Source organism: Streptomyces sp. NPDC002853 (assembly GCF_053591915.1).
Genome location: NZ_JBSFUS010000001.1, coordinates 824,271 through 879,016, shown reverse-complemented (window position 1 = coordinate 879,016; position 54,746 = coordinate 824,271). Strand labels below are relative to the sequence as shown.

Sequence of the window (54,746 nt, the reverse complement as noted above, 5' to 3'; positions counted from 1 at the left end):
GCCCACTTATGAGGCGTCGAGGGAATTTTGTCCGGTTCTTCTCGTGGCGTCGGCCACACGCGCCACGGCCGATCACTGTTGCGGCCGTGATAAATCTTCACGACCACTCGGTGACGCCACCCATGTCACCGATGGCGCTCGGGCCGGCAGACCGCCGGTAGCACTCCATCCATATCCGGGGGGATCAGGACCTGATCCGTGGCCATACGCAGACTGCGGGCACGGATTCAGCGTGGAGAAAGGCGTCACCATGACCTCAGTGCAGGTCGAAGAGCATCACGACGGCAATGAGGCCGACGGAGCGGGCGGTTCGTCCGGTACGTCAGGCGAGGGATATCAGCGCGGGCTCGGTGCCCGGCAGATCCAGATGATCGCGATCGGCGGTGCCATCGGCACCGGCCTGTTCCTCGGTGCGGGCAAGGCCATTCACAAGGCCGGTCCGAGCCTCATCCTGGCGTACGCCATCGCCGGCCTCGTCATCTTCTTCATCATGCGGGCCCTGGGCGAGCTGCTCATGTACCGCGCCGTGTCGGGCTCCTTCTCGGAGTACGCACGTGAGTTCATCAGCCCGTTCTTCGGGTACGTGACCGGCTGGACGTACTGGCTCTTCTGGGTCGTCACCGGCATCACGGAAGTCACGGCGGCGGCCCAGTACATGCAGTACTGGACACACGACGCCATTCCACAATGGGCCTACGCGCTGATCTTCACGGTCATCCTGTACGGCGCCAACCTGATCTCCGTGAAGCTCTTCGGTGAGCTCGAGTTCTGGTTCTCGATGGTCAAGGTCACCGCGATCATCGGCATGATCCTCATCTGCGCCGGCGTCCTCACCATCGGCTTCTCCGACGCCGGTGACACCGCGTCGGTCTCCCACCTGTGGGACCAGGGCGGCTTCTTCCCGAACGGCATCGGCTCCACGCTGATGACGCTGCAGATCGTGATGTTCGCCTTCCTCGCCGTCGAGCTCGTCGGCGTCACCGCGGGCGAGTCCAAGGACCCGAAGACCGTCCTGCCCAAGGCCATCAACACCGTGCCGTGGCGCATCGCCGTCTTCTACGTCGGCGCGCTCATCATGATCCTGTCGGTCGTCCCGTGGACCACGTTCCAGCCGGGCGTCTCGCCGTTCGTGGCGGCCTTCGAGGAGATGGGCCTGGGCATCGGCGCGGCGATCGTCAACTTCGTCGTCCTGACGGCCGCGCTCTCCTCCTGCAACTCGGGCATGTACTCCACCGGCCGCATGCTGCGCGACCTCGCGCTCAACGGCCAGGGCCCGAAGTTCTTCACCAAGCTGACGAAGAACGGCCTGCCGCTGGTCGGCACCACCTTCTCCGCCACGCTGATGCTGGTCGGTGTGTGGATCAACTACCAGTGGCCGGGCGAGGCGTTCAACTACGTCGTCTCCTTCGCGACCATCTCCGGCATGTGGGCCTGGATCATGATCCTGGTCTGCCAGATCAAGTACCGCCGCAAGGCCGACCGCGGCGAGCTGCCGCAGTCCACCTTCCGGGCGCCGGGCGCCCCGTACACCAGCTGGTTCGCGCTCGCCTTCATCGCGATGGTCATCGTCATGATGGGCATCGACGAGGACGCGCGGATCTCGCTCTACGCGGCTCCGGTCTGGGCCCTGATCCTGGGCATCGGCTACCTGGTCATGCAGAAGCGCGACACGCAGTCCACGGACGGCGGCGAGGCCGCCCCCAAGGACGTGCTCAAGTCCTGACCCCGGCTGATCAGCCGGCCTGATCAACCTGCCTGATCAGCCGCGCTGATCCCAGCATGTGGGCCGGTCCGTACCACTCTTCGGTACGGGCCGGCCCTTCTGCTTATCCTGGCTGCCATGCTGACCCTGACCCAGGCCCTCCACGACCAGATCGTCGCGCACGCGCGCCAGGACCACCCCGACGAGGCCTGCGGTGTGGTCGCGGGCCCGGAGGGAACCGGCCGCCCCGAGCGCTTCATCCCGATGCTGAACGCGGCACGCTCACCCACGTTCTACGAGTTCGACTCGGGCGACCTCCTCAAGCTCTACCGCGAGATGGACGACCGCGACGAGGAGCCGGTGATCGTCTACCACTCGCACACGGCGACCGAGGCCTACCCCTCGCGCACCGACATCACGTACGCCAACGAGCCGGGCGCCCACTACGTCCTGGTCTCCACGGCCGACACCGACGACGCGGGCGAGTTCCAGTTCCGCTCCTACCGGATCGTGGACGGCGAGGTCACCGAAGAAGAGGTGAAGGTCGTCCAGGCATACTGAGCTTCACCTTTGAGGCGGCAGGACCCAGGAAGCCGGTGCGAATCCGGCACGGTCCCGCCACTGTGACCCCACCCTTCGCGGGCGGGGCAGTCAGGAACTGACCTGCCGCCTTCTTCTCCCACGACGCAGGGGACGCGGAAATCCCCTGGAGGAGGCAGCTCAGCCATGTCCCGCCCCATACGTGCATCTCTTCGCGCGCTCATCGCCGCGGCCCTGCTGGCCGCCCCGCTCGCCGCGTGCTCGTCCTCCGACGGCACCGACACGAAGCCGGAGTCCAAGGCCCCAGGCTTCCCGTACACGGTCACGAACTGCGGCGTGAAGACGACGTACGAAGCACCCCCGAAGCGCGCCGTGACGATGAACCAGCACGTCACGGAAGTGATGCTGGAGCTGGGCCTGAAGGACCGCATCGCGGGCACGGCCTACCTGGACGACAAGGTCCTGCCGAAGTACGCGAAGGCGTACGCGGACACCCCGGTCCTCGCCAAGGAGTACCCCTCGTACGAGAAGCTCCTGGCCGCCGACCCCGACTTCGTCTACGGCGGCTACGCCAGCGCCTTCCTGGCGGGCGAGGGCCGCAGCCGCGGGGCCCTGGCGAAGTCCGGCGTCGACAGCCGCCTGAACGTCGAGGGCTGCGCGAAGCGGCCCGTGTCGATGGACGACGTCTACAAGGAGGTCCGCGAGGTCGGCAGCACGTTCGGGGTGCGGGCGCGGGCGGACAAGTGGGTGGCCGCGGCGAAGCGCGAACTGGCCGCCACGGCAAAGGAGTCGAAGTCCGGGAAGCCCGTCCCCGTCTTCGTCTACGACAGCGGCGACAAGACCGCCTTCACGGCCGGCGGCCGTGGCATCGGCAACGACATCATCGAGCGGGCGGGCGGCCGCAACGTCTTCGCCGACCTGGACAAGTCCTTCGGCGACGCGTCCTGGGAGTCGGTGGTCGACCGCAGGCCCGAGGTGATCGTGATCCTCGACTACGGCGGCACGACGGTCGCCCAGAAGAAGAAGCGCCTCCTGGACGACCCGGTCCTGGCAGACGTCCCCGCCGTCAAGAACAAGCGCTTCGCGGTCCTGCCGCTGTCGGACGCGGTGGTGGGGGTGCGGGCCCCGGCTGCGGTGGGGAAGCTGGCGGACCAGCTGTGAAGGGCAGAATCCAGCCCGTCCGGCGGGTATTTCAGCCCGTCCGGCGTTTGAGGACGAACTCGGCGGAGCCGGTGATGACGGTCACCAAGGCCCCCGCGCCGAGCGGCCCGCGGCGGAGCCGCAAGCCGATAAGGCCGGGAAGGGGCGGGATTGGGGAAGGCCCCGCCAGGGACCACCGCACCCGCAGACGGCTGCGTTACGCGACAGTCGTCGCGGCGCTCTGCGCAGCCCTCGCGGCAGCGGTCGTAGCCGGCCTCGCTCTGGGCTCGGTACGCATACCCACCGCCGACGTACTGAAGATCCTGACGGGCGGCGCGGAACCCTCCCCGTTCCGCACCATCGTCCTGGACGTCCGCCTGCCCCGGGTCCTGCTAGGCGCAGCCGTAGGCGCGGGACTCGCAGTCATCGGCACCGTCCTCCAGGCCCTGGTGCGCAACCCCCTGGCCGACCCGTTCCTGCTGGGCGTCTCCTCGGGCGCCTCGGCGGGAGCCGTGGCCGTCATAGTCCTCGGCAGCGTCTTCGGCCTGGGAGCGGGGCTGGCCACCACCGTCACCATCCCCGCCGCCGCTTTCGCCGGCGCCCTGCTCTCGCTGCTCGTCGTCTACACCCTGGCAAGGTCCGGCGGAGGCGGCTTCGCCACCGGGCGCCTGATCCTGGCCGGAGTGGCCGTCTCGTACATCCTGTCCGCCCTGACCAGCCTGATCCTGATCACCGCCGACAGCGCCGACCACCTCAAGGAAGTCCTGTACTGGACGCTCGGCGGCCTCGGCGGCGCCCGCTGGGACATGCTCGCGCTGCCCGGCATCGCACTCGTCATCGGCACGGCGCTGCTCGTCGCCCTGGCCAGGCCCCTGGACCTCCTCCTGGTCGGCGAGGAGGGCGCCACCGTCCTCGGCCTCGACACGGCCCGCTTCCGCGCCGCCGTCTTCGTCCTCGCCTCACTCCTGACCGGCGTACTCGTCGCGTACAGCGGGGCCATCGGTTTCGTCGGCCTGATGGTGCCGCACGCGGCCCGGATGCTGGTCGGCGCCGCCCACCGGACGCTGCTGCCGGTGGTGGCCCTGATGGGCGCGGTGTTCCTGGTGGCGGCCGACCTCGCCGCGCGCACGGTCGCGGCGCCGCAGGACATCCCGGTCGGCGTCCTCACCGCGCTGACGGGCGGCCCGTTCTTCCTGTGGATGCTGCGCAAGAACCGTACGGAGGCAAGCGCATGAGCGACCCGGCGGCGACACTGACCACCGAGTCCCTCTCGTACCGCACAGGCCCGGGTGGGAAAACCCTCGTCGACGACGTCACCCTGCACGCCGCCCAGGGCGAGACAGTCGGCCTCGTCGGCCCCAACGGCAGCGGCAAGACCACCCTCCTGCGCTGCGTCTACGGCACCCTCGCGCCCACCGGCGGCCGCGTGCTCCTGGACGGCGACGACCTGGCGGGCCGCTCGGCCAAGGACCGCGCCCGCCGCATCGCCACCGTCCCGCAGGACGGGCACACCGGCTTCGAGCTCACCGTCCGGCAGATCGTCGCCATGGGCCGCTCCCCGCACAAACGCTTCTGGGAGGCGGACACGGCCGAGGACGCGAAGCTGGTCCTGGCGGCCCTGGAGCGGGTCGGCGCGGGCGAACTCGCCCACCGCGTCTTCGCCGGGCTCTCCGGCGGCGAGCGCCAGCGCGCCCTGGTGGCGAGGGCGCTGGTGCAGGAGCCCGCGGTCCTCGTCCTGGACGAGCCGACCAACCACCTGGACATCCGCTACCAGCTGGAGATCCTCTCCCTGGTCCGCGACCTCGGCACGACGAATCTGCTGGCCCTGCACGACCTCAATCTGGCGGCCTACTACTGCGACCGCCTGTACGTCCTCGACGCCGGCCGTCTCGTCGCGTCGGGACCGCCGAAGGAGGTCCTGACCAGCGAGCTCCTCGCCGAGGTGTACGGGGTGACGGCCGAGGTCTCGGTGCACCCCGTAACCGGCGCGCCGACGGTCACGTATCTCCCCGCATCCACGTGATGGACGCAAACCGTCCACCATGTGAGATCACATTCCAGAACCCGGACCGGGAATCGATACGATGACCGCATGGTTCCCCACGACGTGAGCGACAAGATGCCGGGCATGCTGCTCGTTGCGCGTCTGCACGTCGATTTGTGCAGGCTCTCCAGCGCGATCTGTTCGCGCTGACAGCCGCCGCCGTACGGCCGTGAGCCGCGGCGCCACCCCGCGTAACGCCTACGCACCCGCATTCACGCACCCGCACTTACGCACCCGCACGACCGGGCCGCCGCGCGCCCACCCACGTGACTTCTCCCGACAGGAGCCCAAGCCATGGCCATCGAGGTCCGCATCCCGACCATCCTCCGCACCTACACCGACGGCGCCAAGGCCGTCGAGGGCAGCGGCGACAACCTCTCCGAGCTCTTCGCCGACCTCGACTCGCGGCACGCGGGCATCGCCGAGCGCATCGTGGACGGCGACAAGCTGCGCCGCTTCGTGAACGTCTACCTGAACGACGAGGACGTCCGCTTCCTGGACGGCATCTCCACCAAGCTCTCGGACGGCGACAACGTCACGATCCTCCCGGCCGTGGCCGGCGGCATGGTCTGATCGCGGATGCCTCGCTACGACTCCCCGCTGGCGGCCGTGGGCAACACGCCCCTCGTCCGCCTGCCGCGCCTCTCCCCGTCCGACGACGTCCGCATCTGGGCGAAGCTCGAGGACCGCAACCCCACCGGTTCCATCAAGGACCGCCCGGCGCTGCACATGGTCGAACAGGCGGAGAAGGACGGGCGGTTGACGCCCGGCTGCACGATCCTGGAGCCGACCTCCGGCAACACGGGCATCTCGCTCGCGATGGCGGCCAAGCTCAAGGGCTACCGCATCGTCTGCGTCATGCCGGAGAACACCTCGCAGGAGCGGCGCGACCTCCTCGCCATGTGGGGCGCGGAGATCATCTCGTCCCCGGCGGCCGGAGGCTCCAACACGGCGGTACGCGTCGCCAAGGAGCTCTCGGCCGAGCACCCGGACTGGGTCATGCTCTACCAGTACGGCAACCCGGACAACGCGGGCGCCCATTACGAGACGACCGGCCCCGAGATCCTCGCGGACCTGCCCTCCATCACCCACTTCGTGGCGGGCCTCGGCACGACGGGCACGCTCATGGGTGTGGGCCGCTTCCTGCGCGAGCAGAAGCCGGACATCAAAATCGTCGCCGCCGAGCCGCGCTACGACGACCTCGTGTACGGCCTGCGCAACCTCGACGAGGGCTTCGTGCCCGAGCTGTACGACGCGTCGGTCCTGACCAGCCGCTTCTCGGTCGGCTCGGCGGACGCGGTGACACGCACCCGTGAGCTCCTCCAGCAGGAGGGCATCTTCGCGGGCGTCTCCACCGGCGCCGCACTGCACGCGGCGATCGGCGTCGGCAAGAAGGCGGTCGCGGCGGGGGAGTCCGCCGACATCGCGTTCGTGGTGGCCGACGGTGGCTGGAAATACCTCTCGACCGGCGTCTACACCGCGGCGACGACCGAGGAGGCCATCGAAACGGTGCAGGGACAACTGTGGGCTTGAGAGCAGCCGCGAAGACAACGCCGGCCGGACTGGACACCTCCAGCCCGACCGGCGTTTTCGCTGTTCACCCCGCCAGGTACCGCACCTGATCCCACAACGCCGGATCCACGACCCCCGCCCGCCTGCGGAACTCCCACACCGGCACGTCCCGCAGCTCGTCCGTCTCCAGGAAGCTCGGGCGGCCCCGCGCGTCCCCCACCGCCCCGGGCGGCAGCGGAATCACCCCGGCCCGCTCGTCGTGGTACTTGCTGGTGATCTTCGCGACGACCGCGCTCTCGCCGCGCACCGACAGCACCAGACAGGGCCGGTCCTTCGTGCCGGGGCCGTCCTCGTACGGAACCCGCGCCCACCAGATCTCCGCCGGTCTCGGCGCGGGCAGCCGGCGCCGCGGGCCGCGCGGACGGCCCGGCGGCCGGGTGGTCCGTCCGCGGGGGCCGCGGTCGCTGCGACCCCGGCCGTCCACCACCGCGGCGACCGCCGCGAGCACCACCACGGCGGCCAGGGCGAGCCACCATGACGTATCCATACCGCAGACGGTACCGGGGCGCTCCCCGCCCCGCGCGCCCCCCGAACCGGTGACAGCGCAGGTGAGTTCTCCCACAACGGCCCACGACGGAGGAGCGACCGGACCTTTTGCGCCTTACGCTCGACGGACCGCAGAACTCCTCGAAGAGCCTGTCGCAGGCCCTTCGCGAGCCCCCGCAAGGCCCCCGCACAACCCCCGTTTCGCCCCCGGAGGTTTCCGCTCCATGAAGCTCACCGTCGTCGGCTGCTCGGGGTCGTTTCCGTCCGCGGACTCGGCCTGTTCGAGCTACCTCGTAGAGGCCGACGGCTTCCGGCTGCTGCTCGACATGGGCAATGGCGCCCTCGGCGAGCTGCAGCGCCACGTCGGTCTGTACGACCTGGACGCGATCTTCCTCAGCCACCTGCACGCCGACCACTGCATCGACATGTGCGCCTACTTCGTGGCCCGCTACTACCGGCACGAAGGCGGCCGCTGCGCCCCCATCCCGGTCTACGGACCCGAGGGCACGGAACAGCGCCTGACCACCGCGTACGCCGACACCCCCTCGGCCTCCTCGATGAGCGAGGTCTTCGACTTCCACACCGTCAAGCCGGCCTCGTTCGACATCGGCCCGTTCTCGGTCCGCACGGAGAAGGTGCACCACCCCGTCGAGGCGTACGGCATCCGCGTCGAGCACGGGGGCAGGTCCCTCACGTACTCGGGAGACACCGGGGTGTGCGGCGCGCTCGACGAACTGGCCGCCGACACCGACCTGTTCCTCTGCGAGGCGGCCTTCACGCACGGCAAGGAGAACATCCCCGACCTGCACCTCAACGGCCGCGAGGCGGGCGAGTCGGCCCGGCGCGCCAACGCCGGGCGCCTGGTCCTCACGCACATCCCGCCGTGGACGGACCCGCAGGTGAACCTGGCGGACGCGCGCTCGGTGTACGACGGCCCCGCGGAGCTCGCGAAGGCCGGACGGGTCTACGAGATCTAGCGCCTGGTGACACGAGAGAGCACGAGAGAACACGAGAGAGCCCCGCACCGTCGATCGCGACGGTGCGGGGCTCTCATGCTTCGTACGAGCCGTGCGGCTGAGGCTTACTTCGCCTCGGCCTTGAGGATCTCGGCGAGCTCCTCGTCGGACTCGCGGCCCGGTGTCGGGAGGTTCCACTTGGTGATCGCGAAGCGGAAGACCACGTAGTAGACGGCCGCGAAGCAGAGGCCCACCAGGGCCAGACCCCATGGGTTGCTGGCGATGCCGAGGTTGAGGAAGAAGTCGACCGCGCCCGCCGAGAAGCCGAAGCCGTCCTTCATGCCGAGCGCCCAGGTCAGCGCCATGGAGACACCGGTCAGCACCGCGTGGATCGCGTACAGGACCGGGGCGATGAACATGAACGTGAACTCGATCGGCTCGGTCACACCGGTCACGAAGGCGGTGAGCGCGAGCGAGAACATCATGCCGCCGACGACCTTGCGGCGCTCGGGGCGGGCGCAGTGGACGATCGCGAGGCAGGCCGCGGGGAGCGCGAACATCATGATCGGGAAGAAGCCGGTCATGAACTGTCCGGCGGTCGGGTCACCGGCGAGGAAGCGGTTGATGTCGCCGCTCTTGCCCTCGTACGAACCGGCCTGGAACCACGGGAAGGAGTTCAGGAGGTGGTGCATGCCGACCGGGATCAGCGCGCGGTTGGCGACACCGAAGATGCCCGCGCCCACGGCGCCGGAACCGACGAGCCACTCACCGAAGTTGTGCAGGCCCGTGCCGAGGATCGGCCAGATGTAGCCGAAGACGATGCCGAGGACCAGGCCCGCGAAGGCCGAGAGGATCGGGACCAGACGGCGGCCGCCGAAGAAGCCGGCCCAGTCGGGCAGCTTGGTCCGGTAGAACTTCTGGTAGAGCAGGGCGACGACGATGCCCATCACGACACCGCCGAGGACCTTGGCGTCCACCGGGGCCTCGGTCATGACTATCTTGCCGTCGACGACCTTGGCGATCTTGTCGAGGTTCGGGTCGGTGAACGTGGCGAGCACGTTCTTGAAGACCAGGTAGCCGGTGACGGCGGCCAGGGCCGTCGAGCCGTCCGACTTCTTCGCGAAGCCGATCGCGATGCCGACGGCGAACAGCAGCGCCATGTTGTCGAGGATGGCGTTGCCACCCGCGGCCATGAAGCCGGCGATCTTCGTGATGAAGTCCGGGAACGACGGGCGGCCGAGCATGTCGGGGTTGCCGAGTCGGACGAGCAGGGCGCCTGCGGGCAGCACGGCGACCGGCAGCATGAGGCTGCGGCCGATGCGCTGCATGACAGCCATCGCGCCGGAGCCCTTCTTCTTGTCGGCCGCGGGGGCGGCACTGGCCGTGGACACAACTTCCTCCAGTGGGCAAGGCGCCGCCTGGGGACAGGGAAGTGGGTGACGGCGGCGTCTCCGGGGGTCGCGGCGGACGGCCGCGTGGTCTACACCATTAGTGGTGTAGACCTGTTGTAGCACGGTGAAGGTGACGTAAGGAACCCACGAGTTTTGTGGGGTCCGCCATAACGCGAAATTAACGCCGAAAGGCCCCAGGGTCAAAGGGTCCTGGGGCCTTCCGGTGAGGCGATGGAGCGGGCCGCGGCGACGGCCCTGCCAGCGGCTAAGCCTTCGTCTGCTCCGCGTCCTGTGCTTCCGCTTCCTCCTCCGGCTCTCGTCCCGGCGTATGCAGGTCGAACTTGCGGATCACGAAGCTGAACAGGACGTAGTACACGACGGCGAAGACGAGCCCGATGGGAATGATCAGCCAGGGTTTGGTCGCCAGACTCCAGTTGATGACGTAGTCGATGAGACCCGCCGAGAAGCTGAAGCCGTCCTTGACCCCCAGCGCCCACGTCACCGCCATCGAGACACCGGTGAGCACCGCGTGGATCGCGTACAGCGCGGGCGCGATGAAGAGGAACGAGTACTCGATCGGTTCGGTGATGCCGGTGACGAACGACGTCAGGCCGACCGACAGCATCAGGCCGCCGACCACCTTGCGGCGTTCGGGCCGGGCCGCGTGCGTGATCGCCAGGGCCGCGGCCGGCAGCGCGAACATCATGATCGGGAAGAAGCCCGAGGTGAACTGACCGGCCGTCGGGTCGCCCGCGAGGAACCGGTTGATGTCACCGTGGACCATCGTGCCGTCGGGCTTCTCGTAGTCACCGAACTGGAACCAGACGAACGTGTTCAGGAACTGGTGCAGGCCGATCGTGAGCAGCGCGCGGTTGGCCACGCCGAAGATGCCCGAGCCCAGCCAGCCCAGGTCCACGAGCCACTTGGAGAAGCTGGTCAGCGCGTCACCGATGGGCGGCCAGATCCACACGCACAGCCCGGCGAAGACAAGCCCGACGAAGGCCATGATGATCGGCACCAGACGGCGGCCGTTGAAGAAGCCCAGCCAGTCGACCAGCTTCACGCGGTGATAGCGCTGCCAGAACCACGCGGCCAGCAGACCCATCACGATGCCGCCGAAGACCCCTGGATTCTGGTACGCGGCCTGCGCGGGTGTCCCGTCCTCCGCGATGCAGACCCCGCTCCACATGCCCGCGGCGCCGAACGTGGTGTCCGCGGGGCAGTCGTCGGGGAAGGCGCGGAGCACCGCGTAGTACACGAGGAAGCCCACCACCGCGGCGAGCGCCGTGGAGCCGTCCGACTTCTTGGCCATGCCGATCGCGACACCGATGCAGAACAGCAGGGGCAGGCCGAGCGTGGAGTCCAGGAGGGAACCACCCGCCGCCGCGAAGACCTTGGCGACGTTGTCCCAGCCGAGGCCGTCCGCGCCGAAGACGTCCGGCTGTCCGAGACGGTTGAGGATGCCGGCGGCGGGGAGTACGGCGATGGGCAGCTGGAGGCTGCGGCCCATCTTCTGGAGGCCCTGGAACAGGCCGTTCCACCACTTCTTCTGTGGCACCGCTGCTGCGTCCGTGCTCATCGGCGTCCCCTCCGGAACAAGCCAGGTTTGGCGGGAGTTGAAAACTGGTGTAGACCAGTTGCGGAACGAGTGCGGTGCCGTCCCGGCGGGAATGCGCGGGGGTGGCACCTTGATCGCCATCATTGGGTACGAGTGCCGTAGCCGCCCGCGAAGATGCTCCAACCGTGCGTTACCGTGACAAAGCGGACCTACGGTGTGGTGAGGCCGCGTCCTTTGAGAACAGGGAGAACACCATGGCCAGCAAGGCTGAGAAGATCGTCGCCGGGCTCGGCGGCATCGAGAACATCGAAGAGGTCGAGGGCTGCATCACCCGCCTCCGCACCGAGGTCCACGACCCGAGCCTCGTCGACGACGCCGCGCTGAAGGCCGCAGGCGCCCACGGAGTCGTCAAGATGGGCACCGCGATCCAGGTCGTCATCGGCACCGACGCCGACCCCATCGCCGCCGACATCGAAGACATGATGTGAGCTGAACTCACCGCAACAGGGCCCCGTCCGGAACATCCGGGCGGGGCCCTACGCGCGTACTTCCCGCGTCACTCCGAGCTCCGCCCAAAGGCTAGGCTCGACGCCATGTCTCGAATCGACGGCCGCACCCCCGAACAGCTCCGCCCGATCACCATCGAGCGCGGCTGGAGCAAGCACGCCGAGGGCTCCGTCCTCATCTCCTTCGGCGACACCAAGGTCTTCTGCACCGCCTCCGTCACCGAAGGCGTCCCCCGCTGGCGCAAGGGCAGCGGCGAAGGCTGGGTCACCGCCGAGTACTCGATGCTCCCGCGCTCCACCAACACCCGCGGCGACCGCGAATCCGTACGCGGCAAGATCGGCGGCCGCACCCACGAGATCTCCCGCCTCATCGGACGTTCACTGCGCGCCGTCATCGACTACAAGGCGCTCGGCGAGAACACCATCGTCCTCGACTGCGACGTCCTCCAGGCCGACGGCGGCACCCGCACCGCCGCCATCACCGGCGCCTACGTCGCCCTCGCCGACGCCGTCGCCTGGGCCCAGGGCAAGAAGCTCATCAAGGCCGGCCGCAAGCCCCTCACCGACACCGTCTCCGCCGTCTCCGTCGGCATCGTCGGCGGCGTACCCCTCCTCGACCTGCGCTACGAGGAAGACGTCAAGGCCGACACCGACATGAACGTCGTCTGCACCGGCGACGGCCGCTTCGTCGAGGTCCAGGGCACCGCCGAGGCCGAGCCCTTCGACCGCAAGGAACTCAACGCACTGCTCGACCTCGCGGTCGGCGGCTGCGAGGACCTGGCCGCGTTCCAGCGCGAGGCACTCGAAGCGACCAAGTAGGACGGACGGCCGCCGGGCCGCCGAGGCCGCCAACCGGACGGCCCGGCAAGCAACCATCAAGCCCTCCCCAAGCGTTCTTACGGATACGGGCGCACGGGCAAAGCCGTGCGCCCGTACAGCACCCGGGGAGGGACCCAAGCATGGCCGCGCGTCACCGCCGTACAGCCACCGCCATCACCGCACTTCTGATCGCCGTACCGGCGGGCATCGGCCTTGTCGGTTGCGACGCCGTCAACAAGGCCCTCGACTGCGTCCAGACCGCCGACGCCATCGCCGACAGCGTCACCGACCTGCAGCAGGCCCTCGAAAAGGCCGGCGACGACCCCACGCAGGCCGACGAGGCACTCGACAAGATCGACAAGAACATCGACGAGATCGGCGACAAGACCGACAACACCGACGTGAACAAGGCCGTCGACGACCTCGACAAGGCCGTCGGCAACGTCCGCGACTCCATCAACAACGGCGACACCACCCCTGACCTCAAGCCGATCGTGGACGCGACGAGCGAACTGACGAAGGTCTGCACCCCGTAGCACCCCGTAGCACCCCGTAGCGTCCGAGGGCCGGGTCACTGGTCGATACTGGTCGCCATGACCCGCCTCATCCTCGCCACCCGCAACGCCGGCAAGATCACGGAACTCAGGGCGATCCTCGCCGACGCAGGCCTCACCCACGACCTCGTCGGCGCGGACGCCTACCCCGAGATCCCCGACGTCAGGGAAACCGGCGTCACCTTCGCCGAGAACGCCCTCCTCAAGGCCCACGCCCTCGCCAAGGCCACCGGCCTCCCCGCCGTCGCCGACGACTCCGGCCTCTGCGTCGACGTCCTCGGCGGAGCCCCCGGCATCTTCTCCGCCCGCTGGGCGGGCAAGCACGGCGACGACGCCGCGAACCTGCAGCTTTTGCTTGCCCAGTTGGGCGACATCGACGCTGACACCCACCGGGGCGCCCACTTCGCCTGCGCAGCTGCGCTCGCCCTGCCGGACGGCACGGAGCGGGTGGTGGAGGGCCAACTCCGCGGCATCCTCCGCCACACCCCGTCGGGCTCGGGCGGCTTCGGCTACGACCCGATCCTCCAGCCGGAGGGGGAGTCCCGGACCTGCGCGGAACTCTCCCCCGAGGAGAAGAACGCGATCAGCCACCGCGGCAAGGCGTTCCGGGGGCTGGTGCCGGTGGTGCGGGAGCTGTTGGGCTGAGTGGCGCATGGAAATGGCCTGCGATCAAACCTCTGATTCGCAGGCCATTTACGTGCGGCGGAAGGGATTCGAACCCTCAAGCCCGATCAAGGGCCACAGATCCTAAGTCTGCTGCGTCGCCACTGCGCCACCGCCGCTAGCCGCCCGTCGTCAGCTGTGACGGGCGGCTGTAAGTGTACGAGGGGCGACGGCTATCCGGCGAGCGGCGTCCTCCCCTTCTGCCGACACCACGTCTCCGTCAGCGCATGGCAGTTAGGGCACAGGTACCGAAGGTTCTCCCGCCGGTTGTCGCGCCAGTTCCCGTTGACATGGTCGATCTGCAGGGTGATCGGGCGCCCGAGCCATTCACCGGTGCTGCCACACCCGACACACACGTACGGCAACCCGATCTCGGTCAGGGCTCGGTGGAGCTGAGTCCTGTTGGTCCGTCCGGCGTGATCCGGCAGCACGACCAGTACCCGCTGAGCGATGGGTGGGGGTGCGGGACGCTCCGGCTGTCCCCAGGCCCGGCGCTTGAAGTGGCTGGTGTCGAGGCCGAAGCGTGCTGCCGCGCGCCGAACGCGGCGGTGGTTCGTGTCGTCGACCTCCATGCCGAGGCCCCGCATCACATCGGCGTAGCTGTCGCAGCTTCGTACCAGGTCGCGGAGTTGTTCCTCCGGGATCGACGGACGCTGGTGGGAGAAGTGCCCGATGTCGATGCCCTCAACGCGCAGCATGCGGGCCAACGCTGCGCGCGAGCGGCTGTCGTCAGGTATCCCCAATGCGCGGGCCACGCCGCGCACGCTGCTCGCTGCCGCGGCCGCTGCCCGCAGTTCCTCGGCGGTGAAGGGAAGGTCCAGTTCGGGTCGGTCGATGCCGGGGAAGTGGCTGATGTCGATGCCGGCGGCGCCGATGCGGCGGCGGATGTGCGAGAGCGTCCCGGTGGCTGGTGCGGCGCCCAACTTGAGTGCCACCTCGCGAAGCGAGGACGACGACACGGCGGCGTCGGCAATCGCGGCGTCCGGATACTTGCGCCATGGGCTGCGCTGGGCGAAGTGGCTCGTATCGAGTCCGTGCCGGGCCACCCTTTCCTGCAGCACGCGCCGTTGTCCTCCGCTCGGCCTGAGGCCGAGGCGCCGCATCAGGTCAGTCCAATTGCGGGCCTCGGCGACGACCGGTGTCAACCGATCCCTGCTGTACGGGTCCGGCATCATTCCCCTCCCGTTCCGACCGCACGTCGCAGTCTCGTACGGCCTAACGAACCGACAATCGGACAGTTACGTCCGGAATGCGGAACGGCCCGCCCCACTTGCGAGAGGGGGCGGGCCGTTGCGGCGGCGGGAGGGGCGGGGGTCAGAAGCGGGGAGTCGGGGCCGCCGCCTCGACCATTTCCGCTGCCTCCTCCTTCGTGCCCACCGACGGCGGGGAGCCCGACAGCGGCTTCTGGGCTGTTTCCTTCATGCAGGACACCGCGATGATGCCCACCAGCGCCGCCGCCATCGAGTAGTACGCCGGGACCATGTCCGTGCCCGTGACGCTGATCAGGGACGTGATGACCAGGGGGGCCGTGCCGCCGAAGAGGGAGGCGGAGATGTTGTAGCCCACCGACAGGGAGCCGTAGCGGACCGAGGTGGGGAACAGGGCCGGGAGCGTCGCCGACATCGTGCCCAGGAGGCAGAGCAGGGAGAGGCCCAGGAGGAGCATGCCGCCGGAGACCGCGATCAGGCTGCCCTGCTTGATCAGGAGGAACGCCGGGATGGAGATGACGAAGAAGCTGACCATGCCCGTCATCAGGAGCGGCTTGCGGCCGAAGCGGTCGGACAGCTTGCCGACCTGGGTGATGAGCAGCATCAGGACGATCATGGTGCCGATGAGGATCAGCAGGCCGTGCGAGTCGTCGTAGCCGAGTTCGTCGGAGAGGTACGTCGGCATGTACGACAGGAGCATGTAGTCGGTGACGTTGTACGCGCCGACGAGTGCGATGCAGAGGATCAGCGTCGCCCAGTGCTCACGGAAGATCTTGGCGAGGTCGCCCTTGGCCGTCGTCTCGACGGTGGACGCGCCTTCGGAGGCCGCGTGGAAGGTGGCGTCCTCCATCTTCTGGAACGCGGGTGTCTCGTCGAGCTTCAGCCGCAGGTAGAGGCCGACGAGGCCGAGCGGTCCCGCGACGAGGAAGGGGACGCGCCAGCCCCACTGCTCCATGGTGTCCGCGCCGAGCGCGCTGTTGAGGATGAGGACGAGGCCGGCGGCGCCGGTGTAGCCGGCCAGGGTGCCCATCTCCAGGAAGCTGCCGAAGAAGCCGCGGCGCTTGTCGGGGGCGTACTCGGCGATGAAGGTGGACGCGCCGCCGTACTCACCGCCGGTCGAGAAGCCCTGGACGAGGCGGAAGAAGATCAGCAGGACCGGGGCCCAGAAGCCGATGGTGGCGTAGGACGGGATCAGGCCGATGGCGAGGGTGCCGATGGCCATGAGGATCATCGTCAGTGCGAGGACCTTCTTGCGGCCGATCTTGTCGCCCATCGGGCCGAAGACCATGCCGCCGATGGGGCGTACGAGGAAGGACACCGCGAAGGTCGCGAACGACGAGATCAGCTGGACCGTGTCGTTCCCGGAAGGGAAGAAGACGTGGCCGATGGTGACGGCGAGGTAGCTGTAGATGCCGAAGTCGAACCATTCCATGGCGTTGCCGAGCGAGGCGGCCTTGACCGCTCGTTTGACCGCGGCCTCGTCCGTGACCGTGATGTCGGTGCGGCGCAGCGGGGGGTCTTTGCGCCGTTTGGCGGCCCGGAACAGGTTGCGGTGCCGCTTGACCGCATCGGCGTCGGCCGGTGCCTCGTCGTGGGCCGCCATGGGTAGTCCTTCCGTTCTGCGAACAATCCTCCTTGGATCACTTGCTCGAAGTTGGCCGACGCAAACGAACGCCCCCTTGAAGGGGGCGTTCGTCACAGTTGTCCGGGTGGAGGGGGCGCAGGTCAGATGCCCAGGTCAGATGCCCAGGTCCTTGATGATCTTGGCCACGTGGCCCGTCGCCTTGACGTTGTAGAAGGCGTGCTCGACCTTGCCGGTCTCGTCGACGACGACCGTGGAGCGGATGACGCCGGTCACGGTCTTGCCGTACAGCTTCTTCTCGCCGAAGGCGCCGTAGGCCTCCAGGGTCTCCTTGGAGGGGTCGCCGACGAGCGTGACCTTGAGGTTCTCCTGCTCGCGGAACTTCGCCAGCTTCTCCGGCTTGTCCGGCGACACGCCGATGACGTCGTAGCCCGCGGTGGCGAGGGCGTCGAGGTTGTCCGTGAAGTCGCAGGCCTGCTTGGTGCAGCCGGGGGTGAGGGCGGCCGGGTAGAAGTAGACGATGACCTTGCGGCCCTTGTGGTCGGCAAGGGAGACCTCGTTGCCGTCCGCGTCCGGCAGGGTGAAGGCCGGGGCCGTGTCGCCGGGGGTGAGTCGCTCGCTCATCTTCGGTCTCCTCGCGCAGGGTGCTCGTAACAGGATGTTCGTGAAACGGGTGGTGACGGAGTCGAGCGTAATAGGGGTGCCGTGGGGTGCGGTGCGCGTGGAACTGACAGACTGTCGGCGAGACGTACTGAAGGATCAGACAGCCGGACACGACCACGGAGGCAGCGCGGTGTCGGACACGTCGGATATCAGGACCCCGGCGCAGATCGAGGCGGACATCAAGCGCCGTCGCGTGACGCTCGCCGAGACGCTCGACGAGATCGGGGTGCGGGTTCACCCGAAGACGATCGTGGGTGACGCGAAGGCCAAGGTCGTCGCCAGTGTGGACAACTCCCTCGGGCGGGCGTACGTGGGTGCGAACCGCGTGGTGTCCGATGTGCGGGCCCAGCTGGTGCACGAGGACGGTGCGCCGCGTCTGGAGCGCATCGTGCCGGTGGCGCTGGTGGTCGTGGGTCTCGTGGGGATGCTCGCGGTGAGCACGCGGCGCCGCAGGGGCTGACCCGGCATCGTCCGTGCGGTCCTTCGGCAGGTAGGTTCGGGGCGTGAGCGCCAAGAGCCGGGGACACAGCCCCCACGACGACAAGCTGCCCATCCGGATGCTGCACGACCGTGTGCTCGTGCGGCAGGACACCGCCGAGGGTGAGCGCAGGTCCGGCGGCGGCATCCTGATTCCCGCGACCGCCGCAGTCGGCAGGCGTCTCGCGTGGGCGGAGGTCGTCGCCGTGGGGCAGAACGTCCGGGCGGTGGAGCCGGGTGACCGGGTGCTGTACGACCCGGAGGACCGGGCCGAGGTGGAGGTGCGGGGCGTGGCGTACGTGCTGATGCGCGAGCGCGATCTGCATGCCGTGGCCGCCGACCGGTTCGAGGGCTCCGAGGATTCGACGGGGCTTTATCTGTAGCGGTCCGCAACTGTGTGTAAGGGGCTGGTGACCATGGTCACCAGCCCCTTACGCGTGTCCTTTGCTACCTTGGAGGGACCCCGACGAGACGCGCCGTACCGGGTTTCCGCAAAGACGACGCACCCCCATTCAAGTGACGCGATCTCGCGTCTCACGTGTCGGAGGTGCCGTCGTGGCCTGGGTTCTGTTGATCGTCGCCGGTCTGCTCGAAGTGGGCTGGTCGATCGGGATGAAGTTCACCGAGGGGTTCACGCGGCTGTGGCCGAGCGTGTTCACCGGCCTCGGGATCGTCGCGAGCATGATGCTGCTGTCGCACGCCGCCAAGACGCTGCCGATCGGTACGGCGTACGGCGTGTGGGTCGGCATCGGTGCTGCCGGTGCGGCGGTGGTCGGGATGATGGTGCTCGGTGAGCCGGCCACCGCCGCCCGGATCTTCTTCGTGGTGCTGCTGCTGGTCGCCGTCGTGGGCCTGAAGGCGACCTCGGGGCACTAGCCCGCGGGGCGTGGGCTCTCCGGGCTCTCCGGGCTCTAGTAGTAGTAATACGCCGGGCTGCCCTCGCCCTTCCTTCTGGCCGCCGTGCCTTCCGTGAGGCCGCCGCCCAGGGCCCCTTCGTCGGCGCCTGTTCCGCCGTCCGCGGTGGAGCCGTCGGTCTGGCCGCCCTGGACGGCGCCTCCGTCGGCGGTGGCACCGCCGTCGGCCGTCGAGCCGTCGGTGGTGCCGCCGTCCGTCGGACCGCCCTGCGTCTGCCCTTGGTCCTGGCCTTGTGTCTGGCCCTGGTCCTGGCCCTCGGTCTGCCCTTGGTCCTGGCCCGGTGTCTGGCCTCCGTCCTGGCCTTGTGTCTGGCCCTGGTCCTGCCCCTGGGTCCCGTCGTCACCGCCTGTGGCGGCTCCGCCGGTGGCCGGGTCCTCCTCGGCGTCCGTGGGGTCCGGGACCGGCGGCACGTCGGCGCCCTCCTCGAGCTCCAGGTCGAAGTCCCGCACCGGCTCGCCCTCCAGGGCGTCCCTGGTGAACTGCGCCCAGATCTGCGCGGGGTAGCCGCCGCCGTTGATGCGGGCCTGGCCGAGCGCCCCGTACAGCGGGGTGTGCGCGCCGGTGTCGGGGTTCTGGCCCATCACGGAGACCACGGTGGCGAGTTCGGGGGTGTAGCCCGCGAACCAGGCCGCCTTGTCCTCCTCCGCGGTGCCGGTCTTGCCGACCGCGGGGCGGCCCGCGGCCTGGGCCGCCGTGCCGGTGCCGCCCTCGACGACGCTCCGCAGGATCGAGGTGGTGGTGTCGGCGGCCTCGCGGCTGACGGCCTGCGCGGTCGTCTGCTCGGGCAGTTCGAGCTGCTGGCCGCCCTTGGTGACCTTCTCGACCATCGTGTACGTGGGGTGCTTGCCGTGGTTGGCGAGCGTCGCGTACGCCTCCGTCATGTCCAGTACGGACGCCGTGGACGGGCCGAGCGCGATGGAGGGGGACGCGGTCAGGTCAGGGGTGCTCTCCGGGATGCCGAGGGCGACGGCGGTGTCCTTGACCTTGTCCGAGCCGACGTCGACGGCCATCTGCGCGTACACGGAGTTGACGGACTTGTCGGTGGCGGTCCTGACGGTGATGTCGCCGTAGTCGACGTCGTCCTCGTTCTCGGGGGCGTACGCCCCGCCGTCCCAGCCCTGCACGGGACGCTTGTTGGTGCCGTCGTAGATGGTGTTGGGGGTGATGGGGAGGCCGTCCTGGGTGACCGAGCCGTTCTCCACGGCCGAGGTGAAGACGAACGGCTTGAAGGTGGAGCCCACTTGGTAGTCGCGGCGCGTGGCGTTGTTGACGTACTGCTTGGTGTAGTCGATGCCGCCGTACATCGCGACGACCTTGCCGGTCTTGGGGTCGATCGAGGCGCCGCCCGCGCGTACGTTGCGGTCGACCTTGCGGGCCTTCTTGTCGACCTTGGACATCACCTGGTCGTCGACGGCCTCCTTGAAGGCGTCCTGGCGGTCCTTCTGGAGGGTGGTGGTGATGCGGTAGCCGCCCTTGGCCAGGGTGTCCTCGTCGACGATGTCGTGGGACGTCAGGTAGTCCTCGACGGCCTGCACGAGGTAGCCGCGCTGGCCGGAGAGACCGGACGCCCCCTTGGCCTCCTTCGGGACGGGGAACTTGGTCTTCGCCCGTTCGGCGGCGCTGAGCCAGCCCTCCTTGACCATGCCGTCCAGGACGTAGTTCCAGCGGCCCTCGGCGCGCTTCTTGTTCTCCGGGTGGGTCGCCACGTCGTAGGCGTTGGGGGAGTTGAGGAGCGTCGCGAGGTAGGCGCCCTGCGCGGTGTCCAGGTCCTTGACGTCCTCGCCGAAGTAAGCCTGGGCCGCGGCCTGGACGCCGTACGCGTTGCGCCCGAAGTAGCTGGTGTTCAGATACCCGGCGAGGATCTCGTCCTTGCTCACCTCGCGGTCCAGCTTGATGGAGATGAAGAACTCCTTGGCCTTGCGGGTGACCGTCTGTTCCTGGCCGAGGTAGTAGTTCTTGACGTACTGCTGGGTGATCGTCGAACCGGACTGCTTGCCCTTGCCGGTGACGGTGTTGTAGGCGGCGCGGATCATCGCCTTGGGGTCGACCGCCGACTCGCTGTAGAAGTCCCGGTCCTCGGCGGCGAGCGCGGCGTGCTGGACTTCCTTGGGGATCTGGCTCAGCGGGACGTTCTCGCGGTTGACCTCGCCGTCGCGGGCCAGTTGGCTGCCGTCGGCGTAGAGGTAGACGTTGCTCTGCGCGGTGGCCGCCGCGTTGGCGGGCGGGATCTCGACGATCATGTAGCCCGCGACGAAGCCGCCGACGCAGAGCAGGATCAGCAGGATGAAACCGCCGAGCACCATGCGCCAGGTGGGGAAGATGCGCCGCCAGCCCTTGCGCTTGGGGCGCTTCTTCTTGCCCTTGTTGCCGGTGCCTTCGGCGTCCGGCGCCTCCGATGTGTCGGACGGCGTGGCGGCCGGGGCGTCGTCCGGTGTGGCGGCCGGGGTGTCCACGGGTTCGCGGGGCGCCCATCCCTCGGGTTTCTTGGCGCCCTGCTGCTGCGGCTCGTCGCTGCTCATGTCTCGTGGAACTCCCGGTTCGCGTCGTACGTCACGTACGCCTCGTACGACCCATTGCACACTGTCGCTTCATGCGTTCCCCGCCAGGCACGCGCCGCGTGCGGAAAATGCCTGGCACGAGCGATGACGCCCGCACTAGGCTCCGTCCCTTTGGCCCAGGCCGGGGCAGGGCTTCGGTCAAGGCTCTCGCAAATTCGTCAAGGCTCTCGTTAAAGGGGATGCGTGTGCGTACAGGACGGTTCCGCTTGTACGCGGCCGTCGCCCGGGGAGGCTTCAGACGGTACGCGACCTACCGCACGGCGACCCTGGCGGGAGTGTTCACCAACACGGTCTTCGGGCTGATCCTCGCGTACACCTACATCGCCCTGTGGGACGAGCGGCCGGGACTCGGCGGCTACGACCAGGCGCAGGCGTTGACGTTCGTCTGGCTGGGGCAGGCGCTGCTCACGGTGATGGCGCTGATGGGCGGCGGCTTCGAGGGCGAGCTGATCGAGCGGATCCGCACCGGGGACATCGCCGTCGACCTGTACCGCCCCGCCGACCTGCAGCTCTGGTGGCTGGCGACCGACCTGGGCCGTGCCCTGTTCCAGCTGCTCGGGCGCGGGATCGTGCCGATGGTGGTCGGCGCGCTCATCTTCGACCTGGCCCTGCCCACCGAGCCCCTGCGCTGGCTTGCCTTCCTGCTCGCCGTGATCCTCGGCGCCCTGGTCAGCTTCGCGATCCGCTTCCTGGTGGCGCTCTCCGCGTTCTGGCTGATGGACGGCGCGGGCACCACCCAGGTGGCGATGCTCGCGGGCACCTTCTTCTCCGGGATGCTGCTCCCGCTGAACGTCTTCCCCGGCGCGCTCGGCGAGTTCGCCCGCGCCCTGCCCTGGTCGGCGCTGCTCCAGGTGCCCGCCGACGTGTTCCTCGGCAAGCACACGGGCGTGGACCTGCTGCGGACGTACGCCTTCCAGATCGGCTGGGCCGCGGTGCTCCTCACGGCCGGGCGGCTGCTTCAGGCCGTGGCCACGCGTCGGGTGGTGGTCCAGGGTGGCTGACCTGACGCGTGTGAGGGGTGGCCTGACGCAGGTGCGGGACGGGTTGCGCGCCTACCGGCTGATCTCCGCCATGTGGATCCGCTCCCTGATGGCCTACCGGCTGTCCTTCGTGATGACCGCGTTCGGCAACTTCGCGGTGACCGCCTTCGACTTCGCGGCGATCCTGCTGATGTTCTCCCAGGTGGACCGGCTCGGCGGCTACTCGCTGTCGGAGATCGCCTTCCTGTACGGCGCCACGTGCACCGCGTTCGGGCTCGCCGACCTCTCCCTGGGGTCCATGGACCGGCTCGGGAAGCGGGTGCGTGACGGCACCCTCGACACGCTCCTGGTGCGGCCCGCGCCGGTGATCGCGCAGGTCGCCGCCGACCGCTTCGGGCTGCACAGGGTCGGGCGCCTGCTGCAGGGCGCGCTCGTCCTCGCCTACGCACTGGTGGTCCTGGACATCGCATGGACCCCGTTGAAGGCGCTGATGGTCCCGCTGATGCTGCTCTGCGGCGCGGGCATCTTCGCGGCCGTGTTCGTCGGGGGCGCGGCCTTCCAGTTCGTGGCGCAGGACGCGGCGGAGGTGCAGAACGCCTTCACGTACGGGGGCACCACGCTGCTCCAGTTCCCGCCGACCGTCTTCGCCAAGGACCTGGTGCGCGGCGTCACCTTCATCCTGCCGCTGGCCTTCGTGAACTGGATTCCCGCCCTGTACGTCCTGGGGCGGCCCTATCCGCTGGACCTGCCGACGTGGGTGGCGTTCACGCCGCCGCTCGTGGCCGTCCTCCTTCTCGCGCTCGCGGGCCTCGCCTGGCGCACGGGCCTTCGTTCGTACCGCAGCACAGGGAGCTGAACCGCCGTGGAGAAAGACCTCATCGAGCTGGACCGCGTCGAGAAGGTCTTCGACGTACGCAAGAAGACCGGCTTCATGCGGCGCGAGAAGCACGAGGTGCGTGCCGTCGACGGCATCAGCTTCACCGTGCCGCGCGGCGAGATGGTCGGTTACATCGGGCCGAACGGCGCCGGCAAGTCGACGACGATCAAGATGCTGACAGGCATCCTGACCCCCAGCGGCGGGCGGCTGCGCGTCGCGGGCATCGATCCCTCCCGTGAGCGCACCCGCCTCGCGCGGCGCATCGGTGTGGTCTTCGGGCAGCGCACCACGCTGTGGTGGGACCTGCCGCTGATCGACTCGTACCGCCTGATGCACCGCATGTACCGGATTCCGGACGCCCGCTTCAAGGAGAACCTGGAGCGTTGCGTGGAACTCCTCGAGCTGGGCGCCCTGTTGGACGTCCCCGTGCGTCAGCTCTCGCTCGGCCAGCGGATGCGGGGCGACATCGCGGCGGCGCTCCTGCACGATCCGGAGGTGCTCTACCTGGACGAGCCGACGATCGGCCTCGACGTGATCAGCAAGGCCAAGGTCCGTGGTTTCCTGCGGGACCTGAACGCGGAGGCGGGTACGACGGTCCTGCTCACCACGCACGACCTGACCGACATCGAGCAGCTCTGCAAGCGGGTGATGGTCATCGACCACGGGCGGCTGATGTATGACGGGCCGCTGGCGGGACTGCACGAGGTGGGCGAGAGCGAGCGGACCCTGGTCGTCGACCTGGAGCGTGAACTGCCGCCCATCGAAGTGGAGTCGGCGCGGGTGGTGAAGGTGGAGGGTCCGCGGCAGTGGCTCGCCTTCCCCGCCGCGGAGTCGGCAGCTCCACTTGTCGCCCGGGTCGCGGCCCGGTATCCGATGGTCGACCTCTCGGTCAGGGAACCCGACATCGAGGCGGTCATCGCCAAGATGTACGCGGAGAAGGCGACCTCGTAGGCTGCTGCACATGACCGACGAGCAGCCTCATCTCCCGGATCTCCGGGCCGCCGACGCCGACCGTGAACGCGTCGCCGAACGACTCCGTGACGCCGTGGCCGAGGGCCGCCTGGACATGGAGGAGTTCGAGGAGCGCCTGGACGCGACGTACAAGGCGCGTACGTACGGCGAGTTGGAGCCGATCACGCGGGACCTGCCCGCGGAGGGCGTCAAGGTGTCCATGGTGAAGAGCCCGGTGAGCGACGACCCCGCCGCCATCGACTGGTCACGGCGGATGGTGAGCGGTGAGCCGTCGTCGAAGCTCGGCTTCGCCTTCTGGGGCGGGTTCAGCCGCAAGGGCGGCTGGGTGGTCGGCCGGCAGTTCGACGGGTTCGCGATGTGGGGCGGCGGCGAGATCGACCTGCGCGAGGCGCTCTTCACGGAACGCGACGTGGAGATCCGCTGCTGGACCGTCATGGGCGGCATGCAGGTCATCGTGCCGCCCGAGATGACCGTCCTGGTCAAGGGCTTCGGCTTCATGGGCGGCTTCGACGACAAGGCGACCGGCGAGGGCACCCCCGGCTCGCCCCGCGTGGTCGTCAAGGGCTTCGCCCTGATGGGCGGCGTCGGCGTGGACCGCAAGCTCCGCAGGATCGAGAAGCAGCGCCTGAAGGAGGAGCGCCGTCGCGAGCGTCTCGAGCGCCGCGAGGAACGGCGTGCGGCGCAGCTCGAGCGCGGGGAGCGGCACCGGGGGCGGCACGAGGGCCGTGGGGGCCACGGAGGGCACCACCGCGGGTCGGACTCCTCGCACCCGGCGCCGGGGGACTACGGACCCGGGAGCGGCGACTAGCACCGCCCACGGGCACGGGGCGCGGGGTTACAGCTCGGCGGCCGCGGAGCCCCGCAGATGCGTCAGGTTGAACGTCTCGGCCATCTTGCGGTAGCCCAGGTCGCTCGGGTGCAGGTGGTCGCCCGAGTCGTACGCGCCGCGCAGCTTGCGGGGGTCGTACGGGTCGCGCAGGGCCTTGTCGAAGTCGACGAACTCGTCGAAGACCTTGCCGTCGCGGATCTGCTCGTTCACCGCCTGGCGCACGTTCTCGAGCGCCGGCTCGTATCCCCGGTGGCCGCCGAACGGCATCAGGGTCGCCCCGACGACCCGCAGGCCGCGCGTGTGCGCCTGGCGCGTCAGTTCGCGCAGGCCCTCCACGATGCGGTCGGGGTTGTTCTGGTGCGGGTTGCGCAGGATGTCGTTCACGCCGAGCGCGACGACGACGGCCTTGACGCCCGTCCGGTCGAGCACGTCGCGGTCGAAGCGCGAGAGGCCGCTCGGGTTGTCCGCGGGTGTGCCGTTGCCGTCCGAGAGGACGCGGTTGCCGCTGATCCCCTCGTTCACGACGCCGTAGCGCGGTGCGCCGGACTCGGCGCGCAGGCGGTCGGCCAGGTTGTCGGTCCAGCGCGCGTTGGCGCCCATCGTGGAGGAGATGCCGTCGGTGAGCGAGTCACCGAAGACGACGACGGTGCCGTCCGACTCGTTGCTCAGGACGTCCACCGCCGAGAGGTAGCGCCAGGAGGTGCTCTGCTGGGTGTACGCGGCGCCGTTCGGGTCCTCCGTGCGGTCGCCCTCGGCGACGTAGCTGACCTGGCGGGCGTGCGGGTGGAAGGTGACCGGGCCCGAAGGGGTCGGCGAGTACGTCGAGACCAGGAGGTCGCCGTCGTGCGGCACGCGCAGCCGGACCGCGTCGCTCATGACCTGCTGCCCCGCGGGGATCACCACGGAGGTGTTGCCGTTGAAGGCCAGGCGGCGCAGGGTGCCCGGTGCGGCCGCCGGGTTGTTCGACCCCGCGGCGACGGCGATGGAGGCGTGGGTGATGCTCAGCGGCTGCTGCCCGTACAGGTTCGACAGGGTGATGCGGGCGCTGTCGCCGCCGACGCTGGTGTGCACGACGTTGCGGATGGAGCGGCCCGCGAAGCCGTTGCGGTGCGTGTTTGGTTCGGCCGCCGCGGGGGATGCGGCCCATGAGCCGACCCAGGTGCCGGCCGAGGCGGGCGCCGCGGAGTTGCGCGGGCCGCGGGGCCCCGCGCTGATGGTGTCCTGAGATCCGTCGTCGGTGGATACACCGAGGTATATGGCGGCGGAAATCACCACTATTACCGCGAGGACCGCGGCAAGCAGGGCATAACCGTGACGCTTGGTCATGCGGGCTGTGTCTCCTCGAGCAGGGGGAGCCTGATCGAGGCTCCGATGTGATCACCCCATGATGCGTCATGGGCCGTGAGGCGGCCGACACTGCCCCCCTCCGACCATTCAGACGCCGGGAACTTGTGGTCCGTTCCAGGAGTCGGTCAGGAAGGGACGCAGAGCGGCAGGGACAATACGTATGAGGACGCCGCGAACCACGCGAACGGGTCAGGTGGAGTGAGTGGAACGTACGAATCGTTCAATTCCGGAGGATGCGTCCGAAGGGGTGGCTTCCGGGCAGCATTCCCGTGAGCGCGGCCCTTCAAGCGGCGTCCTGGCGGGCTCCGGCGGTTCCGCTCCGGTCGGCGGTGGGGGCGGTTTCACGTACAGCCCCGCCGACGAGGAGAAGCGCCGCGGCGTCCGCCGGATGAAGATCACCGCGACGGGCCTCCTCGTCTTCGTCGCCCTCGTCTACGTACTCGCCAAGTGGGCCCAGAACTCCGGCGCCGGTGCCTGGGCGGGCTACGTCGCCGCGGCGGCCGAGGCCGGCATGGTCGGCGCGCTCGCCGACTGGTTCGCCGTGACGGCGCTCTTCCGCCACCCGCTGGGCCTGCCCATCCCGCACACGGCGATCATTCCGAACAAGAAGGACCAACTGGGCGCGTCCCTAGGCGACTTCGTCGGCGAGAACTTCCTCTCGTCCGATGTCGTGCGCGGCCGGCTGCGCACGGTGGGCATCGGCAGCCGCCTCGGCACCTGGCTCGCGGACCCCGACCACGCCGACCGGGTGACCGCCGAACTGGCCACGGCTCTGCGCGGCGCCCTGACGGTCCTGCGCGACTCCGACGTCCAGGCGGTCGTGGGCGAAGCCATCACGCGCCGTGCGGACGCCCAGGAGATCGCCCCCGGCATGGGCAAGATGCTGGAGAAGGTCGTCGCGGACGGCGGCCACAAGCGGGTCGTCGACCTGATCTGCGTACGCGCCCACGACTGGCTCGTCGAGCACGACGAGTCGGTCATGGACGCCGTACAGGGCGGCGCCCCCGGCTGGACCCCGCGGTTCGTCGACAAGAAGGTCGGTGAGCGGGTCTACAAGGAACTGCTGCGCTTCCTCACCGAGATGCGGGACATGCCCGAGCACCCCGCGCGCGGAGCCGTCGACCGTTTCCTCGCCGACTTCGCCGCCGACCTGCAGTCCGACTCGGACACCCGCGAGCGTGTGGAGCGCCTCAAGCGCGAGGTGCTCGGCCGCGGCGAGGTGCAGGACCTGATCGCCTCCGCCTGGTCGGCGGTGCGCCAGATGATCGTGGCCGCCGCCGAGGACGAGCGCAGCGAGCTCCGGCTGCGGGTGCGGGCCGCGTTGCTCTCGCTCGGCTCGCGGATGGCGACGGACGGACGGCTGCAGCAGAAGGTCGACGGCTGGGTCGAGGGCGCCGCGGTGTACGTGGTGACGACGTACAGGGACGAGATCACCTCCCTGATCACCGACACGGTCGCCGGCTGGGACGCCGAGCACACGTCGAAGAAGATCGAGGCGCACATCGGCCGCGACCTCCAGTTCATCCGGATCAACGGCACGGTGGTGGGGGCGCTGGCGGGGCTCGCGATCTATTCGGTGTCGCGGCTGCTGGGGGCGTAAGGGGGTTACGGGGGTCTGCGGCCGAGGGGGGCCTCCTGGCGGTTCCAGCGCGCGTGAAGGCGCCTTTGCCGGGCACTCTGGAGGAGCTCTCCCGACGCAGGGAGAGCCGTCGCCCGAGCCGCGAGCGCGATCCGCCGGCGCGGGAGCAGCAGCCCGGCGACGTGGGAGCAGCGGAAGGAGCCGCCCGCCATGACCGCGTCGTCCACGCCCGCCTCGCCGCCGCCCCCGGACCGAAAGCACACCGACCCGAAGCACTCCGACAGCGAGACCGGCACCGTCACCACGGCCGTGCCCGCCCGCCTGGACCGGCTGCCCTGGTCCCGCTGGCACTGGATGATCGTGATCGGCCTCGGCACGGTCTGGATCCTCGACGGCCTGGAAGTCACCACCGTCGGCAACATCGCGAGCCGCCTCTCCGAGGAGGGCAGCGGCCTGGCCATCAGCTCCGCCCAGGTGACCGGCACCGCGGCGGCCCTGTACGTGGCGGGGGCCTGCGCCGGGGCCCTCTTCTTCGCCCGCCTCACCGACAAGTACGGCCGGAAAAAGCTCTTCATGGTCACCCTCGCGGTGTACCTCGGCGCCACCGCCCTCACCGCGCTCTCCTTCGACGCCTGGTGGTTCTTCCTCTTCCGCTTCCTCACCGGCTTCGGCATCGGCGGCGAGTACGCGGCCATCAACTCGGCCATCGACGAACTCATCCCGTCCAAATACCGCGGGCGCGTGGACCTGATCATCAACGGCAGCTACTGGCTGGGCGCGATCGGCGGTTCGCTGCTCTCGGTCGTCATGCTGAACACCAGCATCTTCCCCAAGGACCTCGGCTGGCGGCTCACCTTCGCCCTCGGCGTCGTACTGGGCCTGGTGATCCTGCTCGTACGCCGCCACGTCCCGGAGAGCCCGCGCTGGCAGTTCATCCACGGCCGCGGCGAGGAGGCGGACACCCTCGTCACGTCGGTCGAGCGGGAGATCGAGGAGGAGAAGGGCGAACGCCTGCCACCGCCCGAGCGCGAGATCACCATCCACCAGCGCAAGAGCATCGGCTTCGGCCTCATCGCGAGGACCGTCTTCCGCGACTACCCCAAGCGCGCGGTGCTCGGCCTGTCCCTCTTCATCGGCCAGGCGTTCCTCTACAACGCGATCACCTTCGGCTTCGGCGCGATCCTCACCAAGTTCTTCGACGTCCCCTCGGGCAGCACGGGTTACTACTTCGCCGTCATCGCGGCGGGCAACTTCCTGGGCCCGCTCTTCCTCGGCAAGCTCTTCGACACGGTGGGCCGCCGGATCATGATCTCGTCGACGTACATCGTGTCGGGCGTGCTGCTCTTCGGCACGGCGTGGCTCTTCGACCGCGGTTCGCTCAGCGCGGCGACGCTCACGGCCTGCTGGTGCGTGGTCCTGTTCTTCGCGTCGGCGGGCGCGAGCAGCGCCTATCTGACGGTCTCCGAGATCTTCCCCATGGAGACCCGGGCCATGGCCATCGCCTTCTTCTACGCCATCGGCACGGCGGCCGGCGGCATCAGCGGCCCGCTGATCTTCGCCAAGCTGACGGAGTCTGGCGTCGTCGGCGACACGGTCCTCGCCTTCCAGATCGGCGCGGGCCTGATGTGCGCGGCGGGTCTGGTCGCGGCGGTGTTCGCGGTCAAGGCGGAACGGCGGTCCCTGGAGGACATCGCGAGCCCGCTGTCGGAGGCGAAGGCTTCCGGCTGAGGCGGGTGGGAAGATCCGGGGATGAGCGGAGAGGGAGCCGTGGGCGGCCACCGGGTGGCCGTGCTCGTGCGCGACGGCGTACTGCCGATGGAACTGGGCCTGGTCCACCAGCTGTTCGGCAACGCCCGATCGGCGCGGGGCGCGCGCCTCTACGACCTGACGACCTGTGCCCTGGCCCCCGGCAGAATCCGCACGGACGCCGACTTCCCCGTCTACGCCGAGCACGGCCCCCAGGCGCTGGCAGCGGCGGACACGGTCATCGTCCCCGCCTCGCACGAGGAGGACGAGTCGCTGGTGCCGGGCGAGCTGCCACCGGCCCTGGCGAACGCGCTGCGGTCCGCCTCCGGCGCCCGTATCGCCTCCATCTGCACCGGCGCCTTCGTCCTCGCGGCAGCGGGCCTCCTGGACGGCCGCAGGGCGACGACACACTGGCTGTCGGCGGACCTCTTCGCCCGCACGTTCCCCGCCGTGACGGTCGATCCGGACGTCCTGTACGTCGACGAGGGCCGGGTCCTCACCTCCGCCGGCGAGGCCGCGGGCATCGACCTCTGCCTGCACATGATCCGCGGCGACCACGGCGCGGCGGTGGCTGCGGAGGTGGCCCGCCGCACCGTCGTACCCCCGCACCGCGAGGGCGGCCAGGCCCAGTACATCCGCCGCCCGGTGGCGGAGCCGCGGCTGACGTCGACGGGCCGGGCCAGGCAGTGGGCGGCGGAGCGGCTGGGCGAGCCCCTGACGCTGGCCGATCTCGCCGGGCAGGAATCCATGAGCGTCCGCACCTTCAGCCGCCGCTTCCGCGAGGAGACGGGCCTGACGCCGATGCAGTGGCTGACGCAGCGCCGCGTGGACCGGGCACGCGAGCTCCTGGAGGAGACGGACCGCACGGTCGACCGCATCGCGACGGAGGCGGGCTTCGGCACGGGCGCGTCGCTGAGGCAGCACTTCCAGGCGGGGCTCGGGGTGTCGCCGGGGGCCTACCGGATGACGTTCAGGGGGACGAGGGGGCCGGGCTGAGTCCGCGTACGCGATCTGAGTGCGGGTGCAGTACGGGTGCAGTACGGGTGTAGTACGGGTGTTCGGTCTGAGTACGCGTACTCTGTCGCGCCCCTCGGGAGGTCGGCAGGCTCGTACGCATGACGGCAAAGTCGATGAACATTAGCCCGCGGATGAGCCGGCGCCACGTGGGTGCGCGCGTGAGCCCGCGCCACGAACTGAGCCCCATGAACCCGCGGAACCTGCTGACGTCGCTGCCCGGCACCCCGCCGCTGCGGCGCTGGGCGACGCGCTTGCTGGGCGCGGGCCTCGCGGTGGCGGCATACCTCCTCTGCCTGCCCTGGGACCTGCGCAACCGCCCCGAGACCCCTGGCGCGATCAACGAGACGTCACCGGTGACGGCGCTCGGGATAGCCGCCCTGACCGTCTCGATGCTGGCCCTGGCGGCCTACTTCGGCTTCCGGGACCGCCTCGCGTGGGCGCTGCTCCTCGTGGCGGGCCCGCCGGCGACGCTGATGTACGTCTCCTTCGACAGCCACCCGGAGCCGGACGCGGCGGTGTGGCCGCTGGCGTGGGGGTTCTTCGTGCTCGTGATGGGGGCGGGGGTGCTCGCGGTGGCGGGCTTCGCACGGCTGTTCAGGGACAGCGAGACGGACTAGGGGTGGATTAACGGACCAGGGGTGGATTAACGGACCGGGGCTGGACCAATGGACCGGGGCTGGACTAGGGGATGTCGGTCCGGCGGTCGGCGAGCACATAGGAGGCGAGCCCCATGCCGCCCGCGACCCCGAGGACGGCGGGCCAGGCCCCGACCTTCTTGGCGAGCGGATGCGACCCGGCGAAGGCGGCGACGTACGTGGCACTGAGCGCGGCAGCGGTCCTGCCCCCGGCCGTGGCACGCCACTGCTGAGCGGCGGCGGCCCCCGCGGCGGCGAGGACGAGGCCACCGAGGGGCCGCTTCTTGGTCCACCGGGCGACGGCGTATCCGCCGACGAGCCCGCTCGCGGCCACGACGGCTGCCGGTACCTTCCCCATGTCTGCCTCGCTCCCCGGCCAGCAGTGAACGCCGCCGACCGATACGTCCTCTATACGTCCTGTATCGGTGCTCTATAGGTCCTCTGTGGCTCTCGCCCCGAGGGTGGTGCCGAGGCTAACGCGCCAGGAAAGCCTTGCGGCGAGGGGGTCTGGGCCGCGTAGGTTGGTGAGGGTGTGCGCTGCGCCTCCGCGGCGTGCTCGAAGGCGCTGCCGACGAGGGACCGATAGTAAAGATGACCGCGCGAACCACGCTCACCACCACTGACCGCCGCACCCGAACAGCCCTGGTCATCGGGGGTGGTGTCGCAGGCCCGGTGGCGGCGATGGCGCTGCGCAAGGCGGGCATCGAGGCGACGCTGTACGAGGCTACGGCGGGCGAGGCTACGGCGGGCGAGGCGGCGGCGGGCGAGGTGACGGCGAGCGAGGTGGCGGCGGGCGAGGCGCACACCACGTATGACGCCAGGTCGCGTGGCCGTAGCGGTGACCACGACCGTGGCGGTGACCGCGACCGTGGCCGTGGCCGTAGTGGTGACCGCGACCGTGGCCGTGGCGGCGGCATGACGATCGCCCCGAACGGCATGCAGGCGCTGGAGGCGATCGACGCGGCGGAGACGGTGCGCGCGATCGGCACCCCGGTGACATCGCTGGCCCTGCGGAGCTGGACGGGCAGACACCTGGCCCAACTGACCCCGCCCGCCGACCTCCCGACGACGCGCTTCGTCTGGCGCTCGGAGCTGGGCGAGGCGCTGGCGGAGGAGGCGTCGCGCCGAGGGGTCCCTCTCCACCGGGGCAAGCGCCTGCTGGACGCGACCGACACGGGCGCGGGGGTGACGGCGCGCTTCTCGGACGGCTCGCTGGCGAAGGCGGACATCCTGATCGGCGCGGACGGCCTGCGCTCGACGGTGCGTTCACTGATCGACCCGACGACGCCGAAGCCGCACTACGCAGGGGTGCTGACCTTCACGGCCCGCGTACGCTCCACGCAACTCCCTTCCACGGAAGGGGTGTTGTACATGTGTTACGGCAAGAAGGCGTACATCGGCTACCAGATCTTCGACGACGGCTCGGCGGCCTGGTTCGTGAACCTGCCGCACCGCGAGCCGATGACGTCGGCGGAGGCGCAGGCGGTGGGCGCGGGGGAGTGGCTGAAGCGCCTGGGCGAGGCGTTCGCGGAAGACCGCACTCCGGCACCGGACCTGGTCGGGGAGACCGCTCCGGAGGACCTGCTGATCACGGGCCCCACAGAAACGATGCCTCCGGTGACGTCCTGGAGCAGGGGCCGCATGATCCTGATCGGCGACGCGGCGCACGCGACACCGGCGACATCCGGCCAGGGAGTGTCACTGGCCACGGAAAGTGCGGTCGAACTGGCCCGCTGCCTAAGGGACTTGCCCCCCAGAGCAGCCTTCAAGGCCTACGAGTCCCTGCGCCGCCCAAGGGTGGACCGCATCCTCAAACACACGACGGCCACGTCAACGGCCACCTCGGCCGCGGCCCGCACGGCCACCCCGAAGCCGGCGGGCCCCCTCAGCCGCGTCCTGCGGGACGCGGTCCTGCCGGTGGCGACGAAGGTGGGCGGAGGTGGGGGAGCGGTGTGGGGGGCGTGGCAGTTCGAGCACCGGATCGACTGGGACGAGCGGGTCAGGTAGGCGGGTCGGGCAGGCGGGGAGGTTGGCGGCCTCTCGACCTGAGGGTGCCGCCGAGGGCCCGCCGCTGTGCGGGTGAATTGAGGCGGACCACGTCTGCGCGATCAGTAAATAGGGCAAACCTGAACACACCCCATGATCACGTACCGAAAGGGACCCCATGCGTATCCGTACCGCCCTGGCTGTCACCGCCCTCACCGCCGCTGCCGTATTGGGCGCCAGCGGCACCGCCCTCGCTGACGACGACCACGAGGGCATGCGGGCCGGCTTCGCCTACGAGAACCTCGGCGGCCCCGCCGGCATCACCGAGGCCGCCGGCCACTTCGACGGCAACCACGACGGGCACGGCATGCGGGGCGCCTTCGCCTACGAGAACCTGGGCGGCCCGGCCGGCATCACCGAAGCCGCGGGCCACTTCGAGGGCAACCACGACGACGACTGATCCCCCCGTCAAGTCATGCTGCACCGAAGGGGGCCCGCTGAGTGCGGGCCCCCTTTTCGTGCGGGCGCATGCATCCGGCACCGACGAGTGGGCGACCGCAGCACTCCGGAGGCGGTCCCTGAGGTATCGGGGGAGCGTGGCGAGCCGACCGTGTCAGGGCCGGCGCGGCGCGTTCTGTATGGATGCTACGAAGTCGGCCCAGACTCCTGGAGGAACTGCAAAACGCATGCCGCTCTGGTGCTTTGAGTCACGTATGTAGACGTGGGTGCTCGCGACGGCTACCTCCACGCACTCAGTCTCATTAGAGCCGCTGTGGGTCGACTTGAACCACGCCAGGCCATCGGCGGCGGGACGGTCAGTACTGCTGCTGATCACTGGATCTCCTTGCGAACTTGGCGGATCAGGGCCGATGAGGCGCCCATGTCCAACGCTTGTGCGCGGAGATAGTCGAACGCGAGTCGGTATCTGGCCAGCTCCTCGTCCTTCTCAATGAAGATCGACCCGACGTGCAGATCGACGTAGACGACGTCGAGGGTCGTCTCCTGGCCACCCAGAATCACGAAACTGCCGAGGGCGGCGCCGTGTGCACCCTGCGAGAAGGGCAGCACCTGCAGGGTGATGTGAGGTGACTCGTTGGCCCGCAGCAACTGGTCCAGCTGGTTGCGCATGATGTCGGGCGAGCCGACGACCCTGCGAATGACGGACTCGTCGAGAATCGCCCAAAGGCGGGGCGGCTTCGGGCGGTTGAGGATCTCCTGTCGCTTCATGCGGATATCGACGAGGCGCTCGATGTCTTCAGGCGTGCGCTCTATCTCGTTCGCCAGTTGGAGGGCGGTGGAGTAGGCGCGGGTCTGGAGCAGTCCAGGAACGTACACGCAGGAAAAGTGATCCTCGCGTACGGCCTCGTCTTCGAGAGTGAGCAGCAGATTCATGCTCTCTGGGATCGAGTCCGCAAAGGACCTCCACCAGCCTTGCTGCTTGGCATCCTTGGCCAGCCCGATGAGGGCATCACGCTCGGAGCTGGTGGCGTCGTACTCGCGGCAAAGAGCTTCCACGACAAGCCACTTCACCGGCCCTTCCCGTGTCTCGTACCGGCTGACAGTCGCTTTCGATACGCCGACGCGCAGGCCAGCCTCTTCCAGCGTCAGCCCTTTGCGGGCGCGGAGCTTGCGCAGGGTTGCGCCGAGCTGGCGGCGGCGGGTGGTGGCCCTCGCTGGCACGTCGGTTACCTCCTCGGCGGAGCGGGCGCCGTGCTCGCTGGCCGCAATCAGGCTATGCAGCCGGGAAGTTGAAGCTGACTAGATTCACTCGATGGGTTCTCGTGAGAAGTTACACAGCGAGACTTCTCACTGCCATACTCGGCTCACGAAGGCTACGCAGCGTCGCCGCTCGGTTGCGGTGGGCGCAGCGCTGACGTGGCCAGGGAGGGAGTCTTGCTATGTCCTTCTACGAAGAGAGCGACCACCGCCGAACGCGGTGCGTCCTGCCGTTTGAAGCTGCGCCGGCTGAGGTGGGACTGTTGCGTGAGTCAGTGCGTCACACGTTGGAGCAATGGGGAGCACATGCCATTGCCGATGAGGTGGGGCTAGCCGTCACCGAACTGGCGACGAACGTCATTAAGCACGTAGGGGAGGGGGTGGCCGCGACGCTGGTTCTCGAGCCCAGGGATGAACGCCTGAGGGTCGAGGTGCACGACAGGAGCCGGAGCGTGCCGTCCCTCAGTGAAGGGTGTCCCGAATCGGAATGTGGGCGCGGGCTGCATCTGCTCGCCACGATGAGCGAGGTGTGGGGAACGCTGCTCACGGCGACAGGAAAGGCCGTGTGGTGCGAGCTCTCGCTGGAGCCCGTCAGGCACTGCGTTCGCGTGCAGCGTGCCGCAGCGGTCCTTGATGAGTACCGGCGTGCGGTAGGCGTGAGCTCCGTAGTAGCGCCGGCCTTCGCGGTCCTGGAGGAGTCGGTCACCGACGTCATCACCGACCTGCTCCACTGGCTCGCTGCGCAGGGAGGAGATCCGGATGATGCCCTTGACCGGGCGCACATGCACTTCGAAGCGGAGGCGGACGTGGCTTAGCGTGTAGGCATCCGCCGGCGTGACAAGGTCTATACGTCAGTGCGGATTGCTGTCAATAACCGTTGCGCGTCCATGAGTTGACCTACGTCAAGCAGCGCCGCGGCGATGTTTACAGAGGTCTGCATGTCGCGGTTGGCGGCAGTGCTGAGCATGGTGTCCGCTCCTTCTGCCAGATTTGCCTTCCGATATGAGGCGACTGCCCTCGGAAATTCGAGCGACGGCAAGTTGCTACCCATCGCCCAGGCGATGAAGTGTGCGTCACGGACCCTGTTAGCCGCCATGTGGCGGCCGTACTCGGCGACATCGGCGGCATAGGAGTTTCCGGCAGAGGGCCGGTCCCCCTCCCGAGGGGGGACCGGCCCTTCAGGTGGTGCCAACCCGGGGGCGGCATTGCGCTGGGCGAGCATCGCCCGCTTCATGCGTCGACGGTTGCGGAGGGCAGCGGAGGCCGGCCTGCAGGGTATGGCCCCCGTGAGAGCAGAGTCAGTGCCGGACGTCCAGGCGGCAGCTGTGACAGGCGCGATGCTCTCGATTTTTGCCGCTTCCCGAAGGCCGTGCAGTTGGGCCAGTGAGTGCGGCAGGGTGCTGCCGCAGCGTCGTGCCTCTGCCTCCAGAACCTTGTAGATCCGTTCTAGCGAAGCTTGTTCGGGTACGCGCTTGCCTGTGTTGTAGCAGGAGATGCTCGACTGGCCCACACCGGCCTTCCTGGCGATCACGTTTTGAGCCCGGCCGACGGACCCCAGCGTTTCGCGGAAGGCAGTGACGAAGTCTTCCTTCCGCGAGTGATGTTCGTCGGTCTTGACGTCGCCGCATACGGCTCTGCCCATCGTGGCCAACCTTCCCCGTGCCTACTGGATGTCATCGAAGGCCATCCATTTTGCCTGTTGCGCACGGTAGTTGAGAGGCGAATCCGGTCGATCGCGGCGGTGCGATTCTTTGCACTGCCGCAATTCCCTGCCGGGGCTGGATTTCACAGGCGTCCCTGGTCCACAGTTCGAGGGCGGCCCGGAGCGGTGCTGTCCTCCGCGTGGATGCAGAGGATCTGGCGTAGGGAGTGCGGGATGGTCATGCCGTCGTGGACGGATCCGAAACTTGGCACCATGAAGCGGGCTGGGTTGTGGCTCGCCACAGTGGTGGGGGAGGGAAGCGTCTTCACTAAGGAAGACGTCAAGCAGGCGTTCCCTGGGGTCAGTCAGGCCGATCGGCGGGTGCGGGACCTGCGAGATCACGGCTGGCAGATCGACACCAATCGTGAGGACGCCTCCCTTGGCCCTCACGAGCAGCGTTTCGTGAAGCAGGGCGAACCAGTCTGGGAGCCCGGCAAGGGAACCCGTCCGAACACTTCAATCACGCAGACCCGACGCCGTGAAGTGCTCGCCCAGGACGGCCACTTCTGCCGGTCGTGTGGCATTACGCCTGGCGAGGTCTACGCCGGCACTTATGAGTCAGCTCAGATCGACATCGCGCGGCGAGTTGTACGTCAGGCGGATGGCAGGGAGACGACGGAACTCGTGGCTGAGTGCAACCGCTGCCGCGTGGGTGGCCGGGGCGCGGTGACAGATCTTGGCGCCATGCTGAGCCGCGTCGAGGCGCTGAGCGGGCTGGAGCGCAGAATGCTCTCGGGCTGGATGGAGCGGGACCGGCGTGAGTTCAGCCGGGCGGAGACCTTCTGGGCCGACTATCGATCGCTGCCGGCGGAGTCCAGGGCGAGGATCCGCGCAGCCCTGAAGCCACCTGCCGAGTAGGCCGGCACCCTCGTATCGCTTGAGTCCATGGAGGCCACGAGCCCTTCGGGGCCGGCCCCCGTGCAGTTCGAATGTGATGTTCCTAAGGAGAACCTGGTGGGCAAGGAGTTCGACCGGCCGCCGCTGGCGGAGGAGAACCGGGCGCTGATTGAGCAGCGATTGAGGGAGATTGAGGGCGGAAATGGAGTCCGGGAGACGCTGACCGTCGAATGGCGTACTCAGCCACTACATGTCGAGGTCATCGACATGCCAGTGGAGATGCTCTACTACAACCCTGGAACACACCGGATCCGGGCACAGCGCAGCCATGATCCAGACCTTGATCATTCGCTGGATAAGGCCCCATGGGTTCCCGAAAGCCAGGATTACCTGCACTACCTGTTGCAGGCTCTGCCGGCGGACCCGGCAAAGAAGGATCCTGACTTCGACAACCTGCTGGAGAGTCTGCGGGTCTACCGTCAGAATGAGCCGGGCCTCATCACACGGGACGGGATCGTCGTCAACGGCAACACTCGCCGCGCAGCCCTCAAGGAGCTTGGGGTCGCGAACATCCGGGTGGGAGTGCTCCCGGAGTCGTGCACATGGGATGACATCAACGCGGTCGAGCTCTCCCTGCAGCTTCGCCCGGATCAGCGACGCGACTACTCGTACATTAACCGGTTGCTGGCTATGGAGGAGCAGCACCTCCTGGGGCGCTCGCTTGCTGATGTCGCGCGGGAGTTCCGAATCCGCGCGGCCAGTTGTGAACAGGATTTGTGGATCCTCTCTTGCCTGCGGGATCTGATCGAGCGATCCCAGGATGGGAAGGCGCACCTGCGACTTCTGGATTTCGAGCAGCATCAGGAGAAACTCCGTGAGCTGTACCGCCGATACGTCAAGGAATCTGCCGCCAACAGAGACAACGCGGAGGTGCTGAAAGAAACTCGATTGGCCGCGATCGTTCTAGGGTTCTCGAAGACGGACGTGCGCCTGATTGAGCCCGACTTTAAGGATCGGTACCTGGATAGAAGGCTTCCGGAGGAGATGAAGCCACAGACCGTTGCGCCCGCGTCCGTAGCCATCCCGGGGCTCAACCGCTCAATGAAGCCGGCGGCGTCTAAGGTCGCCGAGGCCAAGGCGCTGACGGACACAGTTCTGAAAGCCAAGGCTGTCGAAACCGCTGAGGACGGGCTGCTCACTGAGCGCGCTAAGACCGCCACTGAGACCTTCTCAGCAGCCCGCAGGGCTGTCGAGGACGCACTTGAGCCGGCAGGTAAGGATGCCCGGGTCCGTAAACGAAAGCAGGCAGCACCGGACCGGATCACAGACGCCTGCCAGGACATTGAGCAGTGCATCACCGACCTCACGCTGGCTAGGGCCTCTGGCAGCCTGGACGAGGAAGCCTTCGATGAGGCAGTCCTATCCCTTCGCGAAACCTTGACGAAGCTCGCAGTCGCGACGCAGCGCAGTATCAAGGCGCCAGGCGACGGAGTTTCGTGGCTCCGGGACGCGGTCCGGCAGGAGGAAGCGTGACCGCGGTAGCGGAACCGTCCCTGCGGCTAGCCTTTGACGTCACGCGAACCAGGGCTGTGCTTCGGGCGGCACATGGCCATGAAGGTGATTTCGCCAGGCTGGCCGCCCGCTACCCGGCGGGCGGCCAGCGCACTCTGCTGTCGGTGGAAGTCGACCTCGACGACTTCCTCGTAGGCCTTGAGGCGCTGTCTGCTTGGCCAACCCCGGACACTGTCGAGTGGGAAGAGGGACTGGCAGCGCTCGTCAGCGACGTCCTGGATGACGCTGACCGTGTTGAACGGAGGCTGCAGGAGCCTGATGCAGGTACCCACGTCACACCCGCCGACGTCCAGGACCAGCTCGGCCCCGATTGGCGCGCAGATCTCACCGAGTTCCAACGCAGGGACATCGCTCAGTTGCTTTCCCTGCAGCATGGGGCGAACTTCTCCGTACCAGGAGCTGGCAAGACTCGAGTTGGTCTCGCCGTGTTCGCCGCTATGCGGGAGCAGGGAGCTGTACGCAGGCTGCTCGTGGTCTGCCCTAAGTCCGCGTACGAGTCGTGGCGTTACGAGAGTGCCTTCTGCTTCAAGGAGCCACTCGCGGCCCGAGTGATGGAACGCAGCCCGGGCCCGGGTACGGATGTCTTGATTGTGAATTACGAGCGCCTCGACCGCTCTCTCGCAACTCTCGCCGCATGGCTCAGGGCAGCTCCGGCGATGGTCATCCTGGACGAGGCGCACCGGATGAAGCTAGGCACGCGGGGCATCTACGGCAGTGCGTGTATGGCACTTGGCCCTCTGTCGCAAAGGCGTCTCATCCTCACCGGAACGCCTGCGCCCAACGGAGCACGCGACTTGGAGAACCTGCTCTCGTTTGTCTGGCCCGGCCATGGTCGCCGGGTGGTGACCCAGGCCGTAGCCGGTGGGAACCTCGCCCACGCGAGCCAAGTACTGCGCCCCCTGTTCACGCGGACCACGAAGAACGAGCTCGGGTTGCCCCCCTTCGAGATCCGCATCCGCTACGTAGACATGCCGCCCCTCCACCGAGAGGTGTACGACGCGCTTAAGGGGCAGTACACCGCTCGCGCCGAGGCGGGCAGAGACGACTTCGATGCACTCGGCAAAGCGACACTGCGTCTCCTGATGGCGGCGACTAGTCCCGCTCTGCTTCTGGAAGGGGAGAGTCGGTACGCGCCGCTCGAGTATCGAGTCCCTCCCCTGGACGTTCCGCAGTCGGACTCTCTCTACGAGTTGCTGAAGAGGCTTCCGGACTACGAAGTTTCACCGAAGTACAAGGAAGCGCTGAGTATCGTCGCGGAGAACGCCGAGATGGGCCGCAAGACCTTGGTGTGGACTACGTTCGTGCGCAGCCTCACCACGATGGAGCGGCTCTTCGCGGCGTACCAGCCGGCCGTTGTGCATGGCGGAACGCTTGACCGTGAAGAGCAGCTCAGACGATTCAGGGAGGATCCCGACTGCCATGTGTTGCTCTCCAACCCTGCAACGCTAGGTGAAGGCATCAGCCTGCATCACGCCTGCCATGACGCGGTGTACGTCGACCGTGACTTCATGGCAGGCCGGTTCCTGCAGAGCCTCGACCGCATTCATAGGCTGGGACTCGCCCCGGGCACGGAGACACGGGTAACGGTCCTTGCCGCTGAGAGGACGATCGACGAGCTGGTGGCTATGCGGTTGGAGCAGAAGCTCGAATTCATGGGCCAGATTCTCGATGATCCTTCTGTTCAGCAGCTTGCCGATCTGCAGGAGGAACCGTCTCTGGCGGCGGGAATGGACATGGCCGATATCCGCGCATTGCTCCGCTACCTCGATTTCCATGCCGCTGCGTGAGGGAGCGCGTCACGCGGCTCTTCGCTGGCTTGAGGTGCTGCGTGTGGCCGACGTGCCGCGCGCCCGTGCCTTGTTCACCCACCATCCGGACTATGCGGACCTCACGCCGGTCCAGTACGCCGATGGTCTCGAGTGGCTTATTCGCACGGGTTTGGTCGACCGTCGTGGCCTGCCGGTGGTGAGCATTTGCGGCCACCACTATCCCGAGAGGGCGGCAGCACCCCCGTTCGCGCGGAGGAAGTGGGACGAGTCGGCTGAGGCTGCTCGCAAGCTAACCGGGTCGGCAGGGGAAGCGGCGATGCTGGAGCTCCTCACGCTCGGTGGTGCCGTGCGGGTCGTGCACGTCGCTGCTGTTTCTGACACGTACGGATACGACATCGAAGCGTCATCACTGGCGGGAGCAGTTGCTCATTTAGAGGTGAAGGCCACAACCGACCCGACCCGACTGGTCGTTCACCTCACGCGTCATGAGTACGAGGTGATGCGCAGGGACGTTGACTGGTTCATGGCTGCTGTCCTGATCGACAGGCAGGGGCGCGCCCTGAACGTGGTGACGGTCGACAGGGACTGGCTGCGTCTCGCGGCCCCTCTGGACCAGGATCCGCGTGGAGCGTGGGAGACCGCCCGCTACTCAGTGCCTGTGTGTGCGATGGAGCCGGGCTTGGTGAAGGGCGATGGCAGCCGTGTCATCCCCGCTGATGCGTTGCCCTTCATGCCGGTGTGGGGACTGTCACTGCTTACGCCGACCCGGTCTGTCTGATCCAGAGCATCTGCGATCGCGCGGCCGACTGCCTGGGCGACGGGGGGCGGAAAGGCATTGCCCACTTGCCGGTATGCCGATGTCTTGCGCCCCGCGAACTGCCAGTCCGGCGGGAATCCCTGGAGCAGGGCAAGCTGTGCGACTGTGAGCCTCACGGGCAGTGGATCGCCAGGCGACGGCGGTTGGTCCGCGACGCTGGAGCCGTTCACTCCAATCTCCGCCCAAGCTTGTCTTGCCCGTGAAGGTCCGAGGTCCGGACCGCCGTGTTTCTTCGATCCGCCACACAGAGTGGGGGCGGCACACTGGGCTTGAGAAGCCCAAGCGTCGGCTAGCTCCCAGCCGCGAGAGGCCATCGAGTCGCGAAGTACGTCGCCGACAAAAGCAGGTCTCGCAGCGGAGGCGTAACCCGCAGGCCACTCAAAGTTGACGAACGCCTGTGGCTCCAGCGCCACCAGGACTGCACGCGGCCGGAGCTGCGGCACACCGAAGTCGCGTGCGTAGAGGAGGCGCCACTCGGAGGTGTATCCGAGGTCCGAGAGCTTGCGGACGATGTCTGCTCGATAAGCCGAGAACTTCTTCTGCAGCAGTCCCTTCACGTTCTCGATTAGGGCCGCTCTGGGCCTGATAGCCGCGATCAGAGAGAGCGCAGCCGGGAAGAGGTCACGTTCGTCGTCTGCGCCGAGCTGCTGACCGGCGAGTGAGAAGGGCGGGCAGGGCACACCAGCCGCAATGAGCCATGGCCGCGGGGCTGCCAGGGCCAGGGCGTACCCCCCGGCTCGGACATCGGCCTGTACGACGTTCCAGTCTGGGCGGTTGATACGGACGGTCTGGCATGCATCGGAGTCGACTTCGATCAGCATCTGATGGCTGAAGCCAGCCTGCTCCAGTCCAAGGGCCTGGCCTCCCGCCCCAGAGCAGAGTTCGAGGCAAGTGCGGGTTCTGATGGCTGATCGATGAGGCACGGCAAAACCTTCCGTGGCAGGGGCTGTTCGGCACCAGATCAGCTTGCCGCCACTTGCCGCGGCAAGTGGCGGCAAGCTACAGTCCTCATCCGATGGGAGTGCATGGGGAAAGTTTGAGCGATTGGCGTGAACGTGACTGACTCAGGCCTGAACTGGCGGAATGAGGACTTGGGCGCGAGGGTGCGGGTGGCGCTGTGGCTGCGTGATGAGGTGGGAGCGGGCGGCATCTTCTCCAAGGCGAGGCTCAGGGCGGCGATCCAAGGCGCTGAGCAGGTGGACCGCCGAATGAGGGACCTGCGGCCGGCGGGGTGGGTCATCAAGACCTACCGGGATAAGCCGAGCCTTCAGCCGGATCAGCTGTACTTGGAGACGATTGGGCGTCCGGTCTGGGAGCAGGAGCATCGAGCGGCCGGTTTGCGGCAGATCAGTGCCAAGACCAGACGGTTCGTGTATGAGCGTGACGGTCACATGTGCCGACGGTGCGGGCACGCGGCCGGTGAGACATACGCAGACGATCCCGATACGCGGGTCCGGCTGACCCTCGGCCATGTCCATCCGCATAGGTCTGGCAGTGCGTCCAACGCGGAAGACCTGATCACGGAGTGTGCTCGGTGTAACGAGACCGTGAGGCACCTTACGGGGGCGCAAATGACCAAGGGGCAGGTCTGGGACCGGATGACGAAGCTTCCAAAGCGCGGCAAGCAGGACCTGCTGGCGTGGATGAAGGTCGACTGCCGTCCGCTGATGCCAGCGGAGAAGGTGTGGGGCTTGTACCGGCAGCTTCCAGCTGCCGTGCGGGATGAGCTCCGGCGGGACCTGGAAGCACTCATGAGGAGCTGACGACCCGCTGCGGCAATCAGTCGACACTGTGGCTCCTGATCGCTGCGGGATGCGACACTTGCGTGTCTGCAATTCACCGCACCAGGAGGAGTCGATGGGTACCGCCCACCGCAAGCTGACCTCGATCGAGATCTGCGCGGGCGCCGGTGGCCAAGCTGTCGGTCTTCACCAAGCCGGCTTCCGGCACCTCGCGCTGGTGGAGATCGACAAGCATGCCGCCGAGACGCTGAGAGCCAACGTCAGAACGCGTCCTTCATGGAGCTGGGAGAAGGACCACTGCCTCATTCGTGAAGTGGATGTCAAAGACTTCCACCCGCTTGAGGAGGTGCCGGACCCTGACAGTGGCGGCAAGGGGCGCGGTGGTCGGGAGCGGCGTCTTAAGCGTGGACAGCTGGACCTTCTCGCGGGAGGCGTACCCTGCCCGCCCTTTTCGGCTGCAGGAAATCAGCTTGGGCGAGACGATGAGCGTGACCTCTTCCCGCGGATGCTTGAACTCGTAGACGAGCTTCGACCGCGCGCGGTCATGATTGAGAACGTGCGCGGCCTCGTGCAACCGGAGGAAAAATTCCGGTACTACCGGAATTACATTAAGAACAGGTTGCGCAAGGCCGATTACGTTATTTGCGGCTGGCGCCTGCTGGAAGCTCAGGATTTCGGCGTACCCCAGCTTCGGCCGCGCGCCATTCTCGTAGCAATTCGGAAAGACGAATACCGCGGGTTCGAATGGCCTGAGCCTCAGCCGAAGGTGCGGACGGTTTTTGCCGCACTTGAGGAGAGCATGAAGCGAAGGCTGGGGGGTGAGGATTCGCAGCAATACCAGAACTGGTTGGAAGCAGCACGCCCCCGGACAGTCGCGCCGACCCTCGTCGGAGGCTCCAAGAAGCACGGCGGAGCTGACCTTGGACCCACGCGGGCAAAGAGGGCATGGGGTGCCCTCGGCGTCGATGCCATGGGCGTGGCTAATGACGAGGACGAGATGGTCGATCCGGTACGTGACCTTGGCACCCTGGAGCGGGGGCCAAAGCTGACAGTCCAGCAGGCTGCGATCATTCAAGGTTTTCCGGATGATGAACATCCAGAGGGCCCCTGGCAGTTCACTGGTGGCAAGACTGCGCGATACCGCCAAGTCGGCAACGCCTTCCCGCCTCCGGTAGCGGCGGCAGTCGGCGAGCGCATTAGAGAGGCCCTATCTCGCACGGGGCCAGTGCTCGATGATCCGAGCCCTGAGTTCGAGCCCGAGGACGACCCGTCACTCGTGGCGCCGGAGCTTCCTGTCCAGCAGAGCTTCCCTGCGTTCGAGGACGACGCGGAAGACAGTTCTCGCGCACTCGTCGGGTGACTCGTGTTCCCAGAATCGCAGAACTGTCCACCCCGCTTCGGTCAGATGGCGGTTGGTGTCTCGGTCGCGTGCCATGTTGCCCGCAACCTTTCCTGACCAATAGCCTTGATTTGTCTTGGGTGGAACGTAATGTTCGGGGCAGCCATGCCAGTAGCAACCGTCAATGAATACCGCTACTTTCACTGGCCGGAAGACGATGTCAGCTGTTCGGCGCAGACCGGGTAGCGGTTTGGCTGCTACCCGGTACCGAAGCCCTTGGGCATGCAATAACCGACGGATCAGTTGCTCTGGCTTTGTATCTCTGCTGCGAATGGCCTGCATATTCCGGCGTCGGGCTGCGGAGGACGCCCATGAGCCCGTGGGTGGGGTCCAGTCGTCAGGTTCATGCACCTGGAGTCTTCTCCTTGGCTCGCGCTCAGGTCGTCACGCTGGGTGTAGGGACCGTGCCGTCTTCGCCCGCATTCTCGCGCAATGCGATCCACTCTCCAGGCCGGAGAGTGATGCCACGAGCTGCGGCTTGCTCGCGTGATTCCAGCCAGGTGCCGCACAGGACCGTGAGCCCTTCCGCTGCAGCGCGATCCCGTAGCTGGCGGGCACGCCGCATGGGGTCCTGCTTGCCGGCGCCAACTGTCAAGAAGACGTTCCGCGGAATGATGTGCCCTTCAAGGAAGTGGAACAGCTTGAGCATTCGCTCAACCTGCCCAGGCTTCTTCGCTAGCACCTGCGTTGCCTGATCTTCGGTCAGGTAGCTCAGCGGGTTGATGGGGAGATCGGTCCAGTCGTAGAGCGGAATGCTCCACTGCTCGCGCGCATAAACCGCCAGTCCGCGCTTCTGGTCCTTGTTCCCCTTGCCGCGGTACAGCCACGACGTGTGAGCTCGAACAAGCCATGATCTGTGGCGATTCTTCTTGAGCTGTATTTGAGTGCAGAGACACAGCTGGCAGTGGGCTTCGGTGGGGATTGCCCAGTTGTTGCCAACGGTGGCCTTGATGTCAACTGGGGCATCGGAGATAAGAGTGTCCAGTGGCTTTGCTTTCGGCAGCCCGAACATCCGCAGAACCTCGTACTCCAGCTTGGCTCCTACTGACGCACGCTCTCCGGGGTGCACTTTCGGAGACAGAAGGTCGAATCGCCCCGTTCTGCCGCCGTCGAGAACGTAGTCAACCGAGTTTCGGATCGCATCGGTGTAGAACTCGGCAACGGGTCGCTCGGTTAGCCAGGTGGCGACGGACTGAAGTTCCGTATCGTCCTCAGGCGTGAGCAATTGGTGCTCACCAGAGACTGTGTTGACACAGATCTCACCAGGGGCCTGAAGGATGAGCGGTGCCATTCTGTGACTTCGCTTTCGGTGTGAATCCTGATACCGGGGGGTGCGGCCTGACCGGCAGCTCAGCCGTCGAAACCGTGGCACTCCCCATAAACCCGCCCCGACCCGCACCAACACCCCGCCCCCGCCTCCGGCGGCCACCCCGCCGCTCGCCCCCGTGCCGCCAGTGTCGTTGCGTACTGGGGGAGTAGGGAGGCGTCCGTCGGGTCCGTGCCCTCTGAGGCTGCGAAGGCTTCGTAGGACGGGACCGTGCCCGTCACGATGCCCAGGTTGGGGGTGCCGGAAGCCGACAGCTCTCGTAGCGATTCCTCTATCGTCGACAAGTGGGCCTCGTGGGACGGGTATTCCGATTCCAGGGACGGATACGCCGTCAACAGTTCCGTCAGTTCCGCTGTCGGCCAGTGCAGGACCGCCACCGGGAACGGGCGGGACAGGGCCTCCCTGTATGAGCCCAACTCCGCCTGGATACGGGAGATCTCCGCTCGTAGTTCCGCCGGGTTGTCCGAGCCCAGGGACCAGATTCGTTTGGGGTCGTGCAGTTCGTCCAGGGGGACCGGGGACGTCGAGACCTCGTCCGCCAGCGCGTCCCACGCGTCGTGCTCCGCGCCCAGCAGGCGGCGCACCCTGTGGCGGCCGAACAGCAGGGGGCGCTGGTCGTAGGACGGTGTCGACGCGGCGCCGAGCAGGAGTTCCAGTGCCTGGGTGAAGGTCTCCTGTGCCTGCGTCAGTTCGTCGTGGGCTTCCAGGGACTCCGCCACGATCACCCACGGGGCCGGATCGCGCGGGGCAGCCGCCCGTACGCCGTCGATGATCGCCCTTGCCTCCGCCTCGTGGTCGTACTCCCAGAGGTTCGAGGCCTTCAGGGCTCGGATCAGGGTCGGGGCCGACGCGGGGTGCGGGGCGTCCGGGGCCAGCAGGCGGTCGTAGAGCGTGGTCGCGCGGTCGCGTTCGCCCGCCAGTTCCAGGTGGGCCGCGGCCTGGAGCAGCAGGTGCTCGGTGTCCTCGGGGTACAAGCCGGCGGTCCGCTCCAGGCGCTCGGCTTCGGCGATGTGGTCGGCAGGCGTGTCGGGGCGCATACGGGACACCGTACTGCCGAGTGGGGGCGTTGCAGGAGGGTTGCCGTGCAGATCAGGGCGGAGAGGGGTGAGCGAGGCCGCCGCGCTTTTGTGGGGCCGCGGCCTCGTCGGCATGGCTAGTTGTTGGCCTTGGGCTTAACCTGCCGCCCTCTTGGGAGGAGGTGCCGGCGTGCAGGAGCGGGTGCGGACGGTTCCTGTTGTCGTGCAGGGGCGTCGTGGTCGGGGGTGGCGGGGGCGGCGCGGGCGGCGCGGGCGGCGCGGGCGCGCGGCTCGGCTGGTGTGGGGTGGTGCCGAGGTTGCCGTCACCTGCGGGCTCGTGCTGCTGCTTCTCGTCGCCCATCAGCTCTGGTGGACCAATCACCAGGCCCGCCAAGGCGCCGACCGCCAGGTGCGGGCCCTTGAGCGTGAGTGGGAGAGGCGTGGGGAGAGCCTGGGGAGCCCGGAAGGGCCGTCTTCCGCGGGTGACGCCGGTGACGCCGGTGACGCGGGTGACGCGGGTGACTCTGGTGCCGATGCTCCCGGCACAGCCGCCGCCCCTCGGAATCCGGACCACCCCGGTGCCTCGTCCTCCCGGCCGCGCCCCGCCCCCACCCCCGACTGGGACCAGGCCTACGCCGTCCTCCGCATTCCCCGCATCGGGATACGGGTGCCGGTCGCGGAGGGGATCAGCAAGAGCGGCGTACTGAACAAGGGGTACGTCGGGCATTACCCGCGCACCGCCCAGCCCGGTCAGGGCGGGAACTTCGCGCTCGCCGGGCACCGGAACACCCACGGTGAGCCCTTCCGGCGCCTCGATCGGCTGGGGGACGGGGACGAACTCGTCGTCGAGACCGAGCGGGCCGTCTACACGTACGTCGTCGACAAGACGCTCGGCCAGACCTCCGCCCGGGACAGCGGGGTCATCCGCCCGGTTCCACGCAGCGACGTGAAGGCCGGGCGCGGGTACAGCGCTCCCGGTTACTACATCACCCTCACCACCTGCACCCCCGAGTACACCTCCAAGTACCGGCTCATCGTGTGGGGGAAGCTGCGGTCCATGCGGCCCCGGTAGGGCGACCCCTACGGCCATTCGGACCGATCCTGTATAACGGCAGTACGCGATATAACGACAGTGCGCGATACGGCGGCAGTACGCGATACAGCGGCCGTACGCGATACAGCGGCAACAGGAGCAGGAGAGGGGGCAGGAAGCGATGCAGGACGTCATCCGCAGCTGGAAAGCCGCCCTCCGCCCCACCGGCCTTCTCCTCTTCCTCCTCGTCGAGGTCGTTCTCCTCGACGCGAGCAGCCTCACCGCAGCAGTCGCGCTCGCCGCGACCGCCGCCGCGGGCTCCGCGCTCGCCCTCTGCTCCCTGATCGCCGCGCGCTGCGCGCCCCCTGTGCCCCGCACCCGGGTGCGTACCGCCATCCGCGACCGCGAGAAGCGCACGGCTTTCCTGCCGCAGCGCGATCCCGACGCCTCCGGGCGCAGGCGGCCCCGAGCACCGGGCCGTCTCGTCATGACGGCCGCGTAGGGAGCACCGCACACCCGTAGCTCCCCTCGTGGGTCGTCACGCCGAAAAGAGCATCTGCCCCTTTTCCTCGGCACGACGAGACCCTCGGAGGGCTTCTCCATGTCCGGTTTCCTGTCCGGCTTCATGTCCCTGTTCGCTGACCTGGTCGGCTCCCTCGCCGACCTGCTCGACCCGCTCTTCCACGCCTCCGCGACGGCCGCCGCCATCGTGCTCTTCACGGCGTGCGTACGACTCCTCGTCCACCCCTTGTCGCGGGCCTCGGCCCGTGGTCAGAAGGCGCGCGCCAAGCTCTCGCCGCAGATCGCCGAGCTGCGCAAGAAGCACGCCAAGAACCCCGAGAAGCTGCAGAAGGCGGTCCTGGAGCTGCACGCGGCCGAGAAGGTCTCGCCGCTCTCCGGGTGCCTGCCGAGCCTGTTCCAGCTTCCGGCGTTCTTCCTGCTCTACCACCTGTTCTCCAGCTCCAGCATCGGCGGGGAGGCCAACGCGCTCCTCAAGCACAAGCTCTTCGAGGCGCCCCTCGGCGGACGGTGGGCCGACGCGCTCGGCGACGGCGGGGTCTTCGGCGCGCAGGGGCTCGTCTATCTCGCGCTCTTCGCGATCGTGGCCGCCGTAGCCACCTTCAACTTCCGGCGTACGAAGCAGCAGATGGCCATGGCGGCTCCCGCGACCGGCGGCGCCGACGCCCAGCAGATGCCCGGCATGGGCGCGATGAGCGCGATGACCAAGGTCATGCCCCTGATGTCGTTCATGACCCTGTTCACCGTCGCCTTCGTGCCGCTCGCCGCCGCCCTGTACGTGGTCACCAGCACCACCTGGAGCGCCGTCGAGCGCGCCGTGCTCTACCGGGACATGCCGTACGGGGCCGCCGGGGCGGGCTCGCTGGCTACCGCCGGGTAATGGTCCGGTCCGTGAACAGGGTCTTGCGGGATGGACGGTGACCTTGGAGGATCTTCCAAACCTCCGATGGCCGCAACCCATCGGCCGGGTACGAGGCCGGTCACCGCGGACCGGCCGCGCTCGACCAAAGGGAGATTGACCATGAAGCTGCTGCGAGTCGGTACGGCGGGGGCCGAGCGCCCGGCGCTGCTCGACGCCGAAGGCGTGCTGCGGGACCTGGCAGGGACCGTCACGGACATCGACGGGGCGCTGCTCGCCGACGCGACCGCCCTCGACCGGGTCAGGGCCGCCGCCGAGTCGGGCGAGCTGCCCGTTCTCGACGCGCGGGGGCTGCGGGTCGGACCGCCGGTGGGCCGGATCGGCAAGGTCGTGTGCATCGGGCTCAACTACCACGACCATGCGGCCGAGACCGGGGCCACGCCGCCCGCCGAACCCGTCATCTTCTTCAAGGCGGCGGACACGGTGGTCGGACCGGACGACACAGTGCTCGTGCCGCGCAAGTCGGTCAAGACCGACTGGGAGGTCGAGCTCGCGATCGTCATCGGGCGCACCGCGCGCTACCTGGAGTCCGACGAGGCGGCTCTCGCGCACGTCGCCGGGTACGCGGTGTCGCACGACGTGTCGGAGCGGGAGTTCCAGATCGAGCGCGGCGGCACGTGGGACAAGGGCAAGAACTGCGAGACGTTCAACCCGCTGGGCCCGTGGCTCGTGACGAAGGACGAGGTGCCCGACCCGCAGGCGCTGTCCCTGAAACTCTGGGTCAACGGCGAGCTGAAGCAGGACGGGACCACTGCCCAGCAGATCTTCCCGGTGGCCGAAGTGGTGCGCTACGTAAGCCAGTTCATGACGCTGTACCCGGGTGATGTCATCAACACCGGTACGCCGGCGGGCGTGGCCATGGGGCGGCCGGAGCCGAAGCCGTATCTGCGGGCCGGTGATGTGGTGGAGCTGGAGATCGAGGGGCTCGGCCGGCAGCGGCAGGAACTCAAGGACGCGTGAGTCGGCCGGGTGGGGGCGCCGTTGTGGCTTCGGCGCCCCCGCCCTCGCGTTATGGCGCACCCGCTCTCGCGTTACGGCGCCCCCGCTCTCGCGTTATGGCGCCCCCGCCCTCGCGTTATACGGAACGCTCCACGAACTGTTCCAGTGCCTCCACGACCAGCGCGTGGTCAGCGGCCTGCGGAAGTCCGGACACGACCACCGTGCCGATCACGCCCGCGCCCCGCACCGCGATGGGGAAGGCGCCGCCGTGTGCCGCGTACACGTCCGGGTCCAGGCGCGAGGACTCCTCGAACGTCGTCCCCTTGGCGCGGAAACGCGTGCCGACCAGGAACGACGAGCAGCCGTAGCGCTCGACCACCCGGCGCTTGCGGGCGATCCAGGCGTCGTTGTCCGGGGTGGACCCGGGCAGCGCCGCGTGGAAGAGCTGCTGGCCGCCGCGGGTGATGTCGATGGCCACCGGGGCCTGGCGCTCCCGGGCGAGCTCGACCAGGCGGCTGCCGAGCGTCCACGCGTCCTCGTACGTGAAGTGGGGGAGGACCAGGCGCAGTTCCTGGGCCTCCAGCTCGTCCACTGTCGGTGCGGCGGGCGTCGTCATACGACCACCGTCACACCGTCGCGGGCCGAGCGGCGTGCCGCTTCGAGGACGTCGAGGGCTGCTGCGGCCTCGTGCGCGGAGACCGGGTTCTGCCCGGTCCCGCGGAGGGCCGCCGTCACGGCCGCGTAGTACGCGGGGTAGTCGCCCGGCAGCGTCCTGACCGGGTTGCCGCCGCCGGTCAGCGGGGACTCGCCGGAGCCCACGCGGCCCCACATGCATTCGAGTTCCTCGCCCCAACTGCCTTCGCCCGAAGGGCGTTTGCCGTCACGCAGTGCGGCTTCCTGCGGGTCGAGGCCGTACTTCACATAGCCCGCCGCCGAGCCGAGCGCGCGGAAGCGCGGGCCGAGCTGGGCGGTGATGGCGCTCACGTACAGGTGGGAGCGGACGCCGCTCTCGTGCGTGATCGCGATGAACGTGTCGTCGTCCGCCTCGGCGCCGGGGCGGCGCACGTCGGACTCGGCGTACACGGACTTGGCGGGGCCGAAGAGCACGAGCGCCTGATCGACGACGTGGGACCCGAGGTCGTACAGCAGACCTCCGATCTCTTCGGGGTTTCCGGACTCGCGCCAGCCGCCCTTGGGCTGCGGGCGCCACCGCTCGAAGCGGGACTCGAAGCGGTAGATGTCGCCGAGCTCGCCGTCGGCGATGAGCTTCTGGAGTGTGCGGAAGTCGTTGTCCCAGCGGCGGTTCTGGAAGACGGAGAGGAGCAGGCCGCGGTCGTCGGCGAGTGCCGCGAGCTCGCGGGCCTCGGCGGCGGTGCCCGCGATCGGCTTGTCCACGACGACCGGGAGGCCCGCCTTGAGGGCGGCGGTCGCGAGTGCGACGTGCGTCTTGTTCGGGGACGCGATCACCACCAGGTCGAGCTCGTCCGCGCGGGCCCAGAGGTCGTCGGGCGAAGCGGCGAAGTTCAGCCCGTCACCGAACTCGGCGCGGGCCTGCGCCTGCCGCTCGGGGTTCGATGTGACGACCGTGTCGAGGACGAGGCCCTCGGTGGCGGCGATCAGCGGGGCGTGGAAGACGGAGCCCGCGAGGCCGTATCCGATGAGGGCTACGCGTAGAGGGGAGCCTGTGGAGCCTGTACCAGTCATGCGTTCCACTTAAGCAACGGTGTTGCCAAAGCGCAAGCGCGTACGACAATGGGGGTGTGAACAGCACTGACACGAGGGCCGAAGGCGGTAATGACGGCAACGACGGCAGGGCGCGCGGCGGCAGGAACGGCGCCGGAGTGAACCTGCCTGCGCTGCGCGGGCACAACGCCGCCCTGGTCCTCGACCTGCTGCGCAAGGCGGGCGACGCCGGGATGAGCCGGCTCGAACTGGCCGAGCGTACGGGCCTCACGCCGCAGGCCGTCAGCAAGATCACCGCGCGGCTGCGTGCGGAGGGACTCGTGGCGGAGGCGGGCCGGCGCGCCTCCACGGGCGGCAAGCCGCGGACGCTGCTGCGGCTCGTCCCGGACGCCGGTCACGCGATCGGCCTCCACCTGGATCGCGACGAGCTGACGGTGGTCCTCACCGACCTGACGGGGCACGTGGTCGCGGAACGCCGGGCTCCGCTGGACTTCGCCGCCGGTGCGGAGGCGGTGGTGGACGCGGCGGTGGAGGTGGTGGAGGAAGTGGTGGAGGAAGTGGTCCGTCCGCCGGCCCGGGGGCCGGAGGGCGGTGAGGTCGCTTCGTCCGCCACCGGCCTGCTCGGCGTCGGCATCGCGCTGCCCGGTCCGCTCGACCACTCCGCGGGGGTGCTGCACCGCGTGACGGGGTTTCCGGCGTGGGACGGCTTCCCGCTGCGGGACGCGTTCGCGGCGCGGCTCGGGCTGCCGGTGGTCGTGGACAAGGACACCAATGCCGCCGCGCTGGGGCTCGCGCTGGGCGGCGACGCGGAGTCCTTCGCTTATCTGCACCTCGGTACGGGCCTGGGCGCGGGCCTCGTGCTGGGCGGCGGTCTTTACCGCGGGGCGCGGACGGGGGCGGGCGAGTTCGGCCACCAGGTGATCCAGCTGGACGGCCCGCGGTGCGGGTGCGGCGACCGTGGCTGCGTCGAGGCGCTGTGCCTGGCGGCGGTGGCGCGGGGCGATCTGGACGAGGCGGCGCGGGTCCTCGGGGTCGGGGCGGGCAATCTCGTCGGCCTGCTCGATATCGACCTCGTGCTGCTGGGCGGCCGAGCGGTCCTGACCGACGAGGAACGCTTCGTACGAGGGGTCGGCGCGGTCATCACCGAGCGCGCGAGGAGGGGCGGCGGCGCGGAGGTGCCGGTCGCGGTGGCTTCCGGGGGAGACCGGGCGGTTGCGGAGGGCGCGGCCCAACTGGTCCTCGCACCACTCTTTGGTCGGGCGAACGTGGCGTTTCCGGTGGGGTAGGGGGCGGGGGCTCCGCACCCAGCTTCTCGGATGCCGGAGGGGCCGGGGCTGCGGCCGGGTCTCCTTTCCGGAAACCCCATTAACCGAAAGTCGGCTGATAGGGCGTACTTACGGGGTCCAGTCGGACGTACGGAGCTGTGGCGTGGCCGGGGGAGAGGCGGAGGCGTGGCAATCTCGCGGGCCATGATCCCTGTCTTACGGCCCCGTTCCCGCTCCGGCTCCCGCCCGCTCCGCGCTCAGCAAAGGCCACGCATGCGACTCCGCCGCCCGCTCGCCTCCGGCATCGCCGCCGTCGCCGTCGCTCTCGTGTCCGGAACGGTTCCAGCGGCTGCCGCCCCCGTAGGGCGACCCCCCGCCGCAGCCCAGCCCCCCACCTGCTCCGACCCCAACGGTGAAGGGTTTCCCATCGGTACGCGGATTCGGGGAGGGCCCGAGTCCTACGAGGCCGGGGGCGGTTATCAGCGCTGGGCCGTTGAGTTGGACAACACCACCCGTGGTGTCTGCGGGAACATTCACCCGGTCGTCGTCATCGTGGACAAGGAGCGCGAGCTGCGGCCCCGGCAGGTCCAGTTGGAGTTCCATGACGGCACACGCTGGCGGCCCGTCGGGTTCGAGCGGACCGACCGGGACGAGAACATCGGCGTCTTCGACGACGGATTCCCCGGGTTCACGGTCAAGGCGGGGCGGACCCTCAGCGTCAAGGTGCGGCTCTCCTTCACCTCCGAGGCCCACTCCGAGCGCGCCGTCATCTCCGCCGCCGTCGTCCAGCGCCGTGCCGACGACGGTGACTGGGTGGGTGAGTCCGAGGACTACCCCTTCGGCATCGACGAGGGTGACGGGGACGGCGACGGTGACAGCGCCGGCGTGGACAGCGGCGAAACCGGAGGGGGCGACGCCCCCGGCGCCGACGGCGGCAGCGGCGGCGGACGTGAGCGCTCCGACGCCGGAGGGTCCTTGTACGCCGATGGAGCCGCTGAACTCGCCGCCACCGGCCCCCGCGCCCTGCTCGGCGTCAGTGCCGTCGCCGGTGCGCTGTTCGCCGGGGGCTGGGCCCTGGTCGTAGGGACCCGGCGCCTGCGCGCCGCCCGCAGGCGCTGAGCCCCGCCCACCGAACCCTGCACCGCACCCGCCGGACCCTGCACCGCACCCGCCGGACCCTGCACCGCAC

The 54,746-nt window shown here is 68.6% G+C and carries 56 protein-coding genes, 1 tRNA gene, 1 pseudogene and 2 riboswitches; of the genes and pseudogenes, 39 read left to right on the top strand and 19 right to left on the bottom strand.

All coding sequences use genetic code 11. The features are described 5' to 3' along the window. Window positions 1–250: 250 nt before the first annotated feature. The 8 genes from ACWD02_RS03905 to ACWD02_RS03870 all read left to right on the top strand — a co-directional run bounded on the left by ACWD02_RS03905 (window position 251) and on the right by ACWD02_RS03870 (window position 6,959). Window positions 251–1,723, top strand: coding sequence for an amino acid permease (locus tag ACWD02_RS03905; RefSeq protein ID WP_451204104.1), 1,473 nt, complete (start codon window positions 251–253; stop codon window positions 1,721–1,723). A 117-nt stretch (window positions 1,724–1,840) separates the two neighbouring features. Next, entirely contained in the window at window positions 1,841–2,263 is a 423-nt protein-coding gene (locus ACWD02_RS03900; RefSeq protein WP_361836495.1) for a M67 family metallopeptidase, read from the top strand. A 2-nt stretch (window positions 2,264–2,265) separates the two neighbouring features. Next, a riboswitch (cobalamin riboswitch) is annotated at window positions 2,266–2,383 on the top strand. Between the two features lie 45 nt (window positions 2,384–2,428). After that, entirely contained in the window at window positions 2,429–3,403 is a 975-nt protein-coding gene (locus tag ACWD02_RS03895; RefSeq protein WP_451204102.1) for an ABC transporter substrate-binding protein, read from the top strand. A 74-nt stretch (window positions 3,404–3,477) separates the two neighbouring features. Beyond that, window positions 3,478–4,617 (top strand): FecCD family ABC transporter permease, encoded by a 1,140-nt coding sequence (locus ACWD02_RS03890; RefSeq protein WP_451204100.1) that lies wholly within the window; start codon window positions 3,478–3,480, stop codon window positions 4,615–4,617. Further along, the gene (locus ACWD02_RS03885; RefSeq protein WP_451204097.1) at window positions 4,614–5,405 is read left to right on the top strand and encodes an ABC transporter ATP-binding protein; all 792 of its coding nucleotides are present in this window, start codon (window positions 4,614–4,616) and stop codon (window positions 5,403–5,405) included. Before ACWD02_RS03890 ends, ACWD02_RS03885 begins: the two co-directional genes overlap by 4 nt. A gap of 69 nt (window positions 5,406–5,474) precedes the next feature. After that, entirely contained in the window at window positions 5,475–5,576 is a 102-nt protein-coding gene (locus tag ACWD02_RS03880) for a putative leader peptide (protein ID WP_336605789.1), read from the top strand. A 144-nt stretch (window positions 5,577–5,720) separates the two neighbouring features. Next, window positions 5,721–5,999, top strand: coding sequence for a MoaD/ThiS family protein (locus tag ACWD02_RS03875; RefSeq protein ID WP_451204096.1), 279 nt, complete (start codon window positions 5,721–5,723; stop codon window positions 5,997–5,999). A 6-nt stretch (window positions 6,000–6,005) separates the two neighbouring features. Then, window positions 6,006–6,959, top strand: a complete 954-nt coding sequence (locus ACWD02_RS03870; RefSeq protein ID WP_451204094.1) for a PLP-dependent cysteine synthase family protein — start codon at window positions 6,006–6,008, stop codon at window positions 6,957–6,959. 64 nt (window positions 6,960–7,023) lie between these two features. Here ACWD02_RS03870 and ACWD02_RS03865 read toward each other — a convergent pair whose 3' ends face one another. Next, on the bottom strand, window positions 7,024–7,485 hold the full coding sequence (locus tag ACWD02_RS03865) for a type II toxin-antitoxin system PemK/MazF family toxin (protein ID WP_451204092.1): 462 nt from the start codon (window positions 7,483–7,485) through the stop codon (window positions 7,024–7,026). A 223-nt stretch (window positions 7,486–7,708) separates the two neighbouring features. Here ACWD02_RS03865 and ACWD02_RS03860 point away from each other — a divergent pair, with 223 nt between their 5' ends. Next, window positions 7,709–8,461, top strand: coding sequence for an MBL fold metallo-hydrolase (locus ACWD02_RS03860; protein ID WP_451204090.1), 753 nt, complete (start codon window positions 7,709–7,711; stop codon window positions 8,459–8,461). A 104-nt stretch (window positions 8,462–8,565) separates the two neighbouring features. Here ACWD02_RS03860 and ACWD02_RS03855 read toward each other — a convergent pair whose 3' ends face one another. Together ACWD02_RS03855 and ACWD02_RS03850 are read right to left on the bottom strand one after the other, a co-directional pair. Next, a complete protein-coding gene (locus tag ACWD02_RS03855; protein ID WP_451204089.1) occupies window positions 8,566–9,831 on the bottom strand; it encodes a PTS transporter subunit EIIC in 1,266 nt (421 codons plus the stop codon). Between the two features lie 265 nt (window positions 9,832–10,096). Then, a complete protein-coding gene (locus ACWD02_RS03850; protein ID WP_451204087.1) occupies window positions 10,097–11,410 on the bottom strand; it encodes a PTS transporter subunit EIIC in 1,314 nt (437 codons plus the stop codon). A 233-nt stretch (window positions 11,411–11,643) separates the two neighbouring features. Between ACWD02_RS03850 and ACWD02_RS03845 the strand changes: the two genes are divergently transcribed. The 4 genes from ACWD02_RS03845 to rdgB all read left to right on the top strand — a co-directional run bounded on the left by ACWD02_RS03845 (window position 11,644) and on the right by rdgB (window position 13,913). Beyond that, the gene (locus ACWD02_RS03845; RefSeq protein WP_409057923.1) at window positions 11,644–11,877 is read left to right on the top strand and encodes a glucose PTS transporter subunit EIIB; all 234 of its coding nucleotides are present in this window, start codon (window positions 11,644–11,646) and stop codon (window positions 11,875–11,877) included. A 105-nt stretch (window positions 11,878–11,982) separates the two neighbouring features. Continuing rightward, on the top strand, window positions 11,983–12,714 hold the full coding sequence (gene rph / locus ACWD02_RS03840) for a ribonuclease PH (RefSeq protein WP_451204085.1): 732 nt from the start codon (window positions 11,983–11,985) through the stop codon (window positions 12,712–12,714). A gap of 140 nt (window positions 12,715–12,854) precedes the next feature. Next, window positions 12,855–13,250, top strand: coding sequence for a hypothetical protein (locus ACWD02_RS03835; protein WP_451204083.1), 396 nt, complete (start codon window positions 12,855–12,857; stop codon window positions 13,248–13,250). Between the two features lie 57 nt (window positions 13,251–13,307). Then, window positions 13,308–13,913, top strand: a complete 606-nt coding sequence (rdgB, locus tag ACWD02_RS03830; protein WP_451204081.1) for an RdgB/HAM1 family non-canonical purine NTP pyrophosphatase — start codon at window positions 13,308–13,310, stop codon at window positions 13,911–13,913. Window positions 13,914–13,966: 53 nt separating this feature from the next. On the opposite strand, the gene ACWD02_RS03825 is transcribed toward rdgB, so the two are convergent. The 4 genes from ACWD02_RS03825 to bcp form a co-directional block, all read right to left on the bottom strand. After that, window positions 13,967–14,050, bottom strand: a tRNA-Leu gene (locus ACWD02_RS03825). 54 nt (window positions 14,051–14,104) lie between these two features. After that, window positions 14,105–14,992 (bottom strand): HNH endonuclease, encoded by an 888-nt coding sequence (locus ACWD02_RS03820; protein WP_451204079.1) that lies wholly within the window; start codon window positions 14,990–14,992, stop codon window positions 14,105–14,107. A 253-nt stretch (window positions 14,993–15,245) separates the two neighbouring features. After that, complete coding sequence (gene proP / locus ACWD02_RS03815; protein ID WP_451204077.1) at window positions 15,246–16,742, bottom strand: glycine betaine/L-proline transporter ProP; 1,497 nt, start codon at window positions 16,740–16,742, stop codon at window positions 15,246–15,248. Between the two features lie 135 nt (window positions 16,743–16,877). Next, window positions 16,878–17,345 (bottom strand): thioredoxin-dependent thiol peroxidase, encoded by a 468-nt coding sequence (bcp, locus tag ACWD02_RS03810; protein WP_451204075.1) that lies wholly within the window; start codon window positions 17,343–17,345, stop codon window positions 16,878–16,880. Window positions 17,346–17,514: 169 nt separating this feature from the next. Between bcp and ACWD02_RS03805 the strand changes: the two genes are divergently transcribed. The 3 genes from ACWD02_RS03805 (at window position 17,515) to ACWD02_RS03795 (ending at window position 18,737) form a co-directional block, all read left to right on the top strand. Further along, window positions 17,515–17,844 carry a DUF3618 domain-containing protein gene (locus tag ACWD02_RS03805; protein ID WP_451204072.1) on the top strand — a complete coding sequence of 110 codons (330 nt, stop codon included), beginning with the start codon at window positions 17,515–17,517 and terminating at the stop codon, window positions 17,842–17,844. A gap of 43 nt (window positions 17,845–17,887) precedes the next feature. Continuing rightward, window positions 17,888–18,244, top strand: a complete 357-nt coding sequence (locus ACWD02_RS03800) for a GroES family chaperonin (protein ID WP_363211420.1) — start codon at window positions 17,888–17,890, stop codon at window positions 18,242–18,244. 53 nt (window positions 18,245–18,297) lie between these two features. Then, a riboswitch (guanidine-III (ykkC-III) riboswitch) is annotated at window positions 18,298–18,368 on the top strand. Window positions 18,369–18,416: 48 nt separating this feature from the next. Further along, window positions 18,417–18,737 (top strand): DMT family transporter, encoded by a 321-nt coding sequence (locus ACWD02_RS03795; RefSeq protein ID WP_160505255.1) that lies wholly within the window; start codon window positions 18,417–18,419, stop codon window positions 18,735–18,737. Window positions 18,738–18,772: 35 nt separating this feature from the next. On the opposite strand, the gene ACWD02_RS03790 is transcribed toward ACWD02_RS03795, so the two are convergent. Then, window positions 18,773–21,295, bottom strand: coding sequence for a transglycosylase domain-containing protein (locus tag ACWD02_RS03790; protein ID WP_451204070.1), 2,523 nt, complete (start codon window positions 21,293–21,295; stop codon window positions 18,773–18,775). Between the two features lie 218 nt (window positions 21,296–21,513). Here ACWD02_RS03790 and ACWD02_RS03785 point away from each other — a divergent pair, with 218 nt between their 5' ends. Genes ACWD02_RS03785 through ACWD02_RS03770 form a run of 4 tightly spaced genes read left to right on the top strand, consistent with a single transcriptional unit; the run spans window position 21,514 to window position 24,971 of the window. Beyond that, window positions 21,514–22,335: an ABC transporter permease gene (locus tag ACWD02_RS03785; RefSeq protein WP_451204068.1), complete on the top strand. Its 822-nt coding sequence runs from the start codon at window positions 21,514–21,516 to the stop codon at window positions 22,333–22,335. Continuing rightward, a complete protein-coding gene (locus ACWD02_RS03780) occupies window positions 22,328–23,170 on the top strand; it encodes an ABC transporter permease (RefSeq protein ID WP_451204066.1) in 843 nt (280 codons plus the stop codon). Before ACWD02_RS03785 ends, ACWD02_RS03780 begins: the two co-directional genes overlap by 8 nt. A gap of 6 nt (window positions 23,171–23,176) precedes the next feature. Beyond that, window positions 23,177–24,142, top strand: a complete 966-nt coding sequence (locus ACWD02_RS03775) for an ABC transporter ATP-binding protein (protein ID WP_363211416.1) — start codon at window positions 23,177–23,179, stop codon at window positions 24,140–24,142. Window positions 24,143–24,152: 10 nt separating this feature from the next. Next, window positions 24,153–24,971 carry a DUF1707 SHOCT-like domain-containing protein gene (locus ACWD02_RS03770; protein WP_451204063.1) on the top strand — a complete coding sequence of 273 codons (819 nt, stop codon included), beginning with the start codon at window positions 24,153–24,155 and terminating at the stop codon, window positions 24,969–24,971. Window positions 24,972–24,998: 27 nt separating this feature from the next. Here ACWD02_RS03770 and ACWD02_RS03765 read toward each other — a convergent pair whose 3' ends face one another. Further along, complete coding sequence (locus ACWD02_RS03765; protein WP_451204061.1) at window positions 24,999–26,318, bottom strand: SGNH/GDSL hydrolase family protein; 1,320 nt, start codon at window positions 26,316–26,318, stop codon at window positions 24,999–25,001. 409 nt (window positions 26,319–26,727) lie between these two features. On the opposite strand from ACWD02_RS03765, the gene ACWD02_RS03760 reads away from it, so the two are divergent. From ACWD02_RS03760 to ACWD02_RS03745, 4 genes are all read left to right on the top strand, one after another. Then, the gene (locus ACWD02_RS03760; RefSeq protein WP_451204387.1) at window positions 26,728–27,939 is read left to right on the top strand and encodes a DUF445 domain-containing protein; all 1,212 of its coding nucleotides are present in this window, start codon (window positions 26,728–26,730) and stop codon (window positions 27,937–27,939) included. Window positions 27,940–28,128: 189 nt separating this feature from the next. Next, complete coding sequence (locus ACWD02_RS03755; protein WP_451204059.1) at window positions 28,129–29,646, top strand: MFS transporter; 1,518 nt, start codon at window positions 28,129–28,131, stop codon at window positions 29,644–29,646. A 21-nt stretch (window positions 29,647–29,667) separates the two neighbouring features. After that, window positions 29,668–30,660: a GlxA family transcriptional regulator gene (locus tag ACWD02_RS03750; protein WP_451204057.1), complete on the top strand. Its 993-nt coding sequence runs from the start codon at window positions 29,668–29,670 to the stop codon at window positions 30,658–30,660. Window positions 30,661–30,866: 206 nt separating this feature from the next. Next, the gene (locus tag ACWD02_RS03745) at window positions 30,867–31,298 is read left to right on the top strand and encodes a hypothetical protein (protein ID WP_451204055.1); all 432 of its coding nucleotides are present in this window, start codon (window positions 30,867–30,869) and stop codon (window positions 31,296–31,298) included. A gap of 64 nt (window positions 31,299–31,362) precedes the next feature. On the opposite strand, the gene ACWD02_RS03740 is transcribed toward ACWD02_RS03745, so the two are convergent. Then, window positions 31,363–31,674 carry a hypothetical protein gene (locus tag ACWD02_RS03740; RefSeq protein ID WP_451204053.1) on the bottom strand — a complete coding sequence of 104 codons (312 nt, stop codon included), beginning with the start codon at window positions 31,672–31,674 and terminating at the stop codon, window positions 31,363–31,365. 233 nt (window positions 31,675–31,907) lie between these two features. Between ACWD02_RS03740 and ACWD02_RS03735 the strand changes: the two genes are divergently transcribed. Together ACWD02_RS03735 and ACWD02_RS03730 are read left to right on the top strand one after the other, a co-directional pair. Further along, the gene (locus tag ACWD02_RS03735) at window positions 31,908–33,323 is read left to right on the top strand and encodes an FAD-dependent oxidoreductase (RefSeq protein WP_451204051.1); all 1,416 of its coding nucleotides are present in this window, start codon (window positions 31,908–31,910) and stop codon (window positions 33,321–33,323) included. Window positions 33,324–33,480: 157 nt separating this feature from the next. Continuing rightward, window positions 33,481–33,762: a hypothetical protein gene (locus ACWD02_RS03730; RefSeq protein ID WP_451204049.1), complete on the top strand. Its 282-nt coding sequence runs from the start codon at window positions 33,481–33,483 to the stop codon at window positions 33,760–33,762. A 153-nt stretch (window positions 33,763–33,915) separates the two neighbouring features. On the opposite strand, the gene ACWD02_RS03725 is transcribed toward ACWD02_RS03730, so the two are convergent. Together ACWD02_RS03725 and ACWD02_RS03720 are read right to left on the bottom strand one after the other, a co-directional pair. After that, window positions 33,916–34,050 (bottom strand): DUF397 domain-containing protein, encoded by a 135-nt coding sequence (locus ACWD02_RS03725; RefSeq protein ID WP_451204386.1) that lies wholly within the window; start codon window positions 34,048–34,050, stop codon window positions 33,916–33,918. An 83-nt stretch (window positions 34,051–34,133) separates the two neighbouring features. Then, entirely contained in the window at window positions 34,134–34,982 is an 849-nt protein-coding gene (locus tag ACWD02_RS03720) for a helix-turn-helix domain-containing protein (protein WP_451204047.1), read from the bottom strand. A 218-nt stretch (window positions 34,983–35,200) separates the two neighbouring features. On the opposite strand from ACWD02_RS03720, the gene ACWD02_RS03715 reads away from it, so the two are divergent. Further along, a complete protein-coding gene (locus tag ACWD02_RS03715; protein ID WP_451204045.1) occupies window positions 35,201–35,833 on the top strand; it encodes an ATP-binding protein in 633 nt (210 codons plus the stop codon). 29 nt (window positions 35,834–35,862) lie between these two features. On the opposite strand, the gene ACWD02_RS03710 is transcribed toward ACWD02_RS03715, so the two are convergent. Next, on the bottom strand, window positions 35,863–36,660 hold the full coding sequence (locus tag ACWD02_RS03710; protein ID WP_451204043.1) for a helix-turn-helix domain-containing protein: 798 nt from the start codon (window positions 36,658–36,660) through the stop codon (window positions 35,863–35,865). 234 nt (window positions 36,661–36,894) lie between these two features. On the opposite strand from ACWD02_RS03710, the gene ACWD02_RS03705 reads away from it, so the two are divergent. The 4 genes from ACWD02_RS03705 (at window position 36,895) to ACWD02_RS03690 (ending at window position 41,676) form a co-directional block, all read left to right on the top strand. Further along, a complete protein-coding gene (locus ACWD02_RS03705) occupies window positions 36,895–37,578 on the top strand; it encodes a hypothetical protein (protein WP_451204041.1) in 684 nt (227 codons plus the stop codon). 96 nt (window positions 37,579–37,674) lie between these two features. Continuing rightward, on the top strand, window positions 37,675–39,090 hold the full coding sequence (locus ACWD02_RS03700; protein ID WP_451204039.1) for a transcriptional regulator: 1,416 nt from the start codon (window positions 37,675–37,677) through the stop codon (window positions 39,088–39,090). Then, window positions 39,087–40,916, top strand: coding sequence for a DEAD/DEAH box helicase (locus ACWD02_RS03695; protein WP_451204037.1), 1,830 nt, complete (start codon window positions 39,087–39,089; stop codon window positions 40,914–40,916). Before ACWD02_RS03700 ends, ACWD02_RS03695 begins: the two co-directional genes overlap by 4 nt. Next, a complete protein-coding gene (locus ACWD02_RS03690) occupies window positions 40,903–41,676 on the top strand; it encodes a protein NO VEIN domain-containing protein (protein ID WP_451204035.1) in 774 nt (257 codons plus the stop codon). The genes ACWD02_RS03695 and ACWD02_RS03690 overlap by 14 nt, the downstream gene beginning before the upstream one ends. A gap of 26 nt (window positions 41,677–41,702) precedes the next feature. Here the strand turns inward: ACWD02_RS03690 and ACWD02_RS03685 are convergent. Then, window positions 41,703–42,638 (bottom strand): annotated as a pseudogene (locus tag ACWD02_RS03685) (DNA cytosine methyltransferase); the annotation flags it as partial. A 126-nt stretch (window positions 42,639–42,764) separates the two neighbouring features. Here ACWD02_RS03685 and ACWD02_RS03680 point away from each other — a divergent pair. Both ACWD02_RS03680 and ACWD02_RS03675 read left to right on the top strand, forming a co-directional pair. Next, window positions 42,765–43,478 carry an HNH endonuclease gene (locus ACWD02_RS03680; RefSeq protein ID WP_451204033.1) on the top strand — a complete coding sequence of 238 codons (714 nt, stop codon included), beginning with the start codon at window positions 42,765–42,767 and terminating at the stop codon, window positions 43,476–43,478. Between the two features lie 94 nt (window positions 43,479–43,572). Then, the gene (locus ACWD02_RS03675; protein WP_451204031.1) at window positions 43,573–44,817 is read left to right on the top strand and encodes a DNA cytosine methyltransferase; all 1,245 of its coding nucleotides are present in this window, start codon (window positions 43,573–43,575) and stop codon (window positions 44,815–44,817) included. Here ACWD02_RS03675 and ACWD02_RS03670 read toward each other — a convergent pair. From ACWD02_RS03670 to ACWD02_RS03660, 3 genes are read right to left on the bottom strand one after another with little or no spacing between them, the layout of a single operon-like run. Continuing rightward, window positions 44,728–45,207 carry a very short patch repair endonuclease gene (locus tag ACWD02_RS03670; RefSeq protein ID WP_451204029.1) on the bottom strand — a complete coding sequence of 160 codons (480 nt, stop codon included), beginning with the start codon at window positions 45,205–45,207 and terminating at the stop codon, window positions 44,728–44,730. The genes ACWD02_RS03675 and ACWD02_RS03670 overlap by 90 nt on opposite strands. Before the next feature lie 25 nt (window positions 45,208–45,232). Beyond that, on the bottom strand, window positions 45,233–46,147 hold the full coding sequence (locus ACWD02_RS03665) for a NaeI family type II restriction endonuclease (RefSeq protein ID WP_451204027.1): 915 nt from the start codon (window positions 46,145–46,147) through the stop codon (window positions 45,233–45,235). Between the two features lie 59 nt (window positions 46,148–46,206). Then, window positions 46,207–47,220, bottom strand: a complete 1,014-nt coding sequence (locus ACWD02_RS03660) for an SEC-C metal-binding domain-containing protein (protein ID WP_451204025.1) — start codon at window positions 47,218–47,220, stop codon at window positions 46,207–46,209. 202 nt (window positions 47,221–47,422) lie between these two features. Here ACWD02_RS03660 and ACWD02_RS03655 point away from each other — a divergent pair, with 202 nt between their 5' ends. The 4 genes from ACWD02_RS03655 (at window position 47,423) to ACWD02_RS03640 (ending at window position 50,630) form a co-directional block, all read left to right on the top strand. Continuing rightward, on the top strand, window positions 47,423–48,271 hold the full coding sequence (locus ACWD02_RS03655) for a class E sortase (RefSeq protein ID WP_451204384.1): 849 nt from the start codon (window positions 47,423–47,425) through the stop codon (window positions 48,269–48,271). A gap of 142 nt (window positions 48,272–48,413) precedes the next feature. Then, the gene (locus ACWD02_RS03650) at window positions 48,414–48,734 is read left to right on the top strand and encodes a DUF6412 domain-containing protein (protein ID WP_451204023.1); all 321 of its coding nucleotides are present in this window, start codon (window positions 48,414–48,416) and stop codon (window positions 48,732–48,734) included. Window positions 48,735–48,845: 111 nt separating this feature from the next. Beyond that, window positions 48,846–49,631, top strand: coding sequence for a YidC/Oxa1 family membrane protein insertase (locus ACWD02_RS03645; protein ID WP_451204382.1), 786 nt, complete (start codon window positions 48,846–48,848; stop codon window positions 49,629–49,631). A 141-nt stretch (window positions 49,632–49,772) separates the two neighbouring features. Next, window positions 49,773–50,630 carry a fumarylacetoacetate hydrolase family protein gene (locus ACWD02_RS03640; RefSeq protein ID WP_451204021.1) on the top strand — a complete coding sequence of 286 codons (858 nt, stop codon included), beginning with the start codon at window positions 49,773–49,775 and terminating at the stop codon, window positions 50,628–50,630. A 115-nt stretch (window positions 50,631–50,745) separates the two neighbouring features. Here ACWD02_RS03640 and ACWD02_RS03635 read toward each other — a convergent pair whose 3' ends face one another. After that, window positions 50,746–51,225, bottom strand: a complete 480-nt coding sequence (locus ACWD02_RS03635) for a heme-degrading domain-containing protein (protein ID WP_451204019.1) — start codon at window positions 51,223–51,225, stop codon at window positions 50,746–50,748. After that, window positions 51,222–52,313 carry a Gfo/Idh/MocA family protein gene (locus ACWD02_RS03630; RefSeq protein ID WP_451204017.1) on the bottom strand — a complete coding sequence of 364 codons (1,092 nt, stop codon included), beginning with the start codon at window positions 52,311–52,313 and terminating at the stop codon, window positions 51,222–51,224. The genes ACWD02_RS03635 and ACWD02_RS03630 overlap by 4 nt, the downstream gene beginning before the upstream one ends. A gap of 56 nt (window positions 52,314–52,369) precedes the next feature. On the opposite strand from ACWD02_RS03630, the gene ACWD02_RS03625 reads away from it, so the two are divergent. Further along, complete coding sequence (locus ACWD02_RS03625) at window positions 52,370–53,578, top strand: ROK family transcriptional regulator (protein ID WP_451204015.1); 1,209 nt, start codon at window positions 52,370–52,372, stop codon at window positions 53,576–53,578. Between the two features lie 252 nt (window positions 53,579–53,830). Further along, window positions 53,831–54,676 (top strand): cell wall protein, encoded by an 846-nt coding sequence (locus tag ACWD02_RS03620; RefSeq protein WP_451204013.1) that lies wholly within the window; start codon window positions 53,831–53,833, stop codon window positions 54,674–54,676. Window positions 54,677–54,746: the final 70 nt, after the last annotated feature.

Excerpts from the sequence above, each read along its gene's own strand:
- ACWD02_RS03665 (WP_451204027.1), bottom strand. The coding sequence starts at position 46,147 with ATGGCACCGCTCATCCTTCAGGCCCCTGGTGAGATCTGTGTCAACACA.
- ACWD02_RS03705 (WP_451204041.1), top strand. The coding sequence starts at position 36,895 with ATGGTCATGCCGTCGTGGACGGATCCGAAACTTGGCACCATGAAGCGG.
- ACWD02_RS03850 (WP_451204087.1), bottom strand. The coding sequence starts at position 11,410 with ATGAGCACGGACGCAGCAGCGGTGCCACAGAAGAAGTGGTGGAACGGC.
- ACWD02_RS03635 (WP_451204019.1), bottom strand. The coding sequence starts at position 51,225 with ATGACGACGCCCGCCGCACCGACAGTGGACGAGCTGGAGGCCCAGGAA.
- ACWD02_RS03905 (WP_451204104.1), top strand. The coding sequence starts at position 251 with ATGACCTCAGTGCAGGTCGAAGAGCATCACGACGGCAATGAGGCCGAC.
- ACWD02_RS03860 (WP_451204090.1), top strand. The coding sequence starts at position 7,709 with ATGAAGCTCACCGTCGTCGGCTGCTCGGGGTCGTTTCCGTCCGCGGAC.
- rph (WP_451204085.1), top strand. The coding sequence starts at position 11,983 with ATGTCTCGAATCGACGGCCGCACCCCCGAACAGCTCCGCCCGATCACC.
- ACWD02_RS03630 (WP_451204017.1), bottom strand. The coding sequence starts at position 52,313 with ATGACTGGTACAGGCTCCACAGGCTCCCCTCTACGCGTAGCCCTCATC.
- ACWD02_RS03765 (WP_451204061.1), bottom strand. The coding sequence starts at position 26,318 with ATGACCAAGCGTCACGGTTATGCCCTGCTTGCCGCGGTCCTCGCGGTA.
- ACWD02_RS03760 (WP_451204387.1), top strand. The coding sequence starts at position 26,728 with ATGAAGATCACCGCGACGGGCCTCCTCGTCTTCGTCGCCCTCGTCTAC.
- ACWD02_RS03750 (WP_451204057.1), top strand. The coding sequence starts at position 29,668 with ATGAGCGGAGAGGGAGCCGTGGGCGGCCACCGGGTGGCCGTGCTCGTG.
- ACWD02_RS03730 (WP_451204049.1), top strand. The coding sequence starts at position 33,481 with ATGCGTATCCGTACCGCCCTGGCTGTCACCGCCCTCACCGCCGCTGCC.
- ACWD02_RS03660 (WP_451204025.1), bottom strand. The coding sequence starts at position 47,220 with ATGCGCCCCGACACGCCTGCCGACCACATCGCCGAAGCCGAGCGCCTG.
- ACWD02_RS03745 (WP_451204055.1), top strand. The coding sequence starts at position 30,867 with ATGAACCCGCGGAACCTGCTGACGTCGCTGCCCGGCACCCCGCCGCTG.
- ACWD02_RS03770 (WP_451204063.1), top strand. The coding sequence starts at position 24,153 with ATGACCGACGAGCAGCCTCATCTCCCGGATCTCCGGGCCGCCGACGCC.
- ACWD02_RS03885 (WP_451204097.1), top strand. The coding sequence starts at position 4,614 with ATGAGCGACCCGGCGGCGACACTGACCACCGAGTCCCTCTCGTACCGC.
- ACWD02_RS03870 (WP_451204094.1), top strand. The coding sequence starts at position 6,006 with ATGCCTCGCTACGACTCCCCGCTGGCGGCCGTGGGCAACACGCCCCTC.
- ACWD02_RS03900 (WP_361836495.1), top strand. The coding sequence starts at position 1,841 with ATGCTGACCCTGACCCAGGCCCTCCACGACCAGATCGTCGCGCACGCG.
- ACWD02_RS03785 (WP_451204068.1), top strand. The coding sequence starts at position 21,514 with ATGCGTGTGCGTACAGGACGGTTCCGCTTGTACGCGGCCGTCGCCCGG.
- proP (WP_451204077.1), bottom strand. The coding sequence starts at position 16,742 with ATGGCGGCCCACGACGAGGCACCGGCCGACGCCGATGCGGTCAAGCGG.
- ACWD02_RS03755 (WP_451204059.1), top strand. The coding sequence starts at position 28,129 with ATGACCGCGTCGTCCACGCCCGCCTCGCCGCCGCCCCCGGACCGAAAG.
- ACWD02_RS03715 (WP_451204045.1), top strand. The coding sequence starts at position 35,201 with ATGTCCTTCTACGAAGAGAGCGACCACCGCCGAACGCGGTGCGTCCTG.
- ACWD02_RS03865 (WP_451204092.1), bottom strand. The coding sequence starts at position 7,485 with ATGGATACGTCATGGTGGCTCGCCCTGGCCGCCGTGGTGGTGCTCGCG.
- ACWD02_RS03690 (WP_451204035.1), top strand. The coding sequence starts at position 40,903 with ATGCCGCTGCGTGAGGGAGCGCGTCACGCGGCTCTTCGCTGGCTTGAG.
- ACWD02_RS03890 (WP_451204100.1), top strand. The coding sequence starts at position 3,478 with ATGACGGTCACCAAGGCCCCCGCGCCGAGCGGCCCGCGGCGGAGCCGC.
- ACWD02_RS03895 (WP_451204102.1), top strand. The coding sequence starts at position 2,429 with ATGTCCCGCCCCATACGTGCATCTCTTCGCGCGCTCATCGCCGCGGCC.
- ACWD02_RS03735 (WP_451204051.1), top strand. The coding sequence starts at position 31,908 with ATGACCGCGCGAACCACGCTCACCACCACTGACCGCCGCACCCGAACA.
- ACWD02_RS03640 (WP_451204021.1), top strand. The coding sequence starts at position 49,773 with ATGAAGCTGCTGCGAGTCGGTACGGCGGGGGCCGAGCGCCCGGCGCTG.
- ACWD02_RS03835 (WP_451204083.1), top strand. The coding sequence starts at position 12,855 with ATGGCCGCGCGTCACCGCCGTACAGCCACCGCCATCACCGCACTTCTG.
- ACWD02_RS03845 (WP_409057923.1), top strand. The coding sequence starts at position 11,644 with ATGGCCAGCAAGGCTGAGAAGATCGTCGCCGGGCTCGGCGGCATCGAG.
- ACWD02_RS03740 (WP_451204053.1), bottom strand. The coding sequence starts at position 31,674 with ATGGGGAAGGTACCGGCAGCCGTCGTGGCCGCGAGCGGGCTCGTCGGC.
- ACWD02_RS03875 (WP_451204096.1), top strand. The coding sequence starts at position 5,721 with ATGGCCATCGAGGTCCGCATCCCGACCATCCTCCGCACCTACACCGAC.
- ACWD02_RS03620 (WP_451204013.1), top strand. The coding sequence starts at position 53,831 with ATGCGACTCCGCCGCCCGCTCGCCTCCGGCATCGCCGCCGTCGCCGTC.
- ACWD02_RS03710 (WP_451204043.1), bottom strand. The coding sequence starts at position 36,660 with ATGGGCAGAGCCGTATGCGGCGACGTCAAGACCGACGAACATCACTCG.
- ACWD02_RS03650 (WP_451204023.1), top strand. The coding sequence starts at position 48,414 with ATGCAGGACGTCATCCGCAGCTGGAAAGCCGCCCTCCGCCCCACCGGC.
- ACWD02_RS03675 (WP_451204031.1), top strand. The coding sequence starts at position 43,573 with ATGGGTACCGCCCACCGCAAGCTGACCTCGATCGAGATCTGCGCGGGC.
- bcp (WP_451204075.1), bottom strand. The coding sequence starts at position 17,345 with ATGAGCGAGCGACTCACCCCCGGCGACACGGCCCCGGCCTTCACCCTG.
- ACWD02_RS03790 (WP_451204070.1), bottom strand. The coding sequence starts at position 21,295 with ATGAGCAGCGACGAGCCGCAGCAGCAGGGCGCCAAGAAACCCGAGGGA.
- ACWD02_RS03880 (WP_336605789.1), top strand. The coding sequence starts at position 5,475 with ATGGTTCCCCACGACGTGAGCGACAAGATGCCGGGCATGCTGCTCGTT.
- rdgB (WP_451204081.1), top strand. The coding sequence starts at position 13,308 with ATGACCCGCCTCATCCTCGCCACCCGCAACGCCGGCAAGATCACGGAA.